Annotated in this window: 42 protein-coding genes and 2 pseudogenes (1 of these 44 running past the window's edge); 26 read left to right on the top strand and 18 right to left on the bottom strand. The window is 60.9% G+C overall.

Annotated features, from left to right (window positions below):
* The 7 genes from FJ404_05965 to FJ404_05995 form a co-directional block, all read left to right on the top strand.
* Positions 1-3030, top strand: a 3030-nt coding sequence (locus FJ404_05965) for a DUF1553 domain-containing protein (protein ID MBM3822417.1), incomplete at its 5' end; no start/stop codon positions are given.
* 41 nt (positions 3031-3071) lie between these two features.
* Entirely contained in the window at positions 3072-4460 is a 1389-nt protein-coding gene (locus FJ404_05970; GenBank protein ID MBM3822418.1) for a DUF1501 domain-containing protein, read from the top strand.
* 338 nt (positions 4461-4798) lie between these two features.
* Positions 4799-5773, top strand: a complete 975-nt coding sequence (locus FJ404_05975) for a hypothetical protein (GenBank protein ID MBM3822419.1) — start codon at positions 4799-4801, stop codon at positions 5771-5773.
* On the top strand, positions 5652-7304 hold the full coding sequence (locus tag FJ404_05980) for a DUF2961 domain-containing protein (GenBank protein MBM3822420.1): 1653 nt from the start codon (positions 5652-5654) through the stop codon (positions 7302-7304). Before FJ404_05975 ends, FJ404_05980 begins: the two co-directional genes overlap by 122 nt.
* A gap of 75 nt (positions 7305-7379) precedes the next feature.
* Complete coding sequence (locus FJ404_05985; protein ID MBM3822421.1) at positions 7380-7922, top strand: hypothetical protein; 543 nt, start codon at positions 7380-7382, stop codon at positions 7920-7922.
* Between the two features lie 9 nt (positions 7923-7931).
* Positions 7932-8762, top strand: coding sequence for a type II secretion system protein (locus FJ404_05990; GenBank protein MBM3822422.1), 831 nt, complete (start codon positions 7932-7934; stop codon positions 8760-8762).
* Between the two features lie 607 nt (positions 8763-9369).
* A complete protein-coding gene (locus FJ404_05995) occupies positions 9370-11127 on the top strand; it encodes a YgiQ family radical SAM protein (GenBank protein MBM3822423.1) in 1758 nt (585 codons plus the stop codon).
* A gap of 6 nt (positions 11128-11133) precedes the next feature.
* Here FJ404_05995 and FJ404_06000 read toward each other — a convergent pair whose 3' ends face one another.
* The gene (locus tag FJ404_06000; GenBank protein ID MBM3822424.1) at positions 11134-11583 is read right to left on the bottom strand and encodes a hypothetical protein; all 450 of its coding nucleotides are present in this window, start codon (positions 11581-11583) and stop codon (positions 11134-11136) included.
* Here FJ404_06000 and FJ404_06005 point away from each other — a divergent pair.
* The 3 genes from FJ404_06005 to FJ404_06015 are packed head-to-tail and all read left to right on the top strand — an operon-like array spanning position 11518 to position 14658.
* Positions 11518-12138 (top strand): exosortase system-associated protein, TIGR04073 family, encoded by a 621-nt coding sequence (locus FJ404_06005; GenBank protein MBM3822425.1) that lies wholly within the window; start codon positions 11518-11520, stop codon positions 12136-12138. The genes FJ404_06000 and FJ404_06005 overlap by 66 nt on opposite strands.
* Before the next feature lie 55 nt (positions 12139-12193).
* Positions 12194-13072, top strand: a complete 879-nt coding sequence (gene ispE, locus FJ404_06010; protein ID MBM3822426.1) for a 4-(cytidine 5'-diphospho)-2-C-methyl-D-erythritol kinase — start codon at positions 12194-12196, stop codon at positions 13070-13072.
* 20 nt (positions 13073-13092) lie between these two features.
* A complete protein-coding gene (locus FJ404_06015) occupies positions 13093-14658 on the top strand; it encodes an SDR family oxidoreductase (GenBank protein ID MBM3822427.1) in 1566 nt (521 codons plus the stop codon).
* Between the two features lie 23 nt (positions 14659-14681).
* On the opposite strand, the gene FJ404_06020 is transcribed toward FJ404_06015, so the two are convergent.
* Positions 14682-15836, bottom strand: a complete 1155-nt coding sequence (locus FJ404_06020) for a 5-(carboxyamino)imidazole ribonucleotide synthase (protein MBM3822428.1) — start codon at positions 15834-15836, stop codon at positions 14682-14684.
* Between the two features lie 5 nt (positions 15837-15841).
* Positions 15842-16357 carry a 5-(carboxyamino)imidazole ribonucleotide mutase gene (gene purE / locus FJ404_06025; GenBank protein ID MBM3822429.1) on the bottom strand — a complete coding sequence of 172 codons (516 nt, stop codon included), beginning with the start codon at positions 16355-16357 and terminating at the stop codon, positions 15842-15844.
* A 297-nt stretch (positions 16358-16654) separates the two neighbouring features.
* On the opposite strand from purE, the gene FJ404_06030 reads away from it, so the two are divergent.
* The 6 genes from FJ404_06030 (at position 16655) to FJ404_06055 (ending at position 24194) form a co-directional block, all read left to right on the top strand.
* On the top strand, positions 16655-17551 hold the full coding sequence (locus FJ404_06030) for a type II secretion system protein (protein ID MBM3822430.1): 897 nt from the start codon (positions 16655-16657) through the stop codon (positions 17549-17551).
* A gap of 295 nt (positions 17552-17846) precedes the next feature.
* Positions 17847-19100, top strand: coding sequence for a hypothetical protein (locus FJ404_06035; GenBank protein ID MBM3822431.1), 1254 nt, complete (start codon positions 17847-17849; stop codon positions 19098-19100).
* Positions 19101-19150: 50 nt separating this feature from the next.
* Complete coding sequence (locus FJ404_06040; GenBank protein ID MBM3822432.1) at positions 19151-20083, top strand: aldo/keto reductase; 933 nt, start codon at positions 19151-19153, stop codon at positions 20081-20083.
* A 25-nt stretch (positions 20084-20108) separates the two neighbouring features.
* On the top strand, positions 20109-20732 hold the full coding sequence (locus FJ404_06045; protein ID MBM3822433.1) for a LysE family translocator: 624 nt from the start codon (positions 20109-20111) through the stop codon (positions 20730-20732).
* A 51-nt stretch (positions 20733-20783) separates the two neighbouring features.
* The gene (locus FJ404_06050; GenBank protein ID MBM3822434.1) at positions 20784-23354 is read left to right on the top strand and encodes a c-type cytochrome; all 2571 of its coding nucleotides are present in this window, start codon (positions 20784-20786) and stop codon (positions 23352-23354) included.
* A gap of 21 nt (positions 23355-23375) precedes the next feature.
* Complete coding sequence (locus tag FJ404_06055; protein MBM3822435.1) at positions 23376-24194, top strand: NAD(P)-dependent oxidoreductase; 819 nt, start codon at positions 23376-23378, stop codon at positions 24192-24194.
* Between the two features lie 43 nt (positions 24195-24237).
* Here FJ404_06055 and FJ404_06060 read toward each other — a convergent pair whose 3' ends face one another.
* On the bottom strand, positions 24238-25644 hold the full coding sequence (locus FJ404_06060) for a hypothetical protein (protein MBM3822436.1): 1407 nt from the start codon (positions 25642-25644) through the stop codon (positions 24238-24240).
* Here FJ404_06060 and FJ404_06065 point away from each other — a divergent pair.
* On the top strand, positions 25537-26568 hold the full coding sequence (locus tag FJ404_06065; protein ID MBM3822437.1) for a sugar phosphate isomerase/epimerase: 1032 nt from the start codon (positions 25537-25539) through the stop codon (positions 26566-26568). The two genes, FJ404_06060 and FJ404_06065, sit on opposite strands and share 108 nt — an antisense overlap.
* Positions 26569-26658: 90 nt before the next feature.
* Here the strand turns inward: FJ404_06065 and FJ404_06070 are convergent, their stop codons facing one another.
* Positions 26659-27417, bottom strand: coding sequence for a hypothetical protein (locus FJ404_06070; protein ID MBM3822438.1), 759 nt, complete (start codon positions 27415-27417; stop codon positions 26659-26661).
* Between the two features lie 455 nt (positions 27418-27872).
* Between FJ404_06070 and FJ404_06075 the strand changes: the two genes are divergently transcribed.
* Positions 27873-28316: a DUF5069 domain-containing protein gene (locus tag FJ404_06075; GenBank protein MBM3822439.1), complete on the top strand. Its 444-nt coding sequence runs from the start codon at positions 27873-27875 to the stop codon at positions 28314-28316.
* Between the two features lie 330 nt (positions 28317-28646).
* Here the strand turns inward: FJ404_06075 and FJ404_06080 are convergent, their stop codons facing one another.
* The 4 genes and pseudogenes from FJ404_06080 to FJ404_06095 form a co-directional block, all read right to left on the bottom strand.
* Positions 28647-29474: a class I SAM-dependent methyltransferase gene (locus FJ404_06080; protein MBM3822440.1), complete on the bottom strand. Its 828-nt coding sequence runs from the start codon at positions 29472-29474 to the stop codon at positions 28647-28649.
* 129 nt (positions 29475-29603) lie between these two features.
* Positions 29604-32490: pseudogene (gene uvrA / locus FJ404_06085) on the bottom strand (excinuclease ABC subunit UvrA).
* An 8-nt stretch (positions 32491-32498) separates the two neighbouring features.
* Positions 32499-32810: a hypothetical protein gene (locus FJ404_06090; protein MBM3822441.1), complete on the bottom strand. Its 312-nt coding sequence runs from the start codon at positions 32808-32810 to the stop codon at positions 32499-32501.
* Positions 32740-33405 (bottom strand): hypothetical protein, encoded by a 666-nt coding sequence (locus FJ404_06095; protein MBM3822442.1) that lies wholly within the window; start codon positions 33403-33405, stop codon positions 32740-32742. Before FJ404_06095 ends, FJ404_06090 begins: the two co-directional genes overlap by 71 nt.
* A gap of 194 nt (positions 33406-33599) precedes the next feature.
* Between FJ404_06095 and FJ404_06100 the strand changes: the two genes are divergently transcribed.
* From FJ404_06100 to FJ404_06120, 5 genes and pseudogenes are all read left to right on the top strand, one after another.
* On the top strand, positions 33600-35228 hold the full coding sequence (locus FJ404_06100) for a DUF1080 domain-containing protein (protein ID MBM3822443.1): 1629 nt from the start codon (positions 33600-33602) through the stop codon (positions 35226-35228).
* The gene (locus FJ404_06105; protein MBM3822444.1) at positions 35120-36328 is read left to right on the top strand and encodes a Gfo/Idh/MocA family oxidoreductase; all 1209 of its coding nucleotides are present in this window, start codon (positions 35120-35122) and stop codon (positions 36326-36328) included. Before FJ404_06100 ends, FJ404_06105 begins: the two co-directional genes overlap by 109 nt.
* An 11-nt stretch (positions 36329-36339) precedes the next feature.
* Positions 36340-37215: a DMT family transporter gene (locus FJ404_06110; protein MBM3822445.1), complete on the top strand. Its 876-nt coding sequence runs from the start codon at positions 36340-36342 to the stop codon at positions 37213-37215.
* A 317-nt stretch (positions 37216-37532) separates the two neighbouring features.
* Positions 37533-37928: a hypothetical protein gene (locus FJ404_06115; protein ID MBM3822446.1), complete on the top strand. Its 396-nt coding sequence runs from the start codon at positions 37533-37535 to the stop codon at positions 37926-37928.
* A gap of 420 nt (positions 37929-38348) precedes the next feature.
* Positions 38349-39191: pseudogene (locus tag FJ404_06120) on the top strand (methyltransferase domain-containing protein).
* A gap of 275 nt (positions 39192-39466) precedes the next feature.
* On the opposite strand, the gene FJ404_06125 reads toward FJ404_06120, so the two are convergent.
* Positions 39467-41941, bottom strand: a complete 2475-nt coding sequence (locus FJ404_06125) for a c-type cytochrome (protein ID MBM3822447.1) — start codon at positions 41939-41941, stop codon at positions 39467-39469.
* A gap of 383 nt (positions 41942-42324) precedes the next feature.
* Here FJ404_06125 and FJ404_06130 point away from each other — a divergent pair, with 383 nt between their 5' ends.
* Together FJ404_06130 and ruvB are read left to right on the top strand one after the other, a co-directional pair.
* Positions 42325-44970, top strand: a complete 2646-nt coding sequence (locus tag FJ404_06130) for a DUF1553 domain-containing protein (GenBank protein MBM3822448.1) — start codon at positions 42325-42327, stop codon at positions 44968-44970.
* Positions 44971-45062: 92 nt separating this feature from the next.
* Positions 45063-46088: a Holliday junction branch migration DNA helicase RuvB gene (gene ruvB / locus FJ404_06135; GenBank protein ID MBM3822449.1), complete on the top strand. Its 1026-nt coding sequence runs from the start codon at positions 45063-45065 to the stop codon at positions 46086-46088.
* Between the two features lie 23 nt (positions 46089-46111).
* Here ruvB and FJ404_06140 read toward each other — a convergent pair whose 3' ends face one another.
* From FJ404_06140 to FJ404_06150, 3 genes are read right to left on the bottom strand one after another with little or no spacing between them, the layout of a single operon-like run.
* Entirely contained in the window at positions 46112-47992 is a 1881-nt protein-coding gene (locus FJ404_06140; protein MBM3822450.1) for a TRAP transporter large permease subunit, read from the bottom strand.
* The gene (locus FJ404_06145; GenBank protein MBM3822451.1) at positions 47989-49029 is read right to left on the bottom strand and encodes a C4-dicarboxylate ABC transporter substrate-binding protein; all 1041 of its coding nucleotides are present in this window, start codon (positions 49027-49029) and stop codon (positions 47989-47991) included. Before FJ404_06145 ends, FJ404_06140 begins: the two co-directional genes overlap by 4 nt.
* Positions 49026-50132 (bottom strand): hypothetical protein, encoded by a 1107-nt coding sequence (locus tag FJ404_06150; protein MBM3822452.1) that lies wholly within the window; start codon positions 50130-50132, stop codon positions 49026-49028. The genes FJ404_06145 and FJ404_06150 overlap by 4 nt, the downstream gene beginning before the upstream one ends.
* Here FJ404_06150 and gnd point away from each other — a divergent pair.
* Entirely contained in the window at positions 50131-51585 is a 1455-nt protein-coding gene (gene gnd, locus FJ404_06155; GenBank protein MBM3822453.1) for a decarboxylating NADP(+)-dependent phosphogluconate dehydrogenase, read from the top strand. The genes FJ404_06150 and gnd overlap by 2 nt on opposite strands.
* Positions 51586-51606: 21 nt before the next feature.
* Here the strand turns inward: gnd and FJ404_06160 are convergent, their stop codons facing one another.
* The 5 genes from FJ404_06160 to FJ404_06180 all read right to left on the bottom strand — a co-directional run.
* A complete protein-coding gene (locus FJ404_06160) occupies positions 51607-52872 on the bottom strand; it encodes a hypothetical protein (GenBank protein MBM3822454.1) in 1266 nt (421 codons plus the stop codon).
* 1 nt (position 52873) lies between these two features.
* Positions 52874-53950, bottom strand: coding sequence for a hypothetical protein (locus FJ404_06165; GenBank protein ID MBM3822455.1), 1077 nt, complete (start codon positions 53948-53950; stop codon positions 52874-52876).
* 287 nt (positions 53951-54237) lie between these two features.
* Positions 54238-56004, bottom strand: coding sequence for a DUF116 domain-containing protein (locus tag FJ404_06170; protein ID MBM3822456.1), 1767 nt, complete (start codon positions 56002-56004; stop codon positions 54238-54240).
* A 15-nt stretch (positions 56005-56019) separates the two neighbouring features.
* Positions 56020-57360, bottom strand: coding sequence for a radical SAM protein (locus FJ404_06175; protein MBM3822457.1), 1341 nt, complete (start codon positions 57358-57360; stop codon positions 56020-56022).
* A gap of 120 nt (positions 57361-57480) precedes the next feature.
* Positions 57481-57671, bottom strand: partial view of a ferredoxin family protein gene (locus FJ404_06180; GenBank protein ID MBM3822458.1) — the 3' portion only. 664 nt of this gene lie beyond the right edge of the window; the window shows 191 of its 855 coding nt (coding positions 665-855); the start codon falls outside the window, past its right edge; its stop codon occupies positions 57481-57483.

The raw sequence follows: 57671 nt of genomic DNA on the forward strand, positions 1-57671 counted from the left end.
CTGGTCAAGTTCACCGACGACCAGATCAACGTCGTCTCGAAGGCGTTCATGGGCCTGACGGTTTCCTGTGCCCGCTGCCACGATCACAAATTCGACCCGATCAGCCAGGCGGACTTCTACGCGTGGTTCGGCGTGATGGCCTCCGGCCGCCCGGCGATGGTGCGGGTGGATGTGCCGGCAAAGGCCGAGGGAGACACGCGCCGGCAGATGGCGATTCTGCGGAAGAAGATTGGGCGGGCGATGATCGACCGCTGGCTCGCCACGGGTGAATCACTGGGCGAACGCCTACTCCATCCGTCCGAGCCGCTGGCCAAGGCGATCGAACAGGGCGAGAAAAACGAACTGCTCTGGCCGCTCACACTCATGGGCAAGCCGGAGAAGTTTGCCGAGCGATGGCAAAAGTTGAATCCCGCCGCACCGCAGCTCGCAACCCACCCCGGTGTCGCCGCCGCCCAACATTGGCGCTTCGGCGCGGGCGACGACACGAACCAGTGGTTCAGTTCTCCGGCTTCGCGCACCCGGCGCCTCCCCGCAGGTGAGCTGGTCATCAGCGACCGGGAAGACAGGGTGATCGCCAGCGTTTTGCCAGCCGGGGTCTATTCGCACAGCGATTCCACCAAGGACATCGGGGTGCTTCACTCCGGCCGCATCCAGTTGGATCGCAAGTATGACTTGTGGCTGCGGATAGCCGGCGACAGCAATGCGATGGCGCGTTACTCCGTGCAAAGCTACCCGCGCGACGGCACGGTGTATCCGGTCGAACGGCTCAGTGGCGGTCAATGGCGATGGAGAAAGTTCCCGCTCGATTACTGGCAAGGCGACCGCATCCACTTCGAACTGACGACCGCGGCCGACCAGGCCTTGCTCGCGGTTGGAGCTGCCGACCGCTCGTGGTTCGGCATCCGCGACGCCGTGCTGGCGGAGCACGATGCAAAGTCTGCCCCGGCCCAGTCGGATGAAGTCGTGGCGATGCTGGCGAAGGAACTGACGGACGTCCCAACCACCCGTGAACAACTTGCCGCCGCCTTCCAGCGTGCCGCCGCAAACGCCCTGCGTTCCCTGCGCGATGGCCAGATCAACGACGCGCAGGCCGTATTCCTCGATCAACTGCTGCGTCAGGACCTGCTGCCCAATGCAACGCAAGAATTACCAGCCGTTGCCGAAACCCTGGCGGAGTATCGCCGGCTCGAAGCGAGCCTGCCCGTGCCGCAGCGCGCCCCAGGCATTTTGGAAACCACCGGATTCAATCAGCCGCTGTACGAACGCGGCGACCACCGGCAACCGCGCGATCCAGTGCCGCGGCGGTTCCTGGAGGCCATCGATGCCGCGCCTTATGAAACCAAGCTAAGCGGCCGGCGCGAACTTGCGGAGGACTTGCTGCGCGCCGACAATCCGCTGACCGCTCGCGTGATGGTCAATCACGTCTGGCATCACCTGTTTGGCCGCGGCATCGTGTCGACGCCCGACAATTTCGGCCGACTCGGCCAGCCACCGTCGCATCCGGAGTTGCTGGACTATCTGGCCTTCAACTTCCGCAGGGACGGATGGTCATTGAAGCAACTGGTTCGCGAGATGGTGCTGACCCAGACGTGGCGACGCTCCGGCGAACCGTCACCTGCCGCACTCGCGGCCGATCCGGATGACGTCTACCTCTCGCACTATCCCGTGCGCCGGCTCGAGGCCGAGGCGATTCGGGACGCGATCCTGTCCGTCAGCGGTCAGCTCGAGCGCGAAGCACGGTTCGGTCCGCCCGTGGCCGGCAGTGTTCCGCGTCGCAGCGTCTACGTGCGGGTGAAGCGGAATGATCTCGATCCGTTTCTCACCCAGTTCGACGCACCCGTGCCGGCCAGCAGCGTGGGCGTGCGCGACGACACCAACGTGCCCGGCCAGTCGCTGACGTTACTGAACGACCCGTTCATCATCCGCTCTGCGGAGGCTTGGGCGGGTCGATTCGCCCGCGACTTCGCGGGGTCGGAACTCGTTCGGACCCTGTTTCATCAGGCCTTGGGCCGACAACCGACCCGGGAGGAATCGACGGCGGCGCTCGCTTTTATGGCGGACATGCAGGCGAAGCAGCAGACCGTCGCCACCAAGCTGTCTGATTTACAGAACTCCCTGGATCAGGTGCGGACCAACGTTGCCAGCCTCGAGTCGGCTGCCCGTCAGCGCGTGCTGGCTTCCCGCCTGACCCCTGGCGGCAAACCCGCCTCCGTCCTGCCGCAACCCGCTGCCGCCTGGGATTTTTCCAAAGACCTGGCCGATCAAGTCGGCGGGTTGGCAGGCACGGCGTTCGGCGGGGCCAAGCTCTCGGACGGGCAATTGGTGCTCGACGGCCAGGGGAGCTTCATCGCCTCCGCAGCGTTGCCGTTTGCCCTGCGAGCCAAGACGCTCGAAGCCTGGGTCAAGCTGGACGGACTGGATCAACAGGGCGGCGGCGTCATGACCGTGCAAACCCTGGGGGGTGACGTCTTCGATGCCATCGTCTTTGGCGAGCAGGAGCGGCGACATTGGATCGCGGGCAGCGACAATTTCAACCGTACGAAGGCTCTTGCAGGTCCGGCCGAACAGGCGGCGCAGCAGGAGCTCATTCACGTGGCGGTGACTTACGCCGACGACGGCACGGTCACGTTTTATCGCAACGGCAAGCCGCACGGAAAATCCTATCGGCTGGGTCCGCCCATCCATTTTGCAGCAGGCCAAGCGCAGGTGCTGTTCGGCAATCGTCACGGCATTCCGTCAGGCAGCAAGCTGCTCCAGGGCAGAATTGCCCGAGCTCGCCTTTACAATCGCGCCTTGAGCGAAGCCGAGGTGGCCGCCAGTTGCACGAACGATCCGAACTTTGTTTCAGCGGAAGCGCAGTGGGCCGCATTGACGCCGGAGGAACAAGGGCGGATGCAGGACGGGCGCAGAACCATCGAAAGGCTGGAGCACGAAATGAAGGAACGGACCGCCACGCGCGGCCTGTCGTCGCCTGCAGCCAATCTCGCTCATGCCCTGTTCAACTTGAAGGAATTCATCTACATTCGCTGATCATGCAACCGCGAAGCATGCCCCGATTGTCCCGTCGCGAGATGTTGCGCCGCTGCTCGACCGGCTTCGGTCTGCTGGCGTTGTCCGGCGTGTTCGCTCGCGAAGGTCGCGCCGCGTTGAACCTTGCGCTGCCCCACCATCCGACCCGCGCCAGAAACGTGATCTTCTGCTACATGTCCGGCGGGGTGTCGCACCTCGACTCGTTCGATCCGAAGCCTAAGCTCAAGGCCCTCGCTGGCCAGCCGATGCCCGTCGCGGTCGAACGGACGCAGTTCAACAACAACGGCAATGTCTTCCCCAGTCCTTTCGAATTCCGGCGCAGCGGACGGAGCGGCATCGAGATCAGCTCGATGTTTCCGAGGCTGCGCGAGTGGTGCGCCGACGACCTCGCGGTGATCCGCTCGATGACCAGCAAGGTCAACGAGCACGCGCAGGGAAATTTCGTCATGCACAGCGGGTTCCCCTTCATTGGCCACCCGAGCGCCGGCGCGTGGGTCAGCTATGGACTCGGAACGGAGAACCAGGACGTGCCAGCCTTTGTCGTCCTGCAGAGCGGCCAGGCCGTCCCGCCGCACGGTGGCGTGGGCTTGTTCAGCAACGGTTTTCTGCCCGCCCATCATCAGGCTTCGATCATCCGCATGGACGACGCTGAGCCGGTGGCGAACATCAAGCCCAGGGAGCCCGACCTCGTGCAGCGCGACCGGCTGCGATTCATCGACGCGCTCGATCAGCGTTTCGCTGGCGCGACGGGTCGGGACGCGCAGGTGGAGGCGGCGATCCGCAATTACGAAACCGCCTACCGCATGCAGGCCGCGGTGCCGGATCTGGTTGATCTCAAGAGCGAGACCGCGGCCACGAAGAAGCTTTACGGGTTGGACGATCCGCATCCGCAAAAGGCGGCCTATGCCCGGCAATGTCTGCTGGCGCGGCGGCTGGTCGAGCGGGGTGTGCGCTTCATCGAGCTGAGCTGCCTGACCGAGGGCATCGGTGGCGGCGGCGCGCCGAATCCGTGGGATCAGCACGGCGATTTGGAACGCGGCCACCGTACCATGGCCAACCAGGTCGATCAACCGATCGCCGGTCTCCTGGTCGATCTGAAACAACGCGGTCTGCTGGAAGAAACCATCGTGATCTTCGCCGGCGAATTTGGCCGCACGCCGTTCTCGCAGGGCAGCAATGGCCGCGATCACAATCCGTTCGGATTTTCCGTCTGGCTGGCAGGCGGCGGCTTCAAGGGCGGAACGATCTACGGCGCGACGGACGACCTCGGCTATCACGTGGTGGAAAAACCCTGCAACGTCTACGACCTTTGGGCCACCGTCTTGCACCAGTTGGGCCTTGATCACGAAGCCTTGACCTACCTCTACGCCGGGCGCAATGTCCGGCTTACGGACGTGCATGGCCACGTGCTGCACGACGTGATCGGATAGCGCCGCGTCTCGTCCGTCAGCTCGATGACGTCGGGCCGGTCGCAGAGCACGGTCATCACGTTGATTTCCCTCTCGCCCCGTGAGGCACGAACGGGGAGAGAGGGGAAACCTCAGGCAGCCCCTCTCCCCGCTCATTCTTCGCAGGGAGAGGAAGGAGACATTCAGTCTCAGGGGTCAGTCCCACATATGGACAGAACACAGCCGCACAACGGCGGGGAGTCGCAGGAGAGCGCGACCGAAAAGGCGGAGTGGCTGGTGCGCGCAGGACTCGCCAATCTGGGAGGGAGGGAGGCGGAACGGGCCACGCGATTGCATTCGATCGATCCAGGCGTTGCGGAATGGGTCAGCTTTTCCTATCAATTCTCGCCGTGCCCGAGAAACGATTCACGCCCCTTGTCATCTCCCGATGGATACCCCTGCTTTTCGCCGCCGGTTTGCTTTGTGTCACCGCGGCCGCCGCTGACAAAACCTCCAGCGCTTCGCCCCTATCATTGTGGAAGAGTGGGACCCATCAGCTGACCTTTAATGGTCGTGATCGCACGTTCATGCTCGACGTGCCGGCCAAGCTCAAGCCCGGGGCCGCGCTGGTCATAGTCTTCCACGGATTCACCAGTTCGGCGAAGGAGGTCCGCGACCTGACCGGTTTTGCAAAGGTGAGCGATCAGCGTGGATTCGTGGCCGTTTACCCGCAGGGCACGCGGGATTCCAAGGGAAAGTCTTTCTTCAACGTCGGCTACGAGTTTCATCGGGATCAGTCGATTGATGACGTCCGGTTTGTGCGCGGCCTGGCCGAGCGACTGACACGCGATCTCGGATTGGATCCGCGCGCTGTGTTCGCCACCGGTTTCTCCAATGGAGGCGACATGAGCTTCCTGCTCGGCGCCCAGCGGGAACCGTTTGTCGCCGCCATCGCTCCGGTGGGCGGAACGATGATGCAGTCTTGGGCCAAGGGTTTTCGACCGGCGGCCCGCATTTCCGTGCTGGCCGTGAACAGCCGGGACGACAAGACGACCCTCTGGGAGGGCGACATGGACAACCGCGATGGCTGGGGAGCCTATCTCAGCACCGAAGCGGTGATGGATCTGTGGGTAACGGGCCTCGCGCTCGAACGCAACAAACGAACGAACCCCGGCAAGACGATCCAACTGAGGCATTGGTCGACGCAGATCGATCAGACCGAAGCGCGACTCTATGCTTTGGAAGATGGCGGCCACAACTGGCCACCCACACTCGGTGACCGATCCGAAACAACAGCGGAAACCATCTGGCGATTTTTTGATCGCCATCGGCCCAAGCCACACCGACCTCATTGAAGTTATGCGAACGACCTGCTCGAAACCGCTTCTCCATCTACAACTGGGCTTCGGCATTGTGGCCCTGGTGATCAGTTGCCTCTCGTCATCCGTCGCCCACGCGCAATCGACCGAGCCGTTTCCAGCCACCTACGCCGATCCGGCCGTGCCGTTGTTGCAACTGCCGACGAACTTCCGTGCCCGGCGCACCACGGTGAACGCGCGCCTGACCGCAGCCCAGCCGGTCGAGATTTTCAATGCCACCGGGCCGGGCTGCGTGCGCCACATGTGGTTTGTGTTCGGAGAGAAGGACATTCAGGACCTGTCGATCGAGATCACGGTGGATGGCGCGACCGAACCTCAGGTCCGCATGCCGTTTCGCTCGTTCTTCGGGGCGCTGTTGAGTTTCGAGGACTACGCCATCAACAGCGCCGGACTGGTGAACTTCCCCAATTTCACCGTGACCAACGACGTTCGCATCCCGACCAACGCGTCGCCCGGATGGAATGTTTACCTGCCGATTCCGTTTTCGAAAGGCTGTCGCATCGTGCTCCACGCGGGCTCCCCGAAAGACGGCGGAGGCATGATTGACTGGCAGCAGTATCGGGACGGCGTGAAATTGACGCCGCTCCGCTTCCATGCGCAGCGCAACATCGCCCAGCCGGGCAAGCCAACGGAGCCATTTCCGATCGCCGAGGCCGAGGGCACCGGTTTCCTCGCCGGCTACATCATGGGCTGGCGGCAGCGGGATCGCAGCGACATGGTGTTTCACAATGGCGGCACGCGGCTGCTCATCGATGGTCAGACGGATCCCCATGTGATCTGCGGACACAATGTCGAGGACGACTTCGGCTTCTCGTGGGGCTTCAACCAGTATCAGACGCCATGGGTTGGCTGCCCTTACCGCGATAACCGTGGGCGCGTCGATCAGGATGGCGTCTTTTACCGGTTCTTTGGCCCGGACCCGATCCCGTTCCGCTCCTCCCTGATTTTCACCTCCGCCGCGCGGCCCGATGACTATGAGGCCGTCTCTTACTTCTACAAAGTCCCCGGATCGAAGGCACCGCCGTTGGTGACGCCCCAAGACTGGCAGGTCGTCGGGCCGTTCCCAGACGGCAAGGACATTGAAACGTTCAAGAAACCCGCGGACGATCTGGTCCGTCAACTGTCGCAAGCAAACTGGCCCGATCCACTCTTCATTGGGGGAAAGAAGTTCTCCGTCCACAAGCTCACTCCAAAATTCGGCTGGGTTCGGCTCGAAGGGGTGTATCAGACGCGTTACCCCTATCCGCGGACGGATCAGTCGGTCTATGTCCGTGGCGTCCTCACCAGCGCCTCCAAACGTCGCGCGAAGCTTCGTCTCGGGCTGGATAACTGGGCGATGGTTTACCTCAACGGGCAGCCAGTGGCCGCGCTCGATCATGCCGAGGAATTCGACGTCGCTAAGATTCCCGTCACGCTCAACAAAGGTGCCAACCAACTCTTGATCAAGACGAACAACCGGATGAATCGCGAACGGCATCTCTGGGCTATCCACTGCGCGGTGGAGTAGTTTGAGCGGCTTTCACCTCTCAACGCCGCATTCCTGCGGGACGTCTGGACGACCCCCGAGGGGATGGAAGCATGATTGGGATGGGTGCTGTTCAATCCAGGCGGACAACGCCGTGGCGGAAGTGAGCTTTGCGAACAAGACCGGACTCATCTACACCTACGCGTCCGACGGCGGCATCGTGACCTCGTCGCGCTCGTCCGCTTTGCGTTGGGACAACACCCCGTGCTCGAACTCTTCGCCGAATCCGTCACCACGCGCTTCAAAGAACGGCTGTGGCAACACGACGAAGTCGCCAGATCGCTTCATCCTTCCTCCTTCATACTTGAGCCTTCGCAACCTGGCTCAATGGCCTTCAATCCTGACCAGCTTTCCTGGTTGCATTTGATCCGCGACGACATCGCCATCAGCCTGAGCATCGAGCCGGACGATTTCGATGATGCCCCGTTCAGCCAGCGCGAAGGCATCCACCCAGGGCGGGCTATGGAGCGGGAGGAGATCGCCGCGTCCGATTGGCGCGAGCGGAAGCGCCTTGAACGGCGCGCCCCGACAACTTGCGGATGCACCGCGGAGGATCTGCGTAGGAAACGAAGCATTGCCAATTCTCCTGCTCGGGAATAGAAACGCAGCATGAAGGTCCTCGCTGCAGCGCACCCCGTGCGACTTTCTTCGCGGCTCATCGGATTCACCCTGATCGAACTCCTGGTCGTCATTGCGATCATCGCGATCCTGGCCGGCATGCTCCTGCCCGCGCTCGCGCGAGCCAAGGACAAGGCGCACGGCATCAAGTGCGTCGCCAATCTCAAACAGATCGGATTAGCCTTTCAGCTTTACGCCGACGATAGCAGTGACTTTTTGCCCACGACCGCCGGTTTCAACGGCGCGGGCGGTTGGCGCGGCGCGCCGAATTACAGCGGCGAAGGCTCCGGCATCCACCCGACCAATCGCCCGCTCAACACCTACGTCGGCTTGACCGGAGCCAATCCGACGAACAGTTCCTCGTACCATCTCTTCCGCTGCCCGGCAGACAAAGGCGAAGACTCGGCGCCTCCCAAAAAAACCATCTTCGAAATAAACGGCAGCAGCTATCGTGAGATGTGGGCAGGCCACAGTTGGCGTGTCCAGCGCACCACCGGGCTGCGTTCCGCGGTCGGCAACCCCGCGCTCGTGGCCGGGTCGGAACCCATCAAGATGGCCGAGGTCGCAAACAGCCCGGCCAACAAAATCATCAGTGGCGACCACAACTGGCACGGCAACCGGCCCGCGGAAAACCCGCGGAACATGTGGCATAACTACAAAGGCCAACGCCGAAACAATGTCCTATTCGGTGACAGCCACGTGCAGTTCTTTAGGTTTCCCCGCGAGATTCAGAGCGATCCGAACTACGCTAACTACTACGCGGGTTCACTCACTTCAGTTCCTCAGAAGTACCGCCCGGATTCGAGCTTTCATTATTGGTAGGGGTGGTTCGGCAGCCACCACGAGAAACGCCCAAGGCCACCCGCCCTCTCCTGACCCGGCCGTGAGCCCGGCACGATGCGCGGCTGAAGATTGAGTAGCTGAGGAACAGATCGTATTTGGCAAACTCCAATTATCCGTTCTTCTTTTCCGCGTGCCCGAGTTCTTTCTCTTCGTCTGTCTGGTTGCGCCGAAGTTGGCGGGCGAACGCGGTCTGGCTCCTACGACGCGGGGACCCCTCCTCTCCCGAGCTTTCTCCTCTATTCCGGATGGAGGAGAGGAAGAAAATGCGAGCGGTGTTCATGGGCGCGCCTACAGGGCCGGCACGGGGCGCTCGGTGCATCCAGAGGTTGTTGGTGACCGGGTTGTCGTGGTAACGCAGGCATCCCTGTCTGCTGTGGCGCAGGCTGCCCAGCCTGCGGGGCGACGAGGGGAACAGGCGCGTGGAGGGCATGGAAGGGCCTCGTTCTTCACCCGCCGGGCCGACTGGCAGTCGGCGATACGGCAGGCTGGGCAGCCTGCGCCACACGACAGACATCCTCGGGATGCACGGCGGGGCGCTGGCCGCGGAAGGTTCCGCTTGTAATCCGATCCCTCTCACGGAGACGATATGCCTCGCATGATGAAAACGATTCCGGCCGCCCCGGCCTTTCTCCCCATGACCAGGGAGGAAGTGTCGGCGCGCGGCTGGTCTGAGCTCGACGTGCTCCTCATCACGGGAGACGCCTATGTGGACCATCCCTCCTTCGGCGCCGCCATGATCGGACGCGTGCTCGAGGCGGAAGGTCTTCGCGTCGGCATTATTGCCCAGCCGGATTGGAGGCGAATCGAGTCCATCACCGGGATGGGCACGCCTCGCCTTTTTACGGGCATCACGGCGGGGAACCTTGACAGCATGCTGTCGAACTACACCGCAGCCCGCCACAAGCGGAAAGAAGACGTCTATAGCGAGGGTGGCATTCCCGGCAAACGACCGAATCACGCTTCTGCCGTCTATTCGCAGATGGCCCGTCGCGCCTTTCCCGGCGTGCCCATTGTGCTCGGCGGCATGGAAGTCAGCATGCGGCGCGTGGTCCATTACGATTTCTGGGAGGACAAGCTGCGCCCGTCGGTCATGACGTCCGCGAAGGGGGACATCCTCGTCTATGGCATGGGTGAAACCGCCGCGAGGGAGATCGTGTCGCGCCTGCGTGCTGGCAACAAGGATCTCGGGGGTATTCGCGGCACGGCGGTGCTGCTCGGCGAGAAAGCCGCCGCGTCCGCTGATTTTTCGAACTGCATCGTCCTGCCTTCCTGGGAGTCGATTCAGCAGGACAAAAAGCTCCTGATGCCGCTGACCAAAATCGTAGAAGCGCAACAAACGCCTTACAGCGGCAAGCGTCTCGTGCAGTGGCATGGCAAGCGCGCGCTGGTGATGGAGCCGCCGGCGTTTCCCATCGACGGCCCCGATCTCGACGCGCTGTATGAACTTCCTTTCGCGCGGGCCGCGCATCCGTCCTACCAAGAACCCGTGCCCGGATTTGCCACCATCAAAGACTCGATCATCGTTTCGCGCGGGTGCCCGGGTGGCTGCACCTTTTGTGGACTTGGCTTTCATCAGGGCAAGTTCCTCTCGAGCCGCAGTGTGGACTCGGTCCTGAAGGAGATTCGCAAGCTCACCGAGTCGGACACGTTCCGCGGCACGGTGTCGGATCTGGGAGGTCCGACCGCGAATCTTTACGGCGCGAAAAACGGGCATCGCGAGGAGTGCAAGAGATGCCATCGTCCGAGCTGTCTCTGGCCGACCATTTGTCCTGTGTTCGGGATCGATGAGCAGGCGGGGCTCGACCTCCTGCGCGGGGCTCGCAGTCAACCGGGGGTCAAGCATGTCTTCGTTCAATCCGGCATTCGCATGGATGTCGCGTTGCGCACCCCGGAATACATGAAGGAACTGGTGCAGAATCATGTGTCCGGCCACATGAAGGTCGCGCCCGAGCACGTGCATCCGGAAGTACTGCGCAAGATGCGCAAGCCGGCCACGGATTTTCCGGCGTTTATGGAAAAGTTCGCCGAACTCAGCGAGGAAGCCGGCAAGGAGCAATATCTTGTGCCCTACTTCATCTCGAGTTTTCCGGGCTGCACGGAGAAGGAGATGGGGGCCGTGGAAGCCTTCTTGAAAAAGGAAAAATGGAATTTGCAACAGGTGCAGGATTTCATTCCTCTCCCCATGACCGGATCCGCGGCGATGTATGTGACGGGACTCGACATCAACACCGAGGAACCCATTCCGGTCGTTCGCAACGCCGGCGATCGCGAGCGCCAGAAACGCATGCTCCGGCCCAATCGTCCGTCGCGCACCATGACCAAAGGTCACGATACGATTGAGTAGGGGAACTCAGGGGGCTAGAATGCGCTCCTCCCCCGAACGCGCCGCGCACGGCGCTTCCGCATCGAAAATTGGAGCCAGAACCTCATCCCACCCGCCGGCTTTGCTACGGACCCATCGATCCTTCTCACCGCCATGCGGCACGCCACCATCGCCGTGCGCGGCACTTCGGGACTTGGTGTCTGAACACGCCGGAGGGCCCGATTTGACAACAGTGCCATCGTTCCCTCCCGCACCAAACCTCCCGCCTCGAAAGTGCCATGCCCATTGGCAAAGATACCTTGATGCAGCGTAAACGCCGCGCTCCGACCACTTGAGGTTGTGCCGCCGTGGATTTCCGTGTATCCCGATGTTGTTGGTAGGGCGGGCCTGTCCCAGCCCGCCGCCCACGGGATGCAAAACATCATGCTCCGGCGGCGCGCCGGGACGGACGCGCCCTACCTGCATCACCGGCAACATCGGGATGCACCGCCGTGGGTTTGGGCGCGCGAAATCCCGCTTTACAACCTGTCGGGCCTCGGTAACCTCACCGGAGTTCAACTCAATCCTATGCGCATTTCTCGCACCTGCTTCTTTGCCGCGCTCGCGGGCGTGGCATCTTTCTTCGCGACCGGCTGCGTCGGCCCCGAACAAAAACTCGGACGCGGCATGAACAATTTGACCGAGTTCGCGCGCCTTGGGGAACTGCGGCGCACCATGGAGCAGTCTTCGCTCTACGATCAACCCGAGATCACCTATACCTCCGGTTTTCTCAAGGGCTTTAATCGCAGCATGCTTCGCACTGCGGTGGGCGCATTCGAAGTCCTCACCTTCCCCATCCCCAGCTATGATCCCTGGCTGAAACCCGGCAACGAGCTGGTGAACGACATCTCCGTCCATCCGGTCTATCCGGACTCCTATCGTCCAGGACTTCTGTCGGAATCCACGTTCCATCCACAGAACAACTTCGGTTTCGGCACTGGCGATATCGCCCCATTCATCCCGGGCAGCCGGTTCCGCATTCACGATTATTGATCGCCTTTTTCCCCCGCCAGCGGCGCCAACAGGACGTTGGCGCCGCTCTTTTTTTATGTCCCTCGTCCGCCAGTCCCCCTGCAAGATCAACCTCATCTTGAATATCCTGGGGAAACGCCCCGACGGATTCCACGAACTCGAAACCGTCTTTCAACCTGTCCCTCTCCACGATCTCCTCGAGTTCACTCGCCTCACCGCTCCCGAACTCCGATTCACCTGCAATCACCCCGAACTGCCCACCGACGCTTCCAATCTCGTCGTGCGTGCCGCCCAACTGTTCTTCACCACCGCCGGATTCGCTCCGTCCACGGCTATTCACCTGGAAAAACGGCTTCCGCTCGCGGCCGGACTCGCGGGCGGCAGCGCCAATGCCGCCGTCACACTGTCGGCACTCCACGAGCTCTACCATCACCCCTTCCCCCATCTCCAACTCATCAGCCTGGCCGAATCGCTCGGCTCCGACGTGCCGTTCTTCCTGCAAGACCGCCCCGCCCTCGCCCTCGGACGCGGAGAACAAGTGCAACCTCTGGATGCCTTCCCCGCGCTGAAAGGGAAAACGTTGTTCCTCATTCATCCCGGTTTTGGCATCGCCACAGCCTGGGCCTATCGGGAACTTGCTCGATTCCCTACGGCTCTCCATGGCAAACCCGGAAGGGCGGTCGACCTCATCCAATCGCTTCAAACGCAACCTCTTCCCGTGGCCGGGACGCACTTCTACAACTCGCTCGAGGCCCCAGCACTACACAAGTATCCCATCCTGGCACTCTATCAGGAACATCTCAGGCATGCCGGAGCCGAGGCGGTCCTCATGTCAGGCAGCGGTTCCACCACCTTCGCGATCTTTGACCACTCGCGTACCGCCGAACAAGCGGTCGAATCCTTTAAGTCTGAATTCGGATCTGACGCGTGGATCCGCCTGGTGCCGTTGGCCTGAATCATTCCCCATTCCCGCCCATGGCTGATTCAACCATCCCTCCGGACCCTTCCCAGCTCGATCCCCTCAAATCCGCGAATTGGGCCGGCGAGTTCAAAAAGGTCACAGCGCTGCTGGAATACCTCGCCTCCAACCGTGCGCTGCTCGCCACGCTCAGCCTGGAGGAGCGAACCCGGCTGCTCACCGCCGCGGGTGAAGTCTTTTGCCCCGATCCGCGGCAGCGCCGCCGCCTCGTCAAGGCACGGATCCGCCAACGCAAAGCCGAAAAGACGGCTCAGGACGACGTCAAACTCGCGGACACCGGCATCCGAAAGCTCCGCCGCGAAAAGGTGTTCAACACTCCCAACGACTACCCCCCCGATTCCTTCACGCAGATTGAAATCGAGGATCAGCCCGACTTCCGGGAACTCGTCGAGCCGCGCAACTGTTACATCTGCAAAAAGGACTTTTCCGTCCTCCACTCCTTCTACGATCAACTGTGTCCAACTTGCGCGGAACATAACTTCTCCAAACGCTCTGAACTGGCGGACTTGAGGGGACGCGTCGCGTTGCTCACCGGCGGCCGCGTCAAGATCGGTTATCAGGCGGGCATCAAGCTTCTGCGCTGCGGCGCGCGCCTCATCGTTACGACACGCTTTCCCAAGGACAGCGCGGCCCGTTACGCTCGAGAACCCGATTTCGACCAGTGGAAAGACCGCCTCGAGATCTTCGGACTCGATCTCCGCCACACCCCCAGCGTCGAGGCCTTCTGCCGCCACTTGCTTTCCAAACGAGACCGGCTGGATTTCATCGTCAACAACGCCTGCCAAACCGTCCGCCGACCGCCCGAGTTTTACCGTCACATGATGGCGCTTGAATCAGCGCCCCCCCAGGAGCTCTCCGCCGAAGCCTGCGCCCTGCTGGGGAACTATCACGGATTGCACGGATACCAACTGCTCCCGGAAGGTTCGCCCGCGGAGCCCGCCCCGGCATGGACGCAACTCGCCGATGCCGCCGCGTTATCCCAAGTGCCGCTGCTTCCCGAGGATCTCCTGGCCCAACGAGATCTCTTCCCCGAAGGCCGCCTCGATCAGGACCTCCAACAAATCGATCTGCGCGCCCAAAATTCCTGGCGCCTTACGCTGGCCGAAGTGCCCGCCGTCGAACTCTTGGAAGTTCACCTGGTCAACGCGGTCGCGCCCTTCATTCTCAATGCCCGGCTCAAACCCCTGATGCTCCAAACGCCCCAGCGGGACAAACACATCGTCAATGTGTCCGCCGTCGAAGGCCAGTTTTACCGCAAATTCAAGACCACCCGCCACCCCCACACCAACATGGCCAAAGCCGCGCTCAACATGATGACCCGCACCTCGGCGGCGGATTACCAGGCCGATGGCATCCACATGAACAGCGTGGACACCGGATGGGTGACGGACGAGGACCCCGCCGACATCGCCCGGCGGAAGACCCGCGATCATCGCTTTCATCCTCCCCTCGATATCGTCGATGGCGCCGCCCGCATCGTCGATCCGATCATTGCCGGCTTCAACACCGGCCGCCATGTGTGGGGCAAATTCCTCAAGGATTACGAGCCCACCGACTGGTAAGAGGTGCAACCTCGATACCTTCTCTAACGGGACTCCGTGTGGGTGGATCTCAACAACCGGGATCGCGCGACGCGAACCCGGTGCATCGCATCCTCAATGGAGGACCCCATGGTGGTCAGATGGCCCATCTTGCGTCCTGGGCGGGCCTCGGCTTTTCCATAGAGATGAAGCTTCACGCCCGGATCGGTGAGCGCATCCGTCCACCGTGGCAGCCCCTCACTCCAAACCTCTCCCAGAAGATTCGCCATCGCGGCGGGCGCTCTCAAATCCGTGCTCCCGAGTGGAAGCCCGCAAATCGCGCGAACTTGCTGTTCGAACTGGCTCGTGACACACGCGTCGATCGTCAAGTGGCCGGAATTGTGGGGCCGGGGCGCGAGTTCGTTCACCAGGAGAGTTCCGTTCCGGCTGACAAACATCTCCACCGTCAGCAGGCCGACCACGTCCAGCGCGGTCATGATTCCACGGGCAATCTCCACGGCTTGTTCGGCGGCGCCGGGAACCAGTCGGGCGGGCGCAAAAGTCAGATCCAGAATATGACGCGCATGCGCGTTCTCGAACACCGGAAACGCCTTGAACTCGCCGCTCAATCCCCTCGCGGCGATGACCGACACCTCCTTCTCGAAATCAACCCAAGCCTCGAACACCGCTTCAACACCCCCGAGCTTGTCCCAGGCGGCGTCCAGGTCACCCCACGCCGCCAGCTTCACCTGGCCCTTGCCGTCGTACCCAAACCCCGCCGTCTTCAGGACCGCCGGCAAGCCGAGATCCTGCGCCGCCACCCGCAGATCGTCCCGCGAACCGATCCGTCGGAACGGAGTGACCGGGAAGCCATGCTTTTCCAGGAATGTCTTCTCGCGAAGCCGGTGCTGCGCGATGTGGAGCACGGATCCCGCCGGTCGGACCGGCGCGCAGGAGTCCGCCACTTCCGTGGCGGTGCTCGGCACATTCTCGAACTCGAAGGTGACGACGTCCACTCGGGAGGCGAACTCGCGCATGCGATGCGCGTCCTCGTAAGGCGCCACCGTTTCCTCGTCCGCCACCTGCCCCGCCGGAGCGTCGTACTCCGGCGAAAAAATATGGATGCGGTAGCCCAGTGCTCGCGCGGCGAGGGCAAACATGCGCCCGAGCTGTCCGCCCCCGAGCACGCCGATGGTGGCGCCGGGAAGAATGGGATCCACCGGTTTCACGCGGTGGTGGGTCCCGCGGAGGGATCCGGCGCAGCCAAAACCTTCTCGGTCTGTGCCTGGCGGAATTGGGAATAGGTCTCCCGGTATTGCGGGTGCTTCACCCCGAGAATTGCGCACGCGAGGAGGGCCGCGTTCACGGCACCGGCTTTGCCGATGGCCAGCGTGCCGACGGGAACGCCACCGGGCATTTGCACGATGGAAAGCAGGGAATCGACACCATGCAACGCCTTGGATTCCACCGGCACGCCCAGGACCGGCAACAGGGTCTTCGCAGCCACCATGCCCGGCAGATGAGCGGCGCCGCCCGCACCCGCGATGATGACCTCCAATCCCCGTGAAGCGGCGGTGGTGGCGTATTCGAACAGCCAATCCGGCGTGCGATGGGCAGAAACCACACGAGTTTCATGCGCAATGCCCAATGCGGTGAGTTGGTCGCTGGTGTGCCGGAGGGTCTCCCAGTCGGACTGGCTGCCCATGATCACTCCGACCAATGGTGGCGCTTGCTTGGTCATATTTTAGGGAGATGACTCTTTCCATCATGAGCGCGCGGCGCAAGCGGAATCCCTTCCACCCTGCACCGGAAGGTCCATCCGCAAGTTGTCGGGGTGCGGCTTTCACGGCGCTTCCGCTCGCGCTAACCTGCCGCGGCGATCTCCTCCCGTTCCATGGCCCGCCATCGGTGGATGCCTTCGCCCTGGCAGCACCCTGGCCCGTTGAACTCTGCCCTGCCCCTTGGAAGACACGCCTTGAGGCGGCTTGAGCGCCGTGGCCCGGCACTGCCGCGCGCCTGACCGCCGACCGGCGGAAGAATGGCCTTGGCTCCACAACCCTTGCCTTCGCGAAGGAAACGGGTGAACATGCTGAAAATCCCAAGCACGATGAGCTCCCCGCTTCTCTCCCGCCGACGCGGTTTCACGCTGATCGAACTTTTGGTGGTGATCGCCATCGTCGCCATCCTGGCGAGCCTGCTGCTGCCCGCCGTCAGCAAGGCGAAGCTCAAAGCCACCGGGGCCAACTGCATCAACAGCCAAAAGCAACTGATTCTGGCGAGCTTCCTCTATACCGATGACAACGAAGACCACCTGATTCCGTCCTCTTTCAGGAATGCGCCCATGGTTGGAGGCGGCTATTGGGCCGGACCCAGCCCGGAATTCACGACCGGAATCAACGTGGAAGAAGCCATGCGCAGGGTGCGCAAAGGGCTCACGAACGGCCCGTTGTTCAAATACATCTCCAACGAGAATTCCTATCATTGCCCCGGTGATCTCCGCACCCGCCGCCTGAAACCCGGACGAGGCTGGGCTTTCGACAGCTATTCCAAGGCCGAAGGGATCAACGGCTTCACCGGATGGAACGACGTGGTGCCCTACAAAAAAGCCTCCTCCGTGCATGAACCAGCGAAGTCCATGGTGTTCGTCGAGGAAACCGACCCGCGCGGCTACAACATCGGCACGTGGGCGATCTGGGTCACTCCACCGCGATGGGTCGATCCCTTCGCGATCTTCCACGGAAATTGGAGCACCTTCTCGTTCGTGGATGGCCACGCGGAAGGACATCGCTGGCTGGATCACAGGCTGATCGACGCGGCGCGACGCGCGGGCGAATCTGGGGCCAACACCCTCGATTGGCCCGGAGGCGGCCCGCAAAACCCGGATTTCAGGTGGGTTTACGACCGCTTCCGCTTCGTGAATTGGAAGCCCTTGTAAATTGGCCTGACCGTTCGCCCCTCCCCCCCCCGACTGGCGCATGCCGCCATCCGAAGCACACGCGAGGATTTCCGAAGAGTAGGATGCCGCCGGAAAAGGAGTTCCTACTCTTGATCTGTGCAGGGAGGGACATGGTGGTCGCCGAGCCGGCAGGGCGCACCGCGTGGAAAGCCATGATCGGATGACGCAATAAACGCCACAGCTCCTGCAATCCAAAACCATCCGTCGCACCGCGAGAAACCGTTTCCATTTCCTCCGCTTGATCCCGCCTGCCTGACCCGTGCATCCTTGCCACGTGTTGACACTTGCTCCCTACTCTTTCGGCGTTGGCGATCGTTTTGGACATCAAGCGCGCGCCCAACTGGCTGCCTTTTTGGAACTCGCCCGCCTAGGTGTCCACGTGTCGCCCGTCTGGAACAAGTCAAACCGCGAACACACGTTCATCGGCTCCCACCCGCAAAGCGTTCGTCAAGCGGCCCAGGCTGCGGTGGAAGCCCTGGGTTGGAACCATCCCTGGCATGTCGATGCCGACCATATCCGCCTCGAAACCGTCGATCGCTTCCTTGATTCCTCGGATTTCTTCACCATCGATGTCGCGGATTCCATCGGAAAACCCGCGGCGCCCGAGGCCGTCCAAGCCTTTATGGCGCGCCATTCCGAATGGTCCCGCCCCGTCGAAGTCGCCGGCATCCCTGATCCCATCATCCTGCAACCCGAACAAATCGAGCGCATTGCGTCCCACTACTTGCAGGCCACGATCGAGGCAGGCGCCATTTATCGCCGAATCGCGGCGGCCAAGGGCGGCGAGCACGCCTTCATCGCGGAAGTGTCGATGGATGAAACCGATGCTCCTCAACAGCCTCCGGAGCTTCTCATCATCCTCGCTGCGCTCGCCGACCAAGGCATTCGCGCCCAGACGATCGCGCCCAAATTCACCGGGCGCTTCAACAAAGGCGTCGATTATGCCGGAGATCCGAAAGCGTTCGAGCGGGAGTTTCGTGACGACGTCCACGTGGTCCGCCACGCGGTGTCGACCTACGGCCTCCCCTCCAACCTCAAGCTGAGCATTCACAGCGGCAGCGACAAGTTCTCCCTCTATCCCGTGCTACGCCGGGTCCTGCGCGAGACGGGAGCCGGCATCCATATCAAGACCGCAGGCACCACCTGGCTGGAGGAATTGATCGGATTGGCGGAAGCCGGCGGCGCCGGACTTGAACTCGCCAAGGAAATCCACGCCCAAGCCATGGATCACATCGATGAACTTTGCGCCCCTTATGCCAGTGTGATCGACATCGACCGCGCTCGTTTACCCGCCTTGTCTGAGGTTCGCGCCTGGACGGGCCCGCGCTTTGCCCGCGCCCTGCGGCATATCCCAAGCGATCCCTGCTTCAATGCGAGCCTGCGCCAACTCTTGCATGTGTCCTTCAAACTGGCCGCCAAAGCCGGCGCGCGCTACACCGATCTGCTCAAGGCCAACGAAGCCATCGTCTCCCGCCAGGTGACCGAGAACCTCTACCACCGGCATCTCGCCCCGATCTTTCTCGGATAACGATCCGCCCGTATATCAAGGCCTCTCGCTCCCTCCCTGAACCTCGATTCATGAAAACAAGACCCCTTGGAAACACCGGACTTCAAGTGCCCATCCTCGGTTTCGGCGCGTCCTCCCTTGGCCAGGAATTCCGCTCCATCAGCCTGGACGAAGCCATGCGAAGCGTCCGCACGGCGCTCGAACACGGTCTCAACTTCATCGACACCTCTCCTTTCTACGGCCGCGGGATGAGCGAAGTCCTCCTCGGGTTGGCCTTGAGGGAAGTCCCGCGAGAGAGCTACCTGCTCTGCACCAAATTGGGCCGCTACGATCTGGCTCATTTCGATTTTAGCGCCCGCCGCGTCGCGGAAAGCATCGACGTCAGCTTGCATCGGCTGGGAGCCGCCCACCTGGACATCGTGCTCTGCCACGACATCGAATTTGTCCCCATGCAGCAGATTGTGGACGAAACCCTGCCGGCGCTGCGCAGGGCTCAACAACAGGGCAAGGTCAGGTTCGTGGGCTTCAGCGGCTATCCTCAAAAAATCTTCCGCTTCATTTGCGATCAAACATCGGTGGACTGCGTGTTGAGTTACAATCAATACACGCTGCAAAACACGCGATTCGCCGAGGAGACCGTGCCCTATCTGAAAGCGAAGGGTGTCGGAGTGATGAACGCGGGACCCTTCAGCGCCCGACTGTTGACTCAAGCCCCCCTGCCCGCTTGGCTCAAAGAGCCCGCGCCGGTCAAAGACGCCGCCCGGCAAGCCGCCGCACTGTGCCAAAGCCGGGGCGTGGACATCGCCCGGCTCGCGCTTCAATTCTCGGTGGAGAACCCCGACATCGCCACGACCATCGCCGGCAGCGCCAATCCCGAGAACATCCGCCGATGGGCCCGCTGGATCGAAGAGCCCCTCGACCAGGATCTTCTGCGTGAAGTTCTCGAAATCTTCCGGCCCGTGAAAAACATCGGCCACCTGGAGGGCTTGCCCGAGAACAACTAGAGGGGTCGACCGCCACGGAATTCCAATGGAATTGCTCCTCCTCTATTGCGGTTGGTGGCTGCTGCTGGCGGTGACTCCGGGACCTGCAGTGCTGTGCGTTGTCGGTCATGCCCTCCGTGCCGGTCTTCGCGGTGCCGTCTCCGCCATCCTTGGGATTACGCTTGGCCACGTCTTCTTCTTCGTCTGCATCGCCCTGGGTCTCTCGGCGATTCTTGAAAGTGCCGCGCATGTTTACGATGCGTTGCGCTGGGCAGGCGCGGGCTACCTCGCCTGCTTGGGTTTGCGCATGATCGCGCGTTCCTTCCGGTCGAACGAAACAACGGACTCTAAAACTCCACCCAAAGTCTCGACGAGTTCGATCCTGGAAGCCTGGGCGATCCAGGCAACCAATCCGAAAGCGTTGCTGTTCATGTCCGCCTTGTTGCCTCAATTCATCGACAAGGATAGGCCCTTGCCTCCCCAGTTGCTCGCATTGTTCATGGCCACCGTGATCATCGATGCCATGGTGCTGCTGAACTACGCCTGGATCGCCATCAGGAGCGGACGCATGTTTCGCCGTCCGAAGGTACACGCATGGTTCGACCGCTTGCTGGGCGCGTGCATGCTCGCTTTCGCGGCCCGCCTGGCCTGGTGGCGTCGTGCTGACTAATTCCGCACCACAAAACTTGAACCCGCCGCTCGGCCTTGCCATGCTTGGCCCATGCATTCCTTCACCCCCTGGACGAGGTCTCTTGGCAACCTGCTCGTCGCGCTTGTTCTAGCGATTCACGGGTCTTCGGGCGTTCAAAAAATGCGCGCGGCTGCCGATTTTTCGGCTCAAGCCACGCCTCCAGACCAGCTCAGGACACTCAAGGATTTTCAAATCGAACTCATTCATAACGTTCCCAAAGGCGAGCAAGGATCCTGGGTCGCCCTTTGCCTTGATCCCCAGTACCGACTCATCGTTTCCGATCAATACGGCAAACTTTACCGCGTCACTCCCCCTCCGCTCCGTTCAACCGCCCCGGCCAAAGTCGAACCTCTCGACATCGCCCTGGGCCAGGCCCAAGGACTGCTCTACGCGTTCGACAGCCTCTATGTCATGGTCGCCAACGAATCCTTTCAAGGCCGCGGACTCTACCGCGTTCGCGATACCAACGGGGACGACCGTTTCGATGAGGTCAAACTGCTGCGCAAAATGGAGGGTGGAGGCGAGCACGGCCCCCACGCGATTCTCAAATCCCCCGACGGCAAGGGCCTCACCATCATCGTCGGCAACCAAACAAAATTGACCCCTATCGATCAATCCCGCGTCCCCCGCCATTGGAGCGAGGACCACCTCCTGCCGCGTCTCTGGGATGGCAACGGTTTCATGAAGGGAGTGCTCGGCCCAGGCGGGTGGATCGCAAAGACCGATCCGGAAGGACGATCATGGGAGCTTCTTTCCATCGGTTTCCGCAATCAATACGACGCAGCCTACAACCGTGATGGCGAACTGTTCACCTTCGACGCCGACATGGAATGGGATATGAACACGCCCTGGTACCGGCCGACGCGGATCAATCATGTCACCAGCGGCTCGGAATTCGGCTGGCGATCCGGAGGCGGCAAGTGGCCCGACTACTACCTCGACAGCCTCGGCTCCGTCGTCAACATCGGTCCCGGCAGCCCCACCGGAGTGACCTTCGGCTATGGCGCCCGATTCCCGGCTCGTTACCAGGAGGCCTTTTTCGTGTGCGATTGGAGCTACGGAAAGCTCTACGCTGTTCATCTGCGACCTCAAGGATCCGGCTACGTCGGAACCGCCGAAGAATTCATCTCCGGATCGCCCCTCCCGCTCACCGACCTGGTGGTCAATCCCCAGGACGGCGCGCTCTACTTCGCCATCGGAGGCCGCAAAACTCAATCGGGTCTCTACCGCGTCACCTACACAGGCCGCGATTCAACGGCCCCCAGCAAATCCACTTCCGCCGGACGGAAGGAACGCGCCCAGCGCGCGCGCCTCGAAACGTTCCACGGACGACAGGACCCCGCGGCGGTGCGCGAAGCATGGCCGTTCCTCGAGAGCAAGGATCGTCATCTCGCCTACGCGGCCCGAATCGCATTGGAGCATCAGCCCGTCGACGCCTGGCGCGAACTCGCCCTGGCCGAACGCAAGCCCGCCAGCTCCATGCGCGCCATTCTCGCCCTCGCCCGAGTTTCTTCCCGCGACGCCTTTCATCGTCCACCCGGCAGCCCCGCCCCCTCCGCCCACCTCCGCTCGCAAATGATTGCCGCGCTCGGGCGCATCGCCTGGAAGCCACTCTCCAACCAGGAACGATTGGACCTGCTGCGAGCCTATTCCGTGGTCTTCACGCGCATGGATCGGCCCGAGCCCAGGGAGGTCGAAGCCCTGGCATCGAAATTCGAACCTTTGTTCCCCACGGAATCTCAGGAGATCAATGCCGAACTCGCCGCGTTGCTGGTGTACCTGGAAGCTCCGCAGGCGGCTTCGAAAATCATGGCCGCGCTGACCCGGGCGCCCTCGCAAGAGCAACAGCTCGAATACGCCCGGTCCCTGCGCGTTCTCCGCACCGGCTGGACGCCCTCTTTGCGCGAGTCCTACTTCCGCTGGTTCCACAAGGCCGCCAGCTTCCGCGGCGGGGCCAGTCTTTCCGGATTCATGCGCGACATCAAGAATGACGCCGTCGCCACGCTGTCTCCCGCGGAAAAACAAGGGCTCCAGACCATCCTCGACACCAAGCCCGAGCGCATCGACCCGTTGCAAAACATTTTGGCGGGACGCAGCTTCGTCAAGGAATGGAGCGTGAACGAATTGGCTCCGTTGGCCGCCCGCTCTCTCAAGGGCCGCAACTTCGAGCGCGGACGTGAACTTTTCGGAGCTGTGGGGTGTTTCGCCTGCCATCGATTCGCCACCGAAGGGGCGGCTGTCGGACCCGACCTCACCGGGGTTGGCAATCGATTCAGCGCGCGGGACCTGCTGGAATCGATCATCGAACCGAGCAAAGAGATCAGCGACCAGTATCAGCCCATCGTGGTCAGATTGAAGGATGGCTCGGATGTCAGCGGGCGCGTCGTGAACCTCAGCGAGGAGGTCGTCATGGTCAACCCCAACATGTTCGACCCCAACCAAATGGCCTCCATCAAACGAAAAGACATTGCGTCCATCGAACCCTCCAAAGTCTCGATGATGCCCGAGGGATTGCTGAGCGTGCTTCGCGAGGACGAAATCCTCGATCTGATGGCCTTCCTGATTTCGGGCGGCGACCGCAAGCACCGGGCCTTTCGCTGATTGATCCAACCGCCCCACTCCATGGGCCACCACACTCGAGAACGAATCCTGCTCACCGGCGCCGCGGGCCGCATCGGCAGCGTCATCGTGCCGCTGCTGCGCCAGTATTACGCGCTCCGTCTGCTGGATCTCGCCCCGCTGACTCCCGAGCGGGACGACCACATTGTGCGATGCGACTTGCGCAATTTCGTCGCGCTCAAACGAGCCTGCAAAGGTGTCCGCGCCCTCGTTCATCTGGCGGCAGTCTCCGATGAAGCCGACTTCCACAGCAAACTTCTGCCCATGAATTTGGAGGGCGCTTACAACGCCTTCGAAGCCGCACGCCAGGCGGGCCTCCGCAAAGTCGTCTTCGCCAGCACCGCGCAAACCGTGCTCAATTACGGCAAAGGACACTGGGTCACACCGGAAATGCCCCCGCGCCCCTTCACCGTTTACGCTTGCACCAAAGTATTCGGTGAAGCCCTCGCCCGTTACTACGCGGATACCCACGGAATGTCCGTCATCGTGCTTCGCATTTGCTATTTCCGATCCTACGACGACCCGCTCCTTCGAGTTCCGGGGCATGATGTCCAACGAGAATGGGTCAGCCCCAAAGACCTCACCCACCTTCTGGTCAAATGTTTGAAGAAGGATATTTCCTACGGCTTGTTCTTCGCCGTCTCAAACAACACCGGGCGCTATTGGGACATTCGCAACGCCCAGGAAATTCTCGGCTATAACCCGCAGGACAACGCCGTCGATATGCTCAAGGTTCCTCTGCCTGAAGCCGGACCTGCGCCGGAGCCGGAACCTTGCGCAGCCCCTCCCCTTCCTCCGCCATCCTCCCCGGAGCCGGCCTGACGCTGCGCGCCTCCACCCCCTCGCCTTCGCGGCCCCGTGACCATCAACACCCCGCGCGTCGGGGAAGGCGGCGACGCAGGATTCTCACGGGATGGTCAGCATCAGGATGAATCTCCATCGCAAGATAACCTCCGTCCTTGGCGCATTCCAGCCCCGCCAGGGACGGACACAATCGCACCCGGAACCGCGGCCAAACACTTGACCTGCGCAGCGCCCCCGACATGCGGCGAACGCTGTTTCCCATGAATGCGATTTGCGGCATGCCAGCGAGGAGCCGGCTCTTCCAGTAAATCAACTCGGAGTGCAAGTGCCCGAAAAGGGTGCATTCGAGCTGCCGCAAGCGATTCGACACCGAGTCGCGCTCGGCCAGGAAAGGCAGCGCGCTCGGATCGTGGCAAAACAGAATCCAACGCTCGCCTTCCCCCATCGCCGCCAGAACACGATCCAATGCCCGACCTTGCTCCTCTCGAAGTTCTTCCCAAGCCGCGTATTCATCGCTCAACGCATCCTGGGCATACACCGGCAGCGCCCATAATGAGGACGTGACCCCAACCAGCCAGTAACGCCCGTATCGGACCGACCAAATGGGAGGAATCGCCAGTTCTCGCACCGCTCGCGGCCAACTGGCCAGCCTCATGCCGCCCGCGCCGCCAAAGAAACTCTTCTTGCCCAATTCGTGATCCCCCATCGTAACATGAAGCCGTCCGGCAAACGCGACCCGCAAGCGTTGCAAACATTCACCCGCACTCGCAAACGCGGCATCATCCGCCACGCCAACGAACGCGGTGTCGCAAGAATAATCCCCGTTGGCCACCGCCAGATCGCAGCCTCGATTGGCGGCGATGAAATCGTCCAGCAATCCGTTGTGCGCAAAGGGATCGGCCAGCCAAACCCAGCGGCGCCAGGCCGCCAAAAAGATTCGCAAGAGCGGATTGGAAATCGCCCGGGACTCGTGTTGACGGCGGAGCCGCTCGGCCTCGCCCGCGTAATGCACATCGCTGACGATCGCCACCCGCAGGGTGCCCGAAGAGTGATTCACGCGCCCGGCAACCTGCCCAATCCACCCCGGCCCGGGCCAGCAGATTCCGCCCCCAGCCGATGGATTCGACGAGGAGGAGGTCTTGGACTTTTCGGAGACGGCAGGGAGAGGTCGAAACGGGGCATGGATCAAGCGCAATGGTCCATGAACTGGATCAGCATGGAAACCGCTGCCTCTGACGCACTTTCTTCCGGCTCTCCATTCCCAGCGCAAGACCGCCGGGCAGAACGGTTTGAGTCCCTTCACGGGCGCGAAAACGGCATTGAAATGATCGCTTTGATTCGATAGGCTCTTCGCGAATCTATGCCGAAACCCTGTTTCCACCCGTCTGTCGAGGGCGCCCAGCACGGCGCAAAACCTTTGCCCGATTTTCTTGATTTCGCCCGCCGCTCCGGCGCCGCCGGAGCCCAGCCATCAAATTACATGTTGCAAGGGGGCAAGCTTTTCAAATCGGCCAAGGAGATTCGCGACATCTTCCAACAGGCCGGTCTGAAGCTGGACGGCATTTCGGCGCACTGCCCTTTTTGGGTGCATACCAGCGCGTGGACTTCCACCGCCGGCATTCGGCCCTTTATTCCTGCCGACGTGGCGAAGAAATCTCCCGCCGACATTGAAAAGTGGGCCGAGAATTACATTTTGAAGCTGCTCGATTTGGCTGCCGAGCTGGGTCTGAAAGTGGTGCCCATGTTCTGGGGAGTTGCCTACGGTTGGGAACTCGCCAGCGGCTATCCCTGGGGCTTTTGGCAGGGCTCCGATTTCGATCTCATCAAGGAAGGATCCGAACGCTTCGTCAAAAAGACGGCCAAGATCCGCAAGCACGCCAAATCCCTTGGCATCAGCCTCGCGCACGAGATTCATCCCGGCACGGCCGCCATGTGCGCCGACGACTTTAATCTCATCGTGGAAGCCTGCGACGGAGACCCGGTGCTGGCCGTCAATGCGGATCCGTCGCACTGCTGGGAAGGCGAATCGTGGGAAACGCGCTTCAGCAAAGTCGGCTCCCGCGTCCAAGCCTGCCACGTCAAAAACTTCGTCATCCGCCCCGGCCACCCGCTTCGCAAAATGGAGCCCAACTGGCAAAAGCGCGCCATGCAGTTCGTGGATATCGGTTCAGGCGATCTGAACATGTCCCGTTACATCGAACTGCTGATTCATGTCGGGTATCCCCAGCGCTACTGCAAGCTTCACAACACGGAAACCGCCCCGCTCATCGTCGAAGCCGAAAGTGCCTACCGAGACCTGGATGCCACCAGCGCCAACGGCATCGCCTACGTCCGCGATCACCTCTGCTTCCCTGCCGCCGGTGGATCCTTCGAAGATGGCATGGGAGCTTAGCGCCGACCATTTCGCACTCGAATGGTGCGGTCATGGATCAGAACCGTGCAGCGGTTTAAGAGGTGCATCGTTCCCATGCCGCAGACGCCTCTAACGGAAAGGCCCGTTTCTTCCTTTCCCCAAGCCGATAGAACGTGCGTTGGCCTCGCGCCAGACTCGCCTGAGCACCGGCTTGACCTTTTTCGCCCATTCCTCGTATCCCAACGCCGATAAATGAAGTCGGTCCTTTCCAAAAAATTTCGGATCAGGCTCGCCGTCCGCCCCCAACAAGGGTGAGCCCACATCGACAAACGTGATCCCCCATTGCCGGGCAGACCAATCCCGAATCTCGGCGTTGGCCTTGCGCGCGTTCGGCCAGGACAGAATTCGAGACGGACTGGGTTTGATCGACAAATAAACGATCCGGACTTGCGGCAATTCCTGGCGGACAGCCGCAACAAAGGCCTTGAACCCATGCACCGCGACCGCTGGGTCCACCTCGGGTTTGCTCAAATCGTTGTCCCCGCAGTAATAAAGAATCACCCGGGGCCGGTACGGGATGACAAGATGCGGCACGGCTTCCACTGTGTCCCTCGTTTTTGACCCGCCAAAGGCTCGATTCACCATCGGCAAAGGGGCAAGATCCCGCTGGAGTGTGGACCATAGCCGCAAGGACGAGCTTCCAATCGCTAGAATGGCCCCACTCGGTGGAGGATGGGACTTGTCGCCTTCTTGAAACTTCGTCCACTCCCTCTGAAAGGCATTCGTTTGGGCGGAGGCTCCTGGGAATGCAGGCATGAGCAAAGCCAGCACCACCGAAAATCGGCAAATGGCTAGGCGGGATAAGGGCCAATTCATGAAATCAACCATCAGGTCCAATTCGCAGCGCGCGGGATAGGCCCGACTTTGTCGTGAAAGACTCAGCGGGGCAAGTCCTCGCACAAAACTCCTTCAGCGGTCGGTGCATCCAAAGGTTGTCGGTGACCGGGTTGTCTTGGTAACGCAGACAGCCCTGTCTGCTGTTGCGCAGGCTGCCCAGCCTGCGGGGCGACGAAGGGAACCAGGCGCGTGGAGAGCATGGAAGGGCCTCGTTCTTCACCCGCCGGGCCGACGAGCGGTCGGCGACACAGCGGTCTCGACTGCCTGCGCTCCTCGGTCCACCCCTGGTGGAGGCAGCGCCTCGACCAGGCCAACTGCCAACACCATCAACCCGAAGAAAGCCCGTGGACGCACCAAGGCCAGTTTTGATCAAAAATCCGTTGCTCGCCGCGAGGTCATTCTCTAGGCTCCGACGCGTTAAGCCAACCGAAACCTAAACAAGAACTATGAGCAAAATTGTTCCATTGATCAGCTCCGGCACGGCAGGCCCCTTGGGCGTCCTGCACCTTCCGCGCCTGTGGCAGAAAGTGTCACTCGAATCACGCGGCAAACTGGCGGATGGCTACCCCGGAATTGGCAAGGGCTACGACATGATGGTTATCAGCGCGCTCGGGTTGAACGCCGACGCGGTGGCAGCCCACATCAAGAACGACCGGCCCACTTACCCTCAATTTGAAGCATGGGTGAAGCGCCAACCCGGCGCGAAACTCGACAAAGCCACCATCCACAAACTCAACGTCGCCATCGCGGGCTACATCCACGCGGACGACACCCGCAAGGGCATCCTCTCCAGCAACGGCTTGGCCGATGACGGCTCCATCCTCCCGGACGCCATCAACCTGAACAACCTGGACGACTGGAAGGAATTCTGGGAAGCGGAATTGAAGTAATTCTCCTTTCCAAAAGGATCCCGGTTTCAAAGCGCGGCGAGAATATCTCGCCGCGCTTTTTTTCGAGATTCCGCCCTCTCCCTCAGCTTCCATGCATCGATGGGAACGATGCCTCGGCCTTGGGGGGACCATTCGCGTTGGCCGAGGCGTGACGACCCTCTTAAAGCAACCGAATGAATCGCGGGAGGGCGGCGTTCCACCGCCGCCCAAACTTTCGAACGAAGAATCGGCTCGGGTGGAACCTCGCCCTCCCTCGATTCATCGGCTCGCCCTCCCACCTTGGTGGCGGGAGGGTTGCGTTCCACCGCAACCCATCTCCCCGCTCTCCTCTCAACGCTTGATCCAATAAGCCAGGCTCGTGCCGCCGATATTGCGAAGCCCGCAGCCTTCCCGGCGCTCCAATTCATCCAGCGCTCGCGTCACATCTCCCCAAACGCCATCATCGTGCCAGATCACCACCCCGCCCCTCATGACCATCTTCATGGCCGCGAGGGTGTCTGAAATCACATAGTCGTAATGGTGAGAACCGTCTACAAAAACGAGGGAACAGGTGTCCGCGTAGAACGAAAAATCAAAGGTCGCCGAGTCGCCCAGAAGTTGATGAATCTTCCCAACGGCGGCCGGATGCCTCCCCCGGTACTTTTCGTAGCGCGCGCCGGACCTCGGTTTGTCCACCATGTGCCGCTCACCCTTCGCTAATGCGAATTTGGGCTCAAGGTTGGATGGCAAGTCCAGCGTATGAACGGTGCAGTGAGCCGGTGAACTCAACGCAAGGTTCAGAGTCGTTCGACCGTCGAAAGTTCCGATCTCAAACAGCCGCGTCCCGTCCCGGCAATCCGAGGCCAGTGCAGACAAAATGGCGAGCTCGCTGTTCCGCACATTCCCATTCAGCTTCGCATGCTCCCAGATGCGAATGGTACGCGTCCGCGTGCAGTCCTTCCAGGACGCCTCGGGCAAATGCGTCGTCTGAAGAAACGAATCGGACTTTCCCCGCATGCGTCTCGAAAATCTCCGCCAACACCGGGACAGCCCCGAGAGTGGCAAGTAGATCCGCGTGGCAAAGTAGCCGTAAAAGAGCTCTTCCATTCGACGTCGATTCCTGTCCGGCCGGACTCGGCCATCCAGCCCGCAAGTGTCTCCAATGTCAACCGGGGCCATCGTCGCACGAGCTGCGGACAAGCAGACAGCAAACACCCCTGCCTCATCTCACGAATCATCCACGCGGGCGCAGGACAATCTGCAGCATGCACGGCTGGTAGGGCGGTGCGAGAAACGCGCGCTGGCAGATCACATTTTTTGCACCTTTGCCTTCCTCAAGCATCCCGCGAGGAATTTTCCCGTGAGCGACCGTTTGTTGGCGGCGACTTCTTCCGGGGTTCCGGCCGCCAGGAGTTCGCCTCCTTGGTGGCCACCCTCAGGCCCCAAATCGATGATGTGGTCCGCCGTCTTGATCACATCCAGGTTGTGCTCGATCACCACCACCGAGTGCCCCACATCGACCAGCCGGTTCAAACTCGCAAGCAGCCTGTCGATATCCGCGAAATGCAAGCCGGTCGTCGGTTCGTCGAAAATATAGAAGTTGTGATTGCCCCGCTTTAACTTCCCCAATTCGGCCGCCAGCTTGACCCGCTGCGCTTCTCCACCGGAAAGAATCGTCGAGGGATGCCCCAGCTTGAGATACCCGAGCCCGAGCTCCGCCAGGATGTTGATCTTCCGCGCAATCGCCGGATGATCCTCAAAAAGACGCACCGCCTCTTCGATCGAAAGGTCGAGCACGTCCGCAATGCTGTGCTCCCGGTACTTCACTTCCAAAGTGTCGCGATGATAGCGTGCGCCCTTGCAGGCCGGACACGTCACTTCCACGTCCGGCATGAACGACAACGGCGTCGTGATCGATCCTTCACCGGCACACTCCTCGCACCGCCCGCCCTTCACATTGAAACTGAACGTCGAGGCCGTGAATCCGCGCTTCTTCGCGTCTCCCGTCTCCGCGAAGAGGGTCCGGATGGAGTCGTAGACGCCAATGTAGGTCGCCGGATTCGACCGGGACGAGCGTCCGATCGGCGATTGATCGATATCGATGACATCGGTGATGTGTTCATGGCCGAGCAATTCATCATGGTCACCGGCGAACACACGGCTGTCATGCAGCAGGGAGTAGAGTTTCTTTTGAACGATGCCGTGAATGAGCGAACTCTTGCCCGAGCCTGAAGCACCGGTCACACAAACCAGCTGCCCGAGGGGAATTTCCACCTCGATGTTCTTCAGATTGTTCAGCCGGGCGCCTTTGACCCGCAGCGCCTTGCCGGTTTGCGGGCGGCGCTTGCCGGGAACCGCGATGGCTCGTTCGCCACTCAGGTACTGACCGGTCACCGACTTCGGATGCTTGAGAATCTCACGCACCTCCCCTTCCGCCACCACCTCGCCGCCATGCACGCCCGGGCCGGGTCCAATTTCCACCACGTGGTCGGCGGCCAGGATGGTTTCCGCGTCATGTTCGACCACGATCACGGAATTCCCCAGGTCCCGCAGCCGCTTGAGCGTGTCGATCATCTTGACGTTGTCCTTCGGATGAAGGCCGATGCTCGGCTCGTCGAGCACGTAGAGCATGCCCATCAAACCGGAACCGATCTGGGACGAAAGCCGGATGCGTTGCGACTCGCCGCCCGAGAGCGTCGAGGAACCGCGATTCAAATTCAGGTAATCCAGGCCAATGGCGATCAACAACCCCAGCCGCCCGCAGACTTCCTTGAGAATCGAGTCCGCGACAGCGCGATGGGGCGCGGCCGACTTGAGCTTTTGGAGAAAGGCATGCAACTCGACCAAGGGCCATTGCCCGATCTCGTAGAGACTCCGGTCGTTCACCGTCACCACGCGCCGGACGCGCTTGAGCCGGGCTCCCCCGCACTCCGGGCAATCGTATTCGATCATGACTTTCTTGAGATACTCATCCATGCCAGGATTGGAAATCCCCTGCTTGCGATAGCGCCGGTAATGATGCTCCAACTGGGGAATCACTCCCATAAACTTCATCTTTTTGCCGGCGTGTTGATGGCCGATTTTCGCGCCCGGCGGAATGATGACTTCAAACGATTCCCCCTTGGTTCCATAGAGCAGGAGGTTCACATGCTCCGGGGCTAGTTTCTCGAAGGCCGTGTCGAGGCGAAAGCCATAGCGCGCCGACAAACTGTGCAGGATGCGTCCGCCCCAACTGTCCCGGCTGTTGCTCAACGCGGCATCCACAAAGGCACCCTCTTCCAGCGACCTCTTCGGATCCGGCACGAGCAGCGCCGGATGCGCCCGCATCGATGTGCCAATACCGGCGCAGGTGGGACACGCGTCGGCCGGATCGTTGAAGGTGAATTGGGCCGGGTTCATCTCGCCCGCCACCAACCGATGCTTCGCACAACCGAATCCTTCGTGGAAGGCTTCCACCCCGCGCCCTGCGCTGGAGCGCTTGAGCAAGTGAAAGCTGAGAAATCCATCTCCCAGTTTGAGCCCGTGTTCCAAGGAAGTAAGGACCTGCGATTCGATGCCCGGTCCCGCCACGAACGTGTCAACGACCGCCTCGATCGAATGGTCTTCGTCCTCGTCAATCTCGATCGTTTCGCCCAGGTCAAAGGGCTTTCCATCAATCCGGGCCCGCCGATAACCATTCACACGAATCTGCTCGAATAAATACGCGTAATCCTCCCCGTAGATCTTGAAGACCGGTGCCCGCACTTCGACCTCAGCTCCCTGGGGAAGGGACAACAACCGTTCCGTCATCTGGCGAAGGGATCGCACGGCCACGGCTTCCCCACACCGCGGACAATGAGGAATGCCCAGCGTCGCGTACAACATCCTCAGGTAGTCCGAGATGTCCGTCATCGTGCCGACGGTCGAGCGAGGATTGGCTCCCACCGTTTTTTTGCTCGATGGAAACGACCGGCGAGAGGCCATGAACAAAATCCACATCGGGCTTCTTGAGCTGCCCGACAAATCGCTTGGCAAAGGTGGACATCGAAGCCAGCAATCGCCGCTGGCCTTCGGCGTAGATCGTGTCGAAGGCCAGTGAGGACTTGCCGGAACCGCTCACCCCCGTCACCACGGTGAGCCGGTCGCGCGGAATCTCCACTTGGACGTTCTTGAGATTGTTCTCCCTCGCCCCCTTGACCTCGATCGTCGCTCGCATGCGCAGACTCAGCTCCGAAGACCGTAGGCGGGCTCCTCGAAACAATCGGAGCTTCGCTTCGTCAGCTTGAAAGGAGCCGAAAGCTTCTCAACCATTCCCTCTTGTTCCAGCCATTCACACGCCGATTCCAAATGCCACGGATACAACTGGGAGGACGCGAAGTGGTCGCTGATTTCCGAGAGCGGCACAATCCGGTCTTCCTTCCTCGAAAAGTCCAGCAATGGTTTAAGGTGTTCGCGGTGATGTTCCTCAAGGTAACGTTGGATGGCCTCTACCGCCTTCGCCAGCACCTTCGAGTTTTTTCCGCTTGGCCAAGACATCGAGATAAATGACCTGAAACAGGGGCGGATCCAGCTCGATGGCCCGGTCAATGACGTCGTCCTCCCAGACCTGCCCATGCCGGATGATCTCGGTATGCGCGACACTGTGCGCGGCGCAGAGGACTTCCTGGGACGCGAGTCCCAAGTCACGCTTTATTTCAAGACGCTTGCGGGCGATTCGGAGGGCATGAATCGTCCAGGTGGAAAAGGCGACGAGTTCACGCTCCCGATCCTTGGTCGCGATGGACTGGGCCTGATCGAACCAGGATGCAATCGACGGATCCTTGCTGTAGACGAGCTTGCGTTCGGCAAAAAAGTTGCAGGAGAAAGCGGTCCGCGAAGAACCCTCAACCATCCGCTTGAACCGGCTCCGCGGTATTACCTCCGAGTGGATGTTAATCCCGTCCTCGGCAAAAATCCTGAAAATGCGCTCTTCCTCTCCGTCACTGATCAATCGCCGCGTCACCCCGTCCGCTTCAATGATCCAGACCCACAGGACCTCCCGCCGCCAAAGCGTGGCGGCGCATAAACTTCCAACCAACACCACGGCGAGGGCATAGCGATCCTGCGCGACCCGATCGACGAAGCGGTTCAAAGCGGTTTCAAAACGCGCGAGTTTGGCGGCATCCGTCTCGGATTTCAGTGGGAGTCCCGGGGAATCTGATTCCGCATATTGCGGAAAACAAGGGGATTGGATGGGGAGATTTTGGATTGGCGATCCCAAGTCACCCATCCACCTCCCGCTCCAAGCTTGATCGATCCGCGCGGTCCAGTAGGGTGTCCACCCGAATGAACCCTCCTCTGGAATCAGGACGGCAGCTTGTACTCCACGGCTTGCGGTCCTCCATCCCCTTCCTGGCTCGTTTCAAGCGAATTCTCAGCCGCACCTTTGGGTTACCGGATCATGATGTTTCGCCGGAACGATTCGACCGCACGCCCACACGAGCAGGGCCTTCTGTCACTACCGGCATATCGACACGGTTCTGCCTCTTCGCATGGACCCTCGGGTTGACGTCCGGAGCCTTGGGCGCCCCATCCTCCCCACCTTCCGCGCCCTGGGAATCGCTGTTCAACGGGCGAAACCTGGAGGGTTGGGACACCTGGCTTGGCCCCAAGTCTGGCGGTTACCACGACCCCGCCACCACCAAGGAGCCTTCCATCGGACTCAACCAAGACCCGCTCGGCGTCTTTACCATCGTGTCCAAAGATGGCGCGCCAGCCATTCGCGTCTCCGGCCAGGTCTTTGGGGCCATTACCTCGCATCGCGACTACGGCAATGTCCACATCCGGGTCGAGTACCGATGGGGCGTCAAGAAGTGGCCGCCCCGCCACGAGCCCAAGCACTATCGCGACAGTGGCATTCTCTACTGGTGCATCGGACCTCACGGGGCGGGCAGCGCCGCCTGGATGCGCTCCGTCGAATGCAACATCATGGAGAAAGGCGTCGGACAATGGTGGGCCGTGGCCGGCACCTTGGTCGACATCGAAGGCCGGCGAGTGGTCTTGGAAAAAGATCCGCGCATTCCTTATCGCGGGGAAGGCCCCGGTGAACAATGCATTCTCTGGCAACCCGGCGCTCCTCAATTCACCACCGGCGAAGGCATCACCTCCCTGCTCGATCCCGAACGACCGAGTGACTGGAACGTTTGTGAAGTCGTCGCCTGGGGCAACACCGGCATCCACCTGCTCAACGATCAAGTGGTCCTGGTCGTCATGAATCCGCGCTACCGAGAGAATGGCCGCGAACACGCCTTCCACCATGGCAAGATCCAATTGCAGTCCGAGGGTGCCGAACTTTATTTCCGCAAGATCGAAGCGCGGCCAATCCATGAAATTCCCCCCGAACTGCTCATCCACGTTCCGGCCAGCGCTCCCGAGGAAAAGGACTTCAATCCCCTCTTTGCAGCGCGGGAGTCCGAAGGCTGGGCTCAATGCGGACCCGGAAAGTTTACCCTTGAGAACGGAGTCGCCACCGCTTCCGGCGGGATGGGACTGTGGTGGTACACAAACCGCGCTTATACCAACTTCGTCCTCCGCGGTTCCTTCAAACAAGAACAGGAACTCGCCGATTCGGGTATCTTCGTCCGCTTCCCCAACCCCGGCAACGACCCTTGGGTCGCCGTGAAAAATGGGCATGAAATGGAAATCGGCGATCCGAATCCGGAAAACCCAACTTGGCGCACGGGATCGATATATCCGTTCAAAGCCTCGACCCGGGCGGGCACTCACCCCGGTCAATGGAACGATTTCGAACTCGTCTGCACCGGCCACAACTACCTGGTCCGCATCAACGGCGTGGCGGTGACCAGTTGGACCGATCCGGAACGCCGGTGCGCAAGTGGCTACATCGGTCTGCAGAATTACGACGACGGGAAAACCGTTCGCTTCCGCAATTTGCGCATCAAGGAACTCCCGTGAAACGCGTCCGCGTCGGCGTCATCGGTTGCGGCAACGTCCTCTCCGCTTACCGCGTTCCTCTGCAGTCGCTGTCTGCCGCCGGCCGCGTGGAAATCGTGGCCGCCTGCGGGCGAGAATCTCAGCGCGAGGAAACCCTGCACGCCATCGGACCCTGCCGCTTCTCTCTGCGCGAGGAGGATTTACTGGATGCCAACGACATCCACGCGGTGGTCATCTTGACCTCCATGCCCAGTCACGGACGACTCGCGCGCGCCGCCCTGGAATCAGGCAAGCATGTCCTGGTCGAAAAACCCATGGCCACAGGCCTCGACGAGGCCACTTCACTTGTGGCGCTGGCCGAGTCCAAACGGCTCCAGTTCGCGTGCGCCCCTTTCACTGTCCTCAGTCCGACCTTCCGATCACTCTCCTCCCGCATTGCCCGGGGAGACATTGGAACGCCAACCTTGGCCCGCTCGCGTTACGGATGGTCGGGACCTTGGTGGAATCCGTGGTTCTACGTGGAGGGCGGCGGATGCCTGTTTGACCTCGGAGTCTACGGACTCACCACGTTGACGGGCCTGCTCGGACCTGTGCGGTCCGTGACGGCGATGACCGGCATCGCGATTCCGCAACGACTGGTGGAAGGCAAGCCTGTGGCCGTCACGGTTGAGGACCACGCCCAGGTCATCGTGGAATTTGAGCGCGGCGGCCTGGGCAACATCATGACCGGGTTCACCATGCAACAATACCGTTCACCCGCGATCGAGATCTACGGAACCGAGGGAACCCTCCAAATGCTGGGAGACGATTGGGATCCGGACGGATACGAACTGTGGGCCAATCGGGCCGGCTGTTGGCAGGTGTTCAAGGAGACCGAACCGGACTGGCCTTGGACGGCAGGCTTGGCACATTGGATTGACACCATTCAGAACGGCGGAGAGCTCGTCTATTCTTCCCGGCATGCGCTCCATGTGCTCGAGCTGATGATCCGGGCGCGCGAATCGGCGAGAGAAGGACGCCGCACTGAGATCACCAGCCGATTCATTCCACCTCGAGCCGAGGACGAGGTCCCACCGCCTGAAGCGCATCGGGTCCATGACCGGACGCGCGGGAAGCACTGAAGGACGAACCTATGCAACCCTGGTTTCTCTGGGCGATGGTCGCGGTGCTGTGCTGGGGCGGGTGGGCTGTCATGGGCAAGGCCGTGGGCGAAGCGTTCTCCCCTGCGCAGAGTCAGGCCTATTCCACGCTCGGAATGCTTCCCGTCCTCTTGATTCTGCTTCGACGGGCAAAGCCCGCCGAACGGGCCGCGTCCAAGAAACACGCCGGATGGGCCTTTGGCGCCGGGCTCATGGCCTGCCTGGGCAACATGGCCTACTACGACGCCCTCAGCCGGGGAGGCAAAGCTGCGACCGTGATGCCCCTGACGGCCATGTATCCACTGGTCACCATTCTGCTCGCTTTGGTCTTTCTCAAGGAACGTTTCAATCGGATTCAGTTCCTCGGCATCGGCTGCTCCCTCGTCTCGATCTACTTGTTCAACGTGCCTCAAGATGGGTCAACCCTCCAGGGCGGGTTGCTCTTCGCGCTGGCTCCCATAGTGTTTTGGGGCTTGGCGGGTCTCATGCAGAAGTTGACGACCGGAGGGCTCTCGGGCGAGGCGGGAGCGTTTTGGTTTTTGGCCGCGTTTGTTCCGGTCGCAATCCTGCTTGCAGCCAGCCAGCCGTGGCCTCGCGCGGTCGCGGGATCGAGTTGGACCTGGGTTGTCTTGCTGGGACTCACGTTCGCGCTGGGTAATCTGGCGCTCTTGATTGCCTTCGCCCGGGGAGGCAAGGCGTCCATCCTCACCCCCTTCACCGCACTTTATCCTGTCATCGGGATCCCCGTGGCCATCTTCATGTTTGGAGAAAAGATCGGCGGCCGCGAATCGCTCGGCATTGCCCTTTCCCTTCTGGCCGTCGTCGCGCTCTCGCACGAACCGGAACCCCAATCCTCACCTCCGCCTTGACCGCCCTGCTTCAACAAGCAATCCGGCGCGGCCACTTCCGCAGTGGAGCGATGGAGAGGCAACGAAACCGGCAATGGGGTCAAACAGGCAATGGGGTCAAGACATCATAAATGACACATAAGCAAGGGCGAATTCGTAATCCCAGACATCCTGACCCGGGGTGGAATCAGGAGGAGCCCAGTTGGCGATCCATGATGCGGAGGATGGGGGTCTCAATATCCGACGGTCTGAGGTGGCGAGAAAAAACAACGCATCGGTCGCAAAACACAAGCCTGCTCGACCACGGGCATGGGCACCTGCGACGCCGGTGCATCCCGATGTTGCCCGTGATGCAGGTAGGGCGCGTCCGTCCCGGCGCGCCGCCGGAGCATGATGTTTTGCATCCCGTGGGCGGCGGGCTGGGACAGGCCCGCCCTACCAACAACATCGGGATACACGGCTGCGACGCTGGCATCCCTCCGGGATGCACATGCTTGGGCGACCCGGTGGAACGGTGGTATCGTCGCTACGCTCCTCAACCACCGGCTAAAAGCTGGCAAGCCTCCGGCTTGCGATTGAGCCGCATCCAGTCCTTGCCCATCGCCTCGTCCGCCATCGGATCAACTTGCACCCACAACACCGCCCATCAACAAACCTTGAACAACCAGGCCGAGGATTCGTACCGGATCCACCCGTATGACTCGCTCGGTCAGGTCGTGAGCGGTAAGCGTTAGGGGGCCGAAGGCTCAGCCGTCGCCGGGCAGCGGATTGAGTGCCGCTACGTCGACCTCGGCAACCGCATCCAGTCTAAAAGGGGCGGATGGCTTTGGGGCTTCCATAAATTGTGGAGTTTCATGATGAGGAGGCACTCGCGGACCTGAGTTTCGGTCCGAGAGGAAGGATCGGACTTCAATTGTTCGTGGAGGAGCCAGACTTGGCGGTAACAGGCATCACGGATGCAGTGGGCTTCGTCATGAAGCGCGAGAGATCCGCGCGCCGCGGCATGGAATGAAGCGGAGGTTGGTCATCGACCGGAATCTCCTCGTCGCGGGCTGAAGTGCGATGGGAGATTGGAAGGAGATGAAGGGTGAGATGAAGTGTTGGTGCTTTTCATGCCCCTCGATTCCAGTAAGCTCCAGGCATGCGGCAATGAAATGGTGTCGAACCAATCCGGCATGAGCAGAGACCATCGACTTCTTTCCGAACGATTTCCGCGAGCCACCGCTTATCATCCTGAATGGGTGCTGGCCGGAGCGGGAAGCGCCGCCAATGCCTTGTGGCTTGCCGAGTGGCTTGCCGAGGCTCTCGACCTCCGGCCCGGCATGCGAGTGCTCGACCTGGGCTGCGGACGGGCGATGTCCTCGGTCTTCTTGCGTCGGGAATTCGGCGTGCAAGTTTGGGCCGCTGACCTGTGGTTCAGTCCCTCGGAAAACTTCCTGCGCATCCGCGATGCCGGGGTCGAAGACGGGGTCTTCCCCATCCACGCCGAGGCCAGAGCACTGCCGTTCGCCATGGATTTCTTCGATGCGATTGTGTCGATCGATTCCTTCCTCTACTACGGCACGGACGACACCTACCTCAATTGCCTCGCCCGCTTCGTCAAGCCAGGCGGTCGGATCGGCATCGCTCAGGTGGGTCTGGCGCGCGAGTTGGATGGGGAGGTACCGGCGCACCTTCGTGAATGGTGGGCGCAGGACCAGCCGTGGAGTTTCCACTCGGCAGACTGGTGGGCGCGGCACTGGGGGCGCACCGGAATCCTGGACATCGAGACTGCCGACGCTCTGGCCGATGGCTGGCGATTTTGGCTGGACTGGCTTCGTTTGGCCGCCCCCGAGAATGCGACATAATTCCGGGCGGTGGAAGCCGATGCGGGCCGGAATCTCGGTTACGTTCGCGTGGTGGGCCGTCGCCGGGCCGAGGCGACGCTCTACGATCCGGTGGTGTCCATCCCTGTGCATTACACGAAGCAGTCCCTGCTGCGGAACCCCAAAGATTGAGAGCCAGCCCGAAGCAAGTTGAGGCTTCCTGACTCCTGCGCGCCGTCTCCCTCTTCGCTGTCTTCGGCAACACATGGCTCAGGATCCTACCGCATATCGCACACATTTACCCTGAAAACCGCAATTCGGCGGGATCGAGGTGCGCAAAAGCTTGATCGTGAAAGGCCTGCCGAAAATTGAAGTGGATCCGCAGGGTGATCCATCGGAACTTGAGCAATGCCTTTGCCGCCATAATTCAGCGAGAGATCGATGCTGATCAATTGCCGTTTCCGGTTTTACCGCTCCCCTTTTGTCCGGCGCAGCACGAAAGTCATCAAATCCCGAATCTCGCGCTCGTCCAAACCCTGCAACAATCCCGCCGGCATCAGCGATACTTCGCTTGGTCGCATCAGTTTGATTTCTGACCTCGACACCGCATGTTCCTTTCCGTCTGCCGTCACCACCGCGAGGATTTCCCCCTCGCGGGCTCGCACGAATCCTTGCCAGACCTCCCCTGCAAGCGTTTCCACGTCGTAGGCCACATAATCCGGATGAATCGTCGCGCTTGGATCGAGGATGTCCCGCAACACGGTCCCGGGATCCCGATGCTCAAGATTGCTCAAATCGACCCCGATCAGGCCGCCCTCCCCCCGGATGCGATGGCAGGTCGCGCATTTCAAACGCTCGCCAAAAAACAACTCTCTGCCCTTCCCAGAATCTCCGCTGGTTAGATCGGATTCCCCTTCCGGGGCGTGCTCCTCTTTCTTCGGGGCGAACCTCGGAGCCCATGGCAATTGAAACGCCGTCATCGGCACCGGCCTCGGCTCGGGATTCTCGTCCGTCCTCATCTGGCCATGAAAATCTCCACCGTCCCACTTCGACCGGATCAATTTGAACGGGATGGCCGGACCCCTCCCGGCCGCCATCAACTCGAGTCGATATCGGCCCCCCTCTTTGAAACTCGATTGCCGTTTACCGTTCCATTCAACTTCAAAGGCTTCCCGTGCTGTCCAGGTGAGCCTGTTGGTCGCCGCTGCCAAACGCAACGCGGTGCTCAATTCCAACCGGCCAGAACCGCGCACTTTGGCTACGCCCGGTTTCAATCCCAAGGCGGGTCCCAGAAACGCACGATTCACCGCGTCGTCCAAATGCGGGAACCATCCGCTCCAACTCGGCTCAACTTCCCCCGATCGATACCACTTGGCTTCCACCCCATTCAGCGTGTAGTCCAAGTCCACCTCGATCGTGCCCGCGCTGCCCGGCCCTGATGTCCAGGGTAATCGCAAGGCGTAATGAACCGGCAGCGCTTGTGGACCCGTGCCCAGCATCAACACCCCCCGATCGGGAGAAACAAGTCCGGACAAGACCGGCAAAGTTCCGCGCGAGGTTGATTCCTTGACCCTCACCACGCGATACGGCGGCTTCAACACTTCCAAACGATCCGCCGCCCGCGCGTAAGCTCCGAACTCCAGCGCCGCGCGACTCGACCCGTCAGCCTTTCTCGCATCGATCGCACGATCGAAGGCCACCGAAAGCTCCATCAAACCCGATGCCCAAATCGCCACCGGTTGAGGCTCCTCCCGGCCCCGCCAGATAATCTTAAAGAGCTTGCCGATGCCGTTCGGACCCGTCCCCCAATCCGGCTCTCCGCTGTGCGCGGAAACATACAACTCACCGCGCGGTGAAATCGCCACGTCGGTCACCAGCATCGATGACCTCGCGAAAATCGTCTCCTTGCCCACATATCCAGACGCCGTCTTCACCAGCTTCACGCGCCAAATCTTCCCCCTCGATTCCCCCGCCACAAAGGCGTCGCCTTCCCACCACGACGGACCAAACCGCTCCTTCCCCTTTGGGGAGTCATTGAAAACCAGTCCGCAGGCGGACTGGTGCTGCGGTCCGAACCCCACCACCGGTTCCTCGCTGGCGAGTCCCGGCAGCCATCGGTCGTGACGCGGCGGAAATCCATAATTCCGCCCCAATCGAATGTGATTCAACTCGTCCAGCGGGTTCCCCCCCGGACACCACGTTTCCCCCTCTTGATCCGTCAAAAACAAGTCTCCGGCGCGGTTGAACGCCAGCGCATAAGGAACACGAATCCCGCTCGCCACCAACTCCAACCGCCGCGTGGACGCATGCCACTTCTGAATCGTGCCGCGGGGACTCTTCAGGTCATAACGCGACACGTTGTCCTGGATCCGATACGGATTCGAGTAATCCGCAGTGAGCAGGCCGAAGTAGAGGTTTCCATCCCGATCCGCAGTCACGGCGGTCGCGTCTACTCCGCCCGATGCCACGTCCGTCCGAGGCCAACCCGTGGCCAATACCTCTTCCACATCCGCCTTGCCGTCCGAGTCCTGGTCTCGAAGCAACGACACTTTTCCGTGCGAGGACACCACCAAGCCCTCGCGCGTCCAAGCCATGCCTACCGGCACACGGAGTGTTGGCGCTTCCCAGAAGGGAATCACCTTGTCTTCTAAACCGTCGCGATTGGAATCCACCAGCCGCCAGATGCGCCCGTTGTAACCCAATGCAGTCAGAGATCCATCGGGTGCAAAACGCAAATTGTTGACATTGGGAAGCCGCACGGGAATTTCCCTGACCTCGAATCCCGGCACCAAGACAGTCAGCTCTGACGGAGTCGGCAAGCCCGCCGCGGCCGACGCCATCTGCACCAAGCCAAGCGCCGCTCCAAAAACCAAGTCTTTCGACAGCCGCCCCCATTGCGTCCTTTGCCTGAAATCCGATTTCCTCACCCGCTTAGAATCCACCCCGTCGATCTAGCTCATTTCAAGCCCCGGCCACAATTTATTTTCCGGCAACTGCAGTCCGTCCGGTGCATCCAGAAGTTGTCGGTGACCGGGTTGTCTTGGTAACGCAGACAGCCCTGTCTGCTGTATCGCAGGCTGCTCAGCCTGCGGGGCGACGAAAGAAACCAGGCGCGTGGAGAGCATGGAATGGCCTCGTTCTTCACCCGCCGGGCCGACGGGCCGTCGGCGATACGGCAGGCTGGGCAGCCTGGGCCACACGACAGAACGGCTTCGGGATGCACGGCCGGCCGTCCATCCGAGTCCTTCGGTGATGCGATGAATCCTGGCAACCCATAATTACCCTATCCAAAACCACCCTTCAGACTTAAGATGATCTCAGAATCATGGCATTTCGATTCGCGCTCACCAACGCAGCAGACCACAGGCTTCCTGGACTAGGCCTGGTGTGGAGCCTCGTCCTGGCCTTCGCGGGTGTCGTTCGCGCCAGCAATCCGGCGGCGGCACCGAACACCGCGCCCCCGCCAGCCGCCCACCCTCATTGGGCCTTTCAACCCGCCCATGGTGTCGAACCGCCACGCGTCTCAAACTCCCGCTGGGTCCGCACTTCGGTGGATCCCTTCATCCTCGCCGGGCTGGAAAGCGCCGGACTCGAGCCTTCGATTGAAGCCGATAAGCGCACACTTCTCCGCCGGATCACGTATGACCTCATCGGGCTTCCACCCACCTGGGAAGAGGTGCGCGCTTTTGAACTCGACCGATCGCCCCGCGCATTCGAAAAAGTCGTCGAACGGCTCCTCAATTCTCCTCACTACGGCGAACGCTGGGGGCGTTACTGGCTCGACGTCGCCCGCTACGCCGACACCAAAGGATATGTGTTCGAGGAGGAACGCCGTTTCCCCTATTCCTACACCTACCGCGATTATGTGATCCGCGCTTTCAACGAGGACCTTCCCTACGACCGGTTCCTCACCGAACAAATCGCCGCCGATTTGCTCGATTTGGGGACGGACCAGCGCCCACTCGCGGCCCTCGGTTTTCTGACGCTTGGACGCCGCTTCCTCAACAACATGCACGACATCATCGACGACCGGATCGATGTCGTCATGCGGGGAACCCAGGGACTCACGGTCACCTGCGCCCGCTGCCATGACCACAAATACGATCCGGTCAGCATCAAGGATTATTACGGGCTGCACGGCATTTTCGCCAGCAGCCAGGAACCCGCGGACAAACCGCTCCTTGGATCCGCCTCGCTTCCTTCTGAATATCCCGCTTTCAAAAAGGAGCGGGACCGCCGGCAAGAGGAACACGACAGTTTCAAGAAATCAAAAGAGGAGGAGGCTCTCTCCGAGGTTCGCGCCCGCACCGGCGACTATTGGCTGGCCGCTTTCGACGGACAGCACTTGACGGATTCTGCCCGGTTCGAATCTCTGGTCCGTGAACGCAAGCTCGATCCGGGCGTCTCCCGACGGTGGCGAGACACTCTTAAAAAGTGGACGAACAACCCGCCCTCCCACCCTCTCGCGAAGCTCTGGCTGCAGGCCATTCAAACCGCGGGAACCAATCGTGAAGCGTCCGTCGCCCAACTCGTCCAGGATCAAACCCGCGCTTGGCCCGAGGGCTGGCTCAAATCCGGCCTGATCCAGCCCGCTCCCGCCTCACTAGCCGACCTGGCGAAACAATGCTCTCAAATCTTCACCCGCCTCGAGCAGGCCTGGAAAAAGGAATCGAACGGCAACCCCAAGAGCCCCACTCTTTCTGATCCCGAACAGAGCGCTTTGCGTCAACTCCTGACCGGAGACGGATCCCCTGCCGTGGTGCCGCCGGATGAAATCAGGCGTCTTTTCGATGTTCCCAGCGCCCAAAAAGTTCGACGACTCAAACGTCAAATCGAGGAACTAGAGGCCACTCATCCAGGTTCCCCGCCGAAGGCGATGGCGCTCGTAGACAACCCGTCGCCGCGCAATTCCAAGGTGCTGCTTCGCGGCAATCCTGGCAATCCCGGTCCCGAAGCCCCGCGCCAGTTTCCCTCACTGCTTCAGCAACCCTCCAGCCAGCCTTTCTCCCAAGGAAGCGGACGTTTGGAATTGGCGCGATCCATCGCCTCCACGAACAATCCCCTCACCGCGCGTGTGTTCGTCAATCGTGTCTGGAACCACCTCTTCGGATTGCCCCTCGTGGAAACCTCAGGAGATTTTGGACTCCGCTCCAGTCCCCCCTCCCACCCCGAGCTCCTGGATCATTTGGCATGGCGATTCATGCAGGAAGGCTGGTCCGTCAAAAAACTTCATCGCACCATCGTCCTGTCCAGCGCTTACCGTCAGACCAGCGATGTCAGGAAGGAAGGTCAGCAGGTGGATCCCTCCAATCGCCTGCTTTGGCGAGCTCACCGGCGCCGGTTGGATCTTGAAGCCATGCGGGACGGCGTTCTCGCCGTCAGCGGACGTCTGGACCCGAAGTCAGGCGGGCAATCTGTGGAACTGCTCTCCCAACCCTTTAGTGGGCGCCGTAGCGTCTACGGTTTCATCGAGCGGCAGAACCTGCCGGGATTCTTCCGAACCTTCGATTTTGCTTCGCCCGACACCACTTCGGCCAAACGATTCACGACCACGGTTCCCCAGCAAGCGCTCTTTTTGCTCAACAGCCCGTTTATCGCGGAACAGGCCCGCGCCCTGGCCCGGCGTTTAGGTGAGGACTGCCGGCTGGCTGGCCCGGCGCAAACGGTCGAGGAGGCCCGGAATCTTCCGAAGGCGCTGAGAAACGAGAAAGGCTGCACACAAGATGAGGAGCGCGTCCGCCATCTCTATCGCTTGGTTTTCCAGCGCGAGCCCAGCCGAGCTGAAATCGAAATGGGCCAAACGTTTTTGGACGAACCTCTGGCCAATGCCAAACCACCTGCCAAACCCGCCGCCAAACAGGGCGGAGGGGAGAAAGACAAGAAAACGATCCCTCCCCCTGAGCCGCTGGACGCCTGGTCTCGTTACACCCAAGCCCTTCTCGTCTCCAACGAATTCTTCTTCCTGGACTGAACGACCAAGCCGCCGAGGTTTGAAGTCTGAATTCAACGAGTTCTCAATTTGCCTTGTGGAGGCACGCCGACGGCGACCATGATTTTCTCAACATGGCGGAGCGTCCAATCACAGACGTCATGGTTAAACCCGACGCGGCGTTGGAAATCACGCTGCGCCCGTCCCTCTTTTCCGATTTCACGGGCCAGGCCAAAGTGCGTGAAAGGCTTGAAATCGCCGTCGAAGCCGCCCGTCAGCGCAAGGAATCCCTCGACCATATTCTGCTGAGCGGTCCGCCCGGACTCGGAAAAACCACCCTCGCCAACATCCTGGCCAAGTCGATGGGCGCGACGTTGCGACCCACCAGCGGTCCCACCATCGAAAAAGCCGCGGACCTCGCGGGATTGCTCACCAACCTCGAGGAAGGCGACGTGTTGTTCATCGACGAAATCCATCGACTGCAAAAAACCATCGAGGAATACCTCTATCCCGCGATGGAGGACTTCAAACTCGACATTATCATCGATCAGGGCCCCAATGCCCGCAGCGTCCGCCTCAATCTTCCCCGATTTACGCTGATCGGCGCCACCACCCGCAGCGGCCTGCTTTCCGCTCCCCTGCTCACCCGCTTCGGCATCCGTGAGCGCCTCGACTACTATCACGCCGATGAATTGAGGAAAATCGTCTCGCGCGCCGGACGGCTGCTGCAGGTGGAAATGGACGAGCATGGCGCCCACGAAATCGCCCGGCGCAGCCGGGGCACCCCGCGCATCGCCAACAATTTGCTCCGCCGCGTCAGGGATTACGCCCAAGTTCGCGCCGACGGCAAAGTGACCGGCCCCCTCGCGGACCAAGCCCTGGCCATCCTCGAAATTGACCGGCACGGCCTCGATGAAATGGACAAACGCATTCTGGAAACCGTGGCCCTCAAGTTCGGGGGCGGACCCGTCGGGGTGAGCTCCCTCGCCGTCGCCGTTGGGGAAGAACCGGATACCATCGAGGAAGTGTACGAACCTTACCTCATCATGGAAGGCTATCTCAATCGAACCCCGCAAGGCCGCGTCGTGACCGAGCTCGCCTACAAAGTTCTAGGTCGCTCAGCCCCCTCCACCGGCCGCCAACCGGGACTTTTTGGCTGAATCCGGAACGGCAGTTCCAACCCTCAAGAACCTGGCTTGGCAAACAATCCGGGCAGCCAAGTGGTCAAGGCCGGAACGTACGTGATCAGCAACACGCCCAGGAACAACACCACCAGCATTGGCAACACGGCCCGCATCACCTCCACCAGCGGAGTCTTGAATCGATACGACGAGAGCAGAAGATTCAACCCGACCGGCGGCGCCAGGAATCCCAGTTCCATGTTCGCCAGAAAAATGATGCCGAGGTGAACCGGGTCGATACCGAGCGCCGTTCCCACGGGAACCAGCAAGGGCACTACCACCACGATGGCGGCGTAAATCTCGATCAATCCCCCCACCAGGATGAGAACCACGTTCAGACCCAGCAAGAACAGCCATTTCGATTGCACATGGGTCGAGGCCCATTCCAGCATCCGAGCCGGTATTTGCGCGTCCACCAGGTAGTTCGTAAATCCGTAGGCAACTCCGAGGATCAAGAGCACGCCTCCCATCAGCGAACCGCATTCCACCATCACTCTCGGACCGTCCTCCCGGACGCGAAGATCGCGATGAATCCATGCTTGGGAAATGAACGCGTAAAACGCCGTCAACGCCGCCGTTTCCACCGCGGTGGCAAACCCGCCAAAGAGTCCCACAAACGCCACCACGGGCAACAACAACTCCCACTTCGCGTCCGCCACCGCCGCCTTAGCCTCACTCCAGTCGAATCTCGGGCGTCGACCCGAGGCTCGAGGGGCCTGCCATATCCCCAACGCCGCCGTCACGATCAACATGAGAATGCCGGGAACAATTCCCCCCAAGAACATCGCCTTGATGCTCAATCCCGCTTTGGCGCTGTTGTTGGCGATGATGGTGTAAAGAATCAAAGGCAAGCAGGGCGGAAAAAGAAGCCCCAACGATCCCGCGCTGGTGATGAGTCCCAGAGAATTGCGCGCCGAATACCCCGCCGCATTCAAAACCGGAAGCAGGATGCCTCCCAGGGCCAAAATGGTCACCCCGCTCGCCCCGGTGAACGTCGTGAAAAAAGCGCAGACCAGGCAGGTGACAATCGCCGGTCCTCCGCGCAGATGTCCCGCCAATGCCTTGAACAATCGGAGTAACCGCTTCGAAGCACCCCCTTCGGCCAGAAAATATCCCGCCAGAGTGAATAACGGAATGGAGGGCAATGCCGCATCCGTCACCAGCTTGTGATGGCTGATGGAGACGGAAGCGATGGGAAGATCGTCACCCCAAAATAAAATCATCGCGGCGCCCCCCAGCATGACGAAAATCGGCGCTCCCAACACCGCGGCGGCGGCCAGGATGCCCAGACAAGGCCAGACCAACTTCTCCGCCGCGATGGGCGGGCGCCACGCGAGCCAGATCAAAACCGCCGCGACGGCCAGGACCATGCCTCGCGCACCCCATCCGGGCGCCGCGCCCAGCACCATCCTCCAGGCGATCAGTCCAAAGCCGCCCACCATGACCAGTTCCAACGGCCACACCGGAATTGCGCCCACGAGCAGGTGGCCGCTCTCCTTCTCCGTGAGCACGAATTGCCAACTGGCCACACAGAGGAAAACCGTGAGAACCACCGACACCACCGCGTTGAAGATTCCCGCCCCGGATTTCCAGGCGCCTGTCAATACGGAGGGAAGTGCGGACATCGAGAGCAACCGGTGATCCCTCGCCGCGATCGCGCCGCCGAGCATGCCGATCACCAGCGTCAGGTTCTGCGTGATGGCGATCGCCCCCGGAATGCCCGTGTTGAAAGCCTTTCGCAAAAGACTCTCAAGCAAAGGCAACGCCATCAGTCCCAGCATCGCCAACGCCAAAATCCCGTCCTCCGCCTTGAACAGCCACCGGCGCCGATCCGGCCCGGGCTGTTGCCCCGCGACCTCGGATTGAATTCCTTCGAGGTTCATGGGCCCGATCGGGCGGACGTGGAACGAAAGTCCTTCAGCAACCTCTGAACCTCATCGAACAATTCCGCGGGCACCACCTTGCCCCGCACTTTGGGATGCACACTTTCCGCAAAATCCCGCCACTCCTTCAATCCAGCCTCATCGAGCTTGTGCACCTTCAATCCGCGCTTCTCCATCGCTTCAATGGCTTCCTGACTCTCAACCCGCGAACGTTCCCGGATTTGCTTCCCCGCCTCCTCCGCCGCTTTCAACATTTCGATTCGCACGGCGGCCGGAATGCCACCCCAAACCTTCTTGGAGATCACGGTGGCTCCCACCAGGGGCACCCACGCCACGTCCAGCATATGCGGCGCGGGCGCGAAAAACTGACCAGCCAGCGCATACACCGGAATGGAGGGGACCACGTCGATGAGCCCCGTCTGCAACCCGGTCAGAATATCCGTCTGCTCGAGCGGAATCGCGTTGATCCCAATCCCCCTCATCACTTCGCCGCTGCGGGTGTCGCCGGACCATACGAACATCTTCAACTTTGACATCTCGCCGGGTTTCAATGCCGGCTGTTTCGAGAAAAAGCGAACCCAGCCCGCATCCCCCCAAAACAAAGAAACAAACCCCTTATCCTCGATCCGCTTTTCGAGCATCGGGCGCAACTTTTCACTGACGAAGTCATACTCTTGAAAACTGTGGAAGGCCATCGGCATCAATTGCAGCGCCGTGACCGAGTCGTCGATCTGCAAAAGCCCGGCCACCGAAAGCAAAGATGCCTGAATCTGCCCCACCCGCATCCGTCGCACCATATCCGCCTCCCCCCCCATGGTGCCGTCCGTGTAGAGGGTCAGGGACACGGCACCTCCCGAGGCTTTCTTCCACTTTTCACCCATCGCCAGCAGGCTCTTGTGAAACGATGTGTCTTTCGGAGCCAGGGTGGCTAACCGGATCTTCACCGTGTCGGCGGACCAAGCTTCCAAGCCGCCAGCCCAAATTCCTCCGGCGGTCAGCGCCAGCCCGATCCATCGATTGCAAAAGCTCACATTCATGGTTTTTCCGAATTCGGCATCTCTGGGGCGAAAAACTCGTCCATTCGCTTCAACAACCAGCGAGCCCGTCGCTGCATGACCAGGTTCGCCAGCCGCCAGGGGGGATGCGCTTCGGGATCCACGGCAAGCGCAGCTTCCAATAATCGCTTGAACTCCGCCGCATCCTGCTTCCGCACGCTCACCGCCTCCGCCAAGCTCACGTAAGGTCCGGCCAGACGCCCGCCGGAGCTTGCCACCGCACGATGAAAATGCTCTCGAGACCGGCCCTCCGCCGACGATTGTCCGCCGGGCCTCGCGCTTTCGTAACTGATCATGAAGGCATGGATTGCGCCCCCTTCAAAGCTCGAATCCAATTCCAGCGCCCGGTCCATCATCGCCTCCACCACCGGCTGCTGGGCGATCAACTCCGGCGAGTTTTTTGAGAGCGAAATAAGCGCCCCCCACGAAGCCGCGGTCCAGTAAAGCAAGGGCACGTCCGTCTTTCCGAACGACCGCACGGCGGACTTGGGATCTTCGTTCAGCCTGCGACCCAACCCCGAATGCTTCAACTCGAGCCCTCGCAAACCGTAATCACGCGCGCGGCGATAAAGTTTGCCGGCCCGGGCACGTCCAGCCTCCGCCGCGTCCAAACTTTGCTCCTCGGCCTCATCCGCCTCTTGCTGCACAAAAGCAAACGAGTACTGCGTGAACCCGCTCGCGGCCGCCAGCAACAAACCGCGATGGCGCGGACTCTCCACCAGCAACGATTCAATCAGCTTCAAGCTGAAGGGCACCGCCCCTTTCACCAATTCGGGATCATCGTCCGAGGCAAAGCCGCTGCTGCCCGAGGCCAGGGCATCGCCGAGTTTGTTGACCGCCATCCGCCGGACGGAACACGCCGAACCGAGCATCATCGCCGCCAAGGCCACCATGAAGACTGGCCTCAAGCCGCGATAACCCTTTGAATCTGAAATAGAACCCGCCATGGTCAACACGCTTGCGCGAAAACGCGCGCCAGCTTTTACCGCTTCCACCTCCCCCAGGAAAAGCCAATTAATTGCTCGCCGCCCCCGGGGTCCCATGTCAATTTCCCGCGGTTTTTTGAGTAACGACACGAACAACATGGAACCTCAAGGCGACATCGCGCTCATCGGCTTGGCCGTCATGGGCCAAAACCTCATTCTCAACATGAACGATCACGGCTACACCGTGGTCGCTTACAACCGCACCCTCTCCAAGGTGGACGAATTCCTGGCCCACGAAGCCAAGGGCACCAAAGTCCTTGGCGCCCGTTCCATCGCGGAAATGGTTTCCCTCCTCAAGAAACCTCGCCGGGTCATGATGCTCGTCAAAGCCGGGGCGGCCGTGGACGAATTCATTGAGCAACTCCTTCCTCATCTGGAGGCCGGGGATATCATCATCGACGGGGGCAACTCCCTTTTCGACGACACGAATCGCAGGGTCAAACACGTCGAGAGCAAGGGACTGCGCTACATCGGCACCGGCGTCTCCGGCGGCGAGGAAGGCGCCCGCCGCGGACCCTCCATCATGCCCGGAGGTTCCCCGTCCGCCTGGCCTTTCGTGAAGGAGATCTTTCAGGCGATTTCAGCCAAAGTCGAAGGCGGAGCCCCTTGCTGCGACTGGGTCGGCGAAGCCGGTGCCGGCCATTACGTCAAAATGGTCCACAACGGCATCGAATACGGGGACATGCAGCTGATTTGTGAGGCTTACAATCTCATGAGAACCGGGCTCGGCATGAGCAGCCAGGAAATGCACGAGGTGTTCTCCGAGTGGAACAAAGGGGAACTCGATTCCTACCTCGTCGAAATCAGCCGCGACATCCTCGGTTTCAAGGACGAGGATGGACAGCCGCTGGTGGACAAAATCCTCGATACGGCCGGCCAAAAAGGCACCGGAAAATGGACCGTGGTCAACTCGCAAGACCTGGGCATTCCCATTACCCTCATTGCCGAGGCGGTTTATGCGCGGTGCGTTTCCGCCCTTAAGGATGAACGCGTCAAAGCGGCCCGCAAATTGAAAGGGCCTCGTCCTAAGATTTCAGGGGAGCGAGCCAAATGGGTCGAGGACGTCCGCCAGGCGCTCTACGCCTCCAAGATTGTGAGCTATGCCCAAGGCTACATGCTCATGAGAGCCGCGGCCACCGAGTACCGATGGCATTTGAACTACGGCGGCATTGCCCTGATGTGGCGCGGCGGGTGCATCATCCGCAGCCGGTTCCTCGGGAAGATCAAGGAGGCCTTCGAAAAGAACCCCAAGTTGAGCAATCTCATGCTCGACGACTATTTCCGGGGGGAAATCAAGAAGTGCCAGAAAGGCTGGCGCAATGTGGTGGCCACCGCGGCCAAGAAAGGCATCCCGGTTCCCGCCTTCAGCACCGCCCTGGCCTTCTACGATAGTTACCGCAGTGCGGTGCTCCCCGCGAATTTACTGCAAGCCCAGCGAGATTACTTCGGCGCTCACACCTACGAGCGCGTGGACAAACCGCGCGGACAGTTTTTTCATACGAACTGGACCGGCCGGGGCGGCTCCGTCTCGAGCACCACCTACAACGTCTAACCACACCTGCAGGTTCAAGACTTATTGCTTGGGCAGGAAACTGCGATAGTACCGGTTGGTGGCGACCCCGGTGATGTTGAGGGCGAAGCTAAAGTTCGGCAGTCCGGCACTGTTGGTCACGAGCGAAACCCAATCGATCAGGTTGGTCGAACTCTGAATCACGTGCCGTTCTCCCGCGTTGCCCTTGATCCGAAGCTGCAGCCGATTGGTGGCTTCCCGGGAAAGGGCGAGTGAGTGCACCCCGAAAGGCGGAAACACCGCGAATCCCTGCACATTCGCGCCCGTGGCGGTCGTGAAACTCCCGCCCACGTAATACGTGCCCCCCTCCACGAGCGCCACGGAAAAAACCTGGTTGTTGAACGCCGGAGCCCAGCCAAAATCCGACGCGTTCGTCAGACTTAAAGCCGCCAACCGGTTCCGAGCCTGCCCATTCACCGAGCCAAACTGACCGCCCACGAACAAGTATCCGTTCATGATGCGAAGCATTTCCACCGTGCGGTCCGTCGGCGTGACCCAATCGGTGGCAAGACCCGTGCGGACGTCCAAAGCCGCCAGATTGGTCCGGAACTGAGACCCGATGCTCGCAAACGCGCCCCCCACGAAAATCCGACTTCCATCCAGAGCCAAAGCGCGCACCTCTCCCTGCGCGAACGGATTCCACGGCGTCACCGCGCCGGTGGCCAAATTCACCGCGCCCAAATTGAAACGCTGACGAGCGCTGAGCGAATTGAAATTCCCCCCCACGTAGAGCACTTGCTCGGTCGCGGTCAGCGCAAACACCGTTCCGTTGGGGTTGGGCGCAAGATCTCCCACCGCGCCCGTGTTCAAATCGAGGGACGCCAAATTGGTTCGAGTCACCCCACCCACCGATTGAAAGGTTCCCCCCACAAAGAGGCGGCCCGCCCCGACATGGACCACTTCCACCACCCCATTCGGATTCGGCGACCAAGGCAAAACTTCCCCCGTGTCCGCATGAACCGCGACCAGATTCGTCCGAGCCAATCCTCCTACCTTGGTGAACTCTCCGCCAACGTAAAGCCGCTGCTCGGAATAAACCGTGGAAAACACGCTCCCAACGGTTTCGTTGGTCCCTTCCAACCTCAAGCTTGGATTCCAGGGAAGAATTTGCCCTGACAATTCATCCAGCACGGCCAAACCGCTTCTGCGTTCTCCCCCGATCGAGTTGAAGCTGCCCCCGACATAAATCGCATTCGTGGTCGCGGCCATCGCATTCAAAGCGCCTCCTATCTCGGAAGCCCAATCGGCCGAAAGATTGTCGTTGGACAACTCAATCGCCGCCGCGTTGGAACGCGGGTTGCCGCCGAAACGTGTGAATTGCCCCCCCCACAAATAACCGGCTCCCATTCGACGCCATCGTCCGCACTTCTCCGTCCACTCCAAAATCAAACCCATTCTGTCCCGTCGCCGGATCCAAAGAGGCAAATCCACGCCGCGGCTGGGAGGCGATGTTGGTGAATGTGCCTCCCACATAAATCCGCGATCCAGCCCGCAAAACTGCATGGACCGGACCATCCGGGTTCGGCGCCCAAGCAGACACGGTGTCGGTAAAAGGATCCACTTTCGCCAAATTCAGCCGGGCCACGCCGGAAATAGCACTGAAGCTCCCCCCGACGATCAATTCGTCGTTCGCGTAGGCCATCGCATTGACACGGCCGACCGGACGCGGATCCCAATCCGTCACCGCGCCGGTCACGGCATCAATCGCCGCCAAGTTCGTCCTGGATTCACTCGAAATCTGGTTGAACGCACCGCCGATAAACAGGCGCGATCCAAAACTGGCCAAAGCATGCACCGGACCGGTCGGATTCGGCGCCAAGGCCAGGACGGCACCCGAAGCCGGGTTGAGCGCCGCCAGATTCGTCCGCGGCGCCGCCACGGCTCCGACGCCAAAACGGGTGAATGCGCCACCCGCGTAAAGAACATTACCCGCAAGCAACAGGGTGTGGACGGGTCCGTTGACGTTGGGATTAAACGAAGTCGTGACCGTTCGATCCGAGCGAATATGAGCCAGATTGTTCCGCGCCGTTCCTCCCACGGCGGTGAACGAGCCCCCGACAAACCATCCGCCCGCGCCATCGCTCACCGCCGCGTTGAGGGTTCCCGTCACGGTCGGCATCTCCAAGTCCGGAGTCCCCATCTCAGCGCTAAGCGTGGTGCCTCCGGCTGCCCCAAAACCAATGGCGGAGAAACTTCCCCCCAAATAAATCTTCCCGTTGGTGGCAATCACTGAAAACACGGGGTCATCCGCCGTCCAAAAGTCACGGCGAGGACTATTGGCGGGCTGGGCAAACATGCCGGTGGAAACCCATAAGAACGCCAGCAACGCAATCAGGATCTTTTTCATGTCATGTGTTCTGAGATCGAATCTTGCCGCATCACGACACGGGTCCATTCCCGCGTAGCCAATCGGCCCAATGGCACTCCCCGAGCAAGCAACGATGGTTCTCATAACTCGCAACGGAGATTCAAGCCAGTCCAATGTCGGCAGTTTTCACAAACGTAAGACTCGCCCCTACAAGCAGTTCATCGGCCAAATCCGAATCTCCCTTAGAATAATGTGGGAAGTGATTTGCCCCCAGCGGGATAGAGGCTGGAGCTTTGCGTCAAATCGCCGCGCTTCCCAATCCGGTTCTAAAGCAAGACCACTTTTCGATCGAGATCGGGTGAACCGGAACCCGTGTCACAATCTAAGGCCTTGGGCTCAAACTCTTTGCACCACCCTTTGATCTCCGTATCGTTGAAGATCTTACCCATCACCCGACGCAGAAGGCCCTTCAAACTTGGATGCTCCAAACTCGCCAGGGAACGGACTGCCTCTTCTTTGTAGGTTTCCAGCAGGGTGCGGACGCGTTCTTCAACTTTGAGTTCGGCGTAAATCGATTCCATGCCCTTGCAACTTCCCGAGGAGAGATCCCTGCGCCACAGTTTCTCCAGTCGGTCGCGGTGCTCCGCCTGGGAAGCTCGTTCGTAAGCACTCGCTAGGACGACGCTGGGCCGCATACCCGCCAAATCATTCGACTCGGAAGATCCACCCAAGTCGTCGAGATCGTCTCGAATCTGATAAGCGATGCCCAGGGCCTCCGAGTAAGCATGGAGCGAGTCCCGGACTTCGTCATGCTGTTGCACCCCGGCACAGAGCGAGCCGAGGCGCAACGCGACCTCGAACGCGGGAGCGGTCTTCCGCCGGAAAATATCCAGCACCTGGAGGGTCGTCATCGGCTTCGGCTCCCTGGCCCAAATCAGCTCCGCTCCTTGCCCACGGCAAAGTTCGCGCTGCCCCTCGGTGGCGGCAAGCACCATCGCCGAGGTTTGCCGGGTGCTGAACTTGCTCGAAGCCAACAAACGATAACCCTCCCCGATCAACAGATCCCCCACATTCAAAGCCACCGCAACTCCATGCTCCTCGTGGAGCGTTTTCTCCCCATACCGGCTCGCGTCCCCATCCTCGATGTCATCGTGAATCAACGACGCTTTGTGAAAACACTCCACCGCGACCGCGACTTTCTTCAAATCCTCCGGCAAGGGCCCGCCCGGGTCATCCCGCAGCGCCTGGAATGCGGACGCGGTCAAGAACGGACGCCACCGCTTGCCCGCCCGCATAAGCCAGTCCTTGGCAATCTGCTCCGTGCGGGATTCGCTCGGACCGAGGATCAAATCCAGTGAGGCCGGGGAAAACCAAAAATCAATCTCCTCGCGCAACGCCGCCAAATCCATCCGCCGGGTCTTGTCCTCGCTGGTCAAATGAATGTAGTCCCAGACCCAATCCAAATCGACGTTGGTGTCGATGCAGTCGTCTTGAAGCAACGGCACCGCCACGCCCGGAACCGCCGCGGCTTCCATGTAGGGAAACGCCCGTTCCAACACGCTGAGACAACTGACACCCACAATGGCCTCAATCTTGCCGGTCTGAATCAAGGACATGACGATGGCAGAGCCCTCCGCTACCAGAACAGCATATCCCAAACGTTCGGCTTCGACCTGCAAGTCCTGAATCGAGCACAACCCGCATTGCTTGCACAACAGCCCAAACTCATCAAACGGCGCCGGGCATTTGCTCTCCACGCGCAGGCATTTCGGAAGCAGCAGCAGCCTCCGCTCGTAAGGAACACTGGCCAGTTGCTCGCGCCAAATCTCGTTGTTGAGAAGCACCCCCACATAATCTCGGTAAATCGGATCGCAACCCAGCGCGGCAATCATCCGGTCCGCATGCACCTTCAATTGCGCTAGTGGCAACGGCGGAACAGGGTTGAATTCCGCGACGTAATGACGCACCGCATGAAGGACACGGGTCCTCTCTTCGGGCGTTTGCGGTATGTTCTTCTTGGGCGGTCTGGCCTTCTGTTGAGGCACCGGGCGCGGCAAGGCGAGAGGCGCGAAAGAAATGGAACTCGTGTGCATAACCTGTGCGAGCAATCAACCGCTGACGCCAGCCTTCTCAGGCGAACCGGCCGCCGAGGCCGTCCTGGGAGAGCTGGGCTGGGACAAAGTTATCCCTTGGTTTCCAGCCGGGTCGAGCATCGATTTCAAGGCTTTGAGTCGAGTCCCCGGCTCCGGTGGCGTCCGGTCGTAAGCCCGGAAATCATTGAACCAATACTTCTTGGCAAGGCGATACATCCAATGACGTTCAGGAATCTCCTCCCCCGGCAGCCATTGACTGAAACGGGGCTTCATGGCGGCCAGTTCAACCATCGCAGTGCCGCGCAAGGTCGTGTCCCGGGCTTGATGCCGGCGCGCCAGGTCCGCCACCAAATCCGGACGTTCCAGGACGACGCATCCCCGAGTCGCCCCCGCCGTGGTTTCCCGGAAGTCCTTCAAGAAGGCACTGCTGCGAATGGCCTCAAAGACACCCCGGTCATCGCGAATGTTCTCCGTCGCAAACTGCAGAATCGGACAAGGCTCGATCCAGCCTCCCGGACCCACATGGTGACTCACCCCCGTCGCCATGGGACACAATGCCTTGCCCACATGATCGTAATACGCGTCCAGCATGCCGATGGGCATGCGGCAACGCATTTCGACGATGAACCGCCGAACCCGAACCAGCTGGTCAGGTCGCAATGCAAGTTCGGCACTCATCTTGGGCCCAACCGGACGGTAAGTGTGGTACCAGACGTAGTGAACACCTCGTCGAATCAACTCGCGCAGCCACGCTTCGGAGAGCAAATCATCGATATTCGACTGGCAAACACTGGTGGCAACACCGGTGAGGAGTTTCTCGCGCAAGCACGCGTCGAGCCCCCGCAAGGTTCGATTCAAAACGTCCGCCTTGCCCCGGCGCTCGTCGCTCGCCACTTCCAATCCCTCGATGCTGACCAACGGCGTCGCGTTGCCTATCTGACGCAACTTTCGCGCAACCTTGTCGGTAATGAATTGGCCGTTGGTAAAAACCTGAAAATACGCGTCCGGATGGCTGGCCAGTAACTCAAGCAAATCCGGATGCATGAAGGGCTCCCCGCCCAGGATCCCGAAGAACGAATTCCCGTGCGCCTTCGCGTCGCGGATGGTGCGATTGAGCAGACCCAGGTCAATTTGAGTCCGCTCCGCCTCAACATCCACCCAGCACCCCTGGCACCTCAGATTGCAGGAGTTCAAGATGGAGAGATACAGGAACGGGGGAAAATACTCTCCCCGCCGGGCGCGCCGCTTGAAACGTTCCACACTGAGCATGCCCTTCCAACCGAAGTTCCAGGCGAACTTCGCCAGCAACCTCGGATCCACGGTCCGCATAATCCGCCATGTCAACGCGGGCAACATACTCAACTTCGGATTCGGTCACCGAGACCGGCCACGCCTCGACCAGCGTGCCTGTGGCTTCAAGACCGAAACGGTCCCCATTCGGTTTCGAAAAATCATGGGCAGGACCCGCGGCATGTCTCAAGCCTCGGGCATTTGCCCCAAGTGACGAGCGGCGCGCTGCCTCGCCTCCTCCGCCTTGCGCGCAATTTCCTCGGGCGACGGCAGGCTCATCAGCACTTCCCGAGGAACGTCCGCCGTCAACTGGGCCAGCTTGGTCAAGCACTTTTGCCGCTCGGCCAGCGCCTTGTCGGAGTCGCGTTCCTTGGAAA

This window comes from Verrucomicrobiota bacterium (genome assembly GCA_016871495.1).
In the GTDB taxonomy this organism is placed as follows: Bacteria; Verrucomicrobiota; Verrucomicrobiia; order Limisphaerales; family VHDF01; genus VHDF01.

Coding starts and splice junctions, on each gene's coding strand:
- FJ404_05970 (MBM3822418.1), top strand. CDS start 3,072: ATGTTGCGCCGCTGCTCGACCGGCTTCGGTCTGCTGGCGTTGTCCGGC.
- FJ404_05975 (MBM3822419.1), top strand. CDS start 4,799: ATGGGTCAGCTTTTCCTATCAATTCTCGCCGTGCCCGAGAAACGATTC.
- FJ404_05980 (MBM3822420.1), top strand. CDS start 5,652: ATGCTTTGGAAGATGGCGGCCACAACTGGCCACCCACACTCGGTGACC.
- FJ404_05990 (MBM3822422.1), top strand. CDS start 7,932: ATGAAGGTCCTCGCTGCAGCGCACCCCGTGCGACTTTCTTCGCGGCTC.
- FJ404_05995 (MBM3822423.1), top strand. CDS start 9,370: ATGCCTCGCATGATGAAAACGATTCCGGCCGCCCCGGCCTTTCTCCCC.
- FJ404_06005 (MBM3822425.1), top strand. CDS start 11,518: ATGCAAAACATCATGCTCCGGCGGCGCGCCGGGACGGACGCGCCCTAC.
- FJ404_06000 (MBM3822424.1), bottom strand. CDS start 11,583: ATGTTGCCGGTGATGCAGGTAGGGCGCGTCCGTCCCGGCGCGCCGCCG.
- ispE (MBM3822426.1), top strand. CDS start 12,194: ATGTCCCTCGTCCGCCAGTCCCCCTGCAAGATCAACCTCATCTTGAAT.
- FJ404_06015 (MBM3822427.1), top strand. CDS start 13,093: ATGGCTGATTCAACCATCCCTCCGGACCCTTCCCAGCTCGATCCCCTC.
- purE (MBM3822429.1), bottom strand. CDS start 16,357: ATGACCAAGCAAGCGCCACCATTGGTCGGAGTGATCATGGGCAGCCAG.
- FJ404_06030 (MBM3822430.1), top strand. CDS start 16,655: ATGGCCTTGGCTCCACAACCCTTGCCTTCGCGAAGGAAACGGGTGAAC.
- FJ404_06040 (MBM3822432.1), top strand. CDS start 19,151: ATGAAAACAAGACCCCTTGGAAACACCGGACTTCAAGTGCCCATCCTC.
- FJ404_06045 (MBM3822433.1), top strand. CDS start 20,109: ATGGAATTGCTCCTCCTCTATTGCGGTTGGTGGCTGCTGCTGGCGGTG.
- FJ404_06050 (MBM3822434.1), top strand. CDS start 20,784: ATGCATTCCTTCACCCCCTGGACGAGGTCTCTTGGCAACCTGCTCGTC.
- FJ404_06055 (MBM3822435.1), top strand. CDS start 23,376: ATGGGCCACCACACTCGAGAACGAATCCTGCTCACCGGCGCCGCGGGC.
- FJ404_06065 (MBM3822437.1), top strand. CDS start 25,537: ATGCCGAAACCCTGTTTCCACCCGTCTGTCGAGGGCGCCCAGCACGGC.
- FJ404_06070 (MBM3822438.1), bottom strand. CDS start 27,417: ATGGTTGATTTCATGAATTGGCCCTTATCCCGCCTAGCCATTTGCCGA.
- FJ404_06075 (MBM3822439.1), top strand. CDS start 27,873: ATGAGCAAAATTGTTCCATTGATCAGCTCCGGCACGGCAGGCCCCTTG.
- FJ404_06080 (MBM3822440.1), bottom strand. CDS start 29,474: ATGGCCCCGGTTGACATTGGAGACACTTGCGGGCTGGATGGCCGAGTC.
- FJ404_06090 (MBM3822441.1), bottom strand. CDS start 32,810: ATGTCTTGGCCAAGCGGAAAAAACTCGAAGGTGCTGGCGAAGGCGGTA.
- FJ404_06100 (MBM3822443.1), top strand. CDS start 33,600: ATGAACCCTCCTCTGGAATCAGGACGGCAGCTTGTACTCCACGGCTTG.
- FJ404_06110 (MBM3822445.1), top strand. CDS start 36,340: ATGCAACCCTGGTTTCTCTGGGCGATGGTCGCGGTGCTGTGCTGGGGC.
- FJ404_06115 (MBM3822446.1), top strand. CDS start 37,533: ATGTTGCCCGTGATGCAGGTAGGGCGCGTCCGTCCCGGCGCGCCGCCG.
- FJ404_06130 (MBM3822448.1), top strand. CDS start 42,325: ATGGCATTTCGATTCGCGCTCACCAACGCAGCAGACCACAGGCTTCCT.
- ruvB (MBM3822449.1), top strand. CDS start 45,063: ATGGCGGAGCGTCCAATCACAGACGTCATGGTTAAACCCGACGCGGCG.
- FJ404_06140 (MBM3822450.1), bottom strand. CDS start 47,992: ATGAACCTCGAAGGAATTCAATCCGAGGTCGCGGGGCAACAGCCCGGG.
- FJ404_06145 (MBM3822451.1), bottom strand. CDS start 49,029: ATGAATGTGAGCTTTTGCAATCGATGGATCGGGCTGGCGCTGACCGCC.
- gnd (MBM3822453.1), top strand. CDS start 50,131: ATGGAACCTCAAGGCGACATCGCGCTCATCGGCTTGGCCGTCATGGGC.
- FJ404_06150 (MBM3822452.1), bottom strand. CDS start 50,132: ATGTTGTTCGTGTCGTTACTCAAAAAACCGCGGGAAATTGACATGGGA.
- FJ404_06165 (MBM3822455.1), bottom strand. CDS start 53,950: ATGAAAAAGATCCTGATTGCGTTGCTGGCGTTCTTATGGGTTTCCACC.
- FJ404_06170 (MBM3822456.1), bottom strand. CDS start 56,004: ATGCACACGAGTTCCATTTCTTTCGCGCCTCTCGCCTTGCCGCGCCCG.
- FJ404_06175 (MBM3822457.1), bottom strand. CDS start 57,360: ATGTTGCCCGCGTTGACATGGCGGATTATGCGGACCGTGGATCCGAGG.